This window comes from Pseudomonas fluorescens group sp., from assembly GCF_020093335.1.
Lineage (GTDB): Bacteria > Pseudomonadota > Gammaproteobacteria > Pseudomonadales > Pseudomonadaceae > Aquipseudomonas > Aquipseudomonas petroselini.
Genome location: NZ_JAIOKW010000032.1, coordinates 1 through 56438 on the forward strand (window position 1 = coordinate 1; position 56438 = coordinate 56438).

Genomic DNA, 56438 nt, shown 5'->3' on the forward strand with positions numbered 1-56438 from the left:
GGTTTTAGGGCTGCGAAGCAGCCCTAAAACCAGGCGACCTGTTTCTGACTGGAAACACGTGGTAACTGGGTTGGGGCCGCTTCGCGCCCCAGCGCGGGGCAAGCCCGCTCACCACAACAAGCCACCCCACACGTTGACCCGGTTATTTACCGGGCGTCAGGGTCAGCCTGGCCTTCCCATACACCTTCTCGAAGTTCTGCGGTTGCATCGGGAAGCTCAGGTATTGCGCCTTGAGCGACGGGTCGATGCCAGTGGCATAGTTCGGGCTGGCCGGGTTGCCGGACTGGCCGATGCCGCCCTGGCCCATCATCGGTTCCGCCTGGCCGAAGTCGACAATCATGCGCAGCGCCGGCACTTGGGTGGTGGTGAAGTCCTGGCCCCAGCTGTAGGGCGCCGGGTTCAAGGTGTTGTGGTCACCACCGGACGCCAGTGGGCCGCGAATCACCTGGCCATTGATGTTTTTCCAGGTGGTGGTGTGCAGTTTGCCCCATTGCCAGGCCTTGTGATCGGCACCCAACTGGCTGTCACCGACGCTGATCGCGGCGGCGAGGCTGCGGGCTAGAATGGCCGGTTTGTCTTCTTTCTGTGGGGTGCGCACGTCATCCCAGAATGGGCTGTCTTCACGGCCCAGCAAGTGGTCGGCCTGGGCGGCGTAGGACAGGCTGGCGTTGCTGACAAATGCCTTCCAGCTGGCGCTGTTTTCCGGGCCGAGTTCGTCGAGGAAGATCTGCTTGGTGCTTTCCTGCAGGAACAGTTCGTAGAGCGCGGCGTCGGCGGAAGTGGCCACCAGGCGACCGTCAAAAGCCATCAGGCGGCTCAGCGCTTCACGGGCCTTGGCCTGTTCGGCCGCTGGCAGCGCATCAATCGCCTGTTTCAGCGGCTGGGCCATGCCGGGCGCCTGGAACATAGTCTTGAGCTTGGCGGCGAACGTGGTGGTCTGGTCGTACTGCATGGCGATCATGCTACGGCTGTCATGCTTGCCGGCATTGGCCAGTTGCGCCAGGCGCTCGCTGCGCTCCGGGGCGTCCCAGGAGTTGGATAACTGCATGCCGTAACCGCGCGGCGCGGTGCGTTGGTTGGCAGTGCCGATCCAGCCTTGCGGCGGGTCCTGGTCATAGGGGTGCAGCATCGCGTCGGCGTAACCGTCCCAGTCGAAGCGTGTGTCCCAGCCCGGCGACGGCAACAGGCCTTCGCCTTCGCGGCGGTTGGGGAAGCGGCCGGTGACTTGCCAGCCAATGTTGCTGGCGTCGGCGAACACCATGTTCAGCGCGATGGCGCGAATCTCGCGGGTCGCGTCTGAGGCTTTACCGGCGTTTTGTGCGCGGGACAGGTCGAAGAACGCGTCCAGGCTCTTGTCGTCCTTGAAGTCGGCGGTTTGCAGGGCCAGGCCCAGGCCAGTGGTCAGCGCTTGGCTGCTGTTGAGCAGGGCACCGTGGCGGGTTTCGTACACCACTTCGCGAATCGAGCGTTGGCCTTTGACGAAGAAGGTTTCGTTGCGCACGCCCGCCGGTAGCCATTTACCGTTGTTCTCGTAGTACAACGCGCTGCCCTGGCGTCTGACTTTTTCCAGGAACAGGTCCTGGGTGTCGCCCTTGACGGTGCTCATGCTCCACGCGACTTTGCCGTTGAAGCCGGACAACAGCGTCGGCAGGCCGGCAATCGAGGCGCCCACGGCCTGGTACTTGGGTGCGCGGATCTGCACGTAGCTCCAGGGCGACGGCGCTTGCGGCTGGGCGGCGAGGTCGCCCGCCAGCAGGCTTTTACCGCTGCGGCTGCGTTGCGGGCCGATCGCCCAGTTGCTCGAGGTGGTGACCGCCAGTGAATTGAGACTGCTCAGTTGCTGGCCAACCGCGTCCAGCCCGGCGAGCCCGGTGACCTGGCCCAGGTTGACGCCCTTGAGTTTCTCGGCCTCGGCCAGCGGGATCGCTTCATCCGGCGCGCTTGGCGTGAGCCAGGCCAGCTTGTCGACGCCGACTTTCTGCGCCAGCACCAGCGATGAAATTTCTTCCTGCAGGTTGGCCGACTCGCTGAAATTCAGCAGGCAGAACAGCAGCGCCGAATCTTCCGGCTTCCAGTACTCGGGCTTGTAGCCGGTCTGGGCCAGGTCCGGCGGCAGCTTGTCGCGGTAGCGGAACAGGTAGGCGTTGACGCCACGCGCATACACTTCAAAAAAGCGCTTGAGGCGTGGGCTGGAGGCGTTATACAGCTCGCCGGCGCTTTTCTTAAGGTTGACTGCCCGCATGAAGCGGTCGACATCCAGTACGTCGGGTCCGGACATTTCCGCCAGGCGACCCTGGGCCAACAGGCGCAGGGTGACCATTTGGGTGATGCGGTCGCTGGCGTGCACGTAACCGAGGCTGAACAGCGCGTCATGGAAGGTGTTGCTTTCGATCAGCGGCATGCCTTGGGCATTGCGGCGTACCGATACGTTCTGCGCCAGGCCTTTGATCGGCTGTACGCCGGCAACAGGGGGCAGGGTGTCCTGGGTGCTCTGGAGCTGGCAACCGGCCAGGCTTAATGCACTGGCCACTGCCGCGGCAACGCCGAACCGGGGAAGAAAATGTGAGAGGGCTGGCGAGGCCATGGCAAAGCTCCTGCGGGGGTAGCGTCAGTAAAGGCGCTACGTTAGTGAGCGCGGCGGGACGACGCAAGCGGGAGTTTTGGCAATTGCGTGAGATCTTGAGACGGACACACAACAATGTGGGAGAGGGCACGCCTCCTCCCACATTTGAACGAGTGGAATGTAAAAATTGATCAGGCCTTTGGCGGGTTCACTTTCTGCACCAGTTCATATGCCCGAACCGTCGCCGGCCGTTCCTTGATGCTGTTGAACCAGCGCTGCACGTGTGGGAAATCTTCCAGGCGCTGGCTCTGCCACTTGTGGGAAACAATCCATGGGTAGATCGCCATGTCGGCAATGCTGTAGTCCTCGCCCGCCACGAACGCACGACCGGCCAGGCGCCGGTCCAGCACGCCGTAAAGACGCGCGGTTTCCTCCACATAGCGCTTGATCGCGTAAGGAATCTTCTCCGGCGCGAACTGGCTGAAGTGATGATTCTGGCCCGCCATCGGCCCCAGGCCGCCCATTTGCCAGAACAGCCATTGCAGCGCTTCCTGGCGACCGCGCAGGTCTTTTGGAATGAACTGGCCGGTTTTTTCCGCGAGGTACAAAAGGATCGCGCCGGATTCAAACAGCGAAATCGGCGCGCCGCCGTCGGTCGGGTTCTGATCGACGATGGCGGGAATGCGGTTGTTGGGAGCGATCTTCAGGAAGTCAGGCTTGAACTGGTCGCCCTGGCCAATATTGATCGGGTGCACCTTATAGGGCAGGCCGGCTTCTTCCAGGAACAACGATACTTTGTGGCCGTTGGGGGTGGTCCAGTAATACAAGTCGATCATGAAGCTCTCCAAAAGTGGTGATGCTTGAGCGGATGCCTGTAGGTATAGGTAATGTTGGGTGTGCGAAAATTCAATGAAACATTTGCGCATACCCTTAGAAGCCAATCACACGGCGCCATCCACCAACACCTGCAGCGACTGCTGCGAGCACCGCTCGATACGCACCTGCACGCCATACACCTCGGCAAACAGCGCCGGGTCCGGCAGCATCACCTGGGGGCGGCGCGCAAGGCGGCGCACTGCTGGCTGAACGTTCGGCTAGTGGGGGGGGAAGTGGGGTTGTTTTTGCGGCGAGCGGGCTTGCTGTAGTGAGCGGGCTTGCCCCGCGCTGGGGCGCGAAGCGGCCCTAAAACCTGAGGTTGGGTTGTGTCTGAGAGACCGCGTTGAATGTGTTGGGGCTGCTGCGCAGCCCAGCGCGGGGCAAGCCCGCTCACCACAGGAAGCCCGCTCCTACAGGGTCAGGGCATTAAGCCCCGTGGCACTTCTTGAATTTCTTCTCGCTGCCGCAGGGGCAAGGATCGTTGCGACCAACGTCCTTCAAGGCATTGCGCACCGGCTCCTGGTGGGCGTGGCCGCAGTTCGGGCCGTGGACATGGCCGTGGTCGTGATCATGGTGATCGTGATCGTGGTTGCAGTCAGGACCATGGACATGGGGTTGCTGAGTCATCGATGTCGCTCCGGAATAAAATCGCCGGGGATTATCTCGCCATTGTGGTTCACCTGCACGTCATAACCGATGAATAATCCGGTTTTCAGCTCACCCTCCAGGCGATAGGGCACGGGCCGGTCGGGTTTTTTCAACATCTGCACCACATCACGGATCTGCGGCCAGAGGTTAGTGCGCACCGACACCCGGAAAAACTTATGACTGCGCGGCGGTACGGTCAACCATTCGTTGGACTCGCCCTCGGTGAGCACGAAGTCGCCCAGGGTGACCTTGTAGATCAGGCCGCGCACGGTCAGGTCGGCGTCGTCGCGGTTGTCCACGCGAAAGTACAGCTTGAACTTCTGCTCCAGCAGCTTGGCGCGCACCACCTCGACTTTCACCAAGGAGACGTGAGGAGGGGGCGAATCGTCTTCGAACCACGACGCGCAGCCGGTGAGGGTGAGGGTTAACGCCAGCATCAAGCTGTACATCCGAAGCATGGCGTGAGTCCTGTCGTGGTTAGAGGTAGCTGGAGCAGCACTTCTTGAATTTCTGCCCACTGCCGCACAGGCAGGCATCATTGCGCCCGACCTTCACTTCCACCGTCGGGTCGATGAAGTACCAGCGCCCGTCATTCTGTACGAAAGAGGACTGCTCGCGGTGGCTATGTTCACCGGTGCTGTCATGCCAGCGCGCGGTGAAGGTCACGAACGCGTGTTCCGGCTGGCCGCCGAACACCTCGGAGCTTTCCACCTCAAGGCCGAGCCAGGTGCTCTGGGCACTCCAGGCACCGATGGCATGGCGGTCCAGGCCCGCCTGTTGCGCGGGCAAAGTAGTAGCCACTAGATAGTCGACCAGGCCCAGCACATAGGCGCTGTAGCGCGAGCGCATCAACGCGGTGGCGCAGGGCGCCGGGTGCCCGGCGTGATAATGGCCGCAGCAGGCATCCAGCAGGTTGCCACTGCCGCAGGGGCAAATGGATGTACTCATCGGGTTACCACCAATACTTTCCAAAGTTTTCCGGGTTGGCCCAAAAGCGGGCGTTGAGCCAGTCCGGCACCTGTTTATAGTCAAGCAGATCGTAGGTAAACAGCGTCAGAACCTGCTCGTCACGCTGGAAACGCTCGCCGGCCTGCAGGGCCAGGGAGAAGAAGTCGGTGTCCTTCCAGTCGCAGGCGCCCAGGTCCACCAGCACCGCAATGCGGCTGGCGTTGAGGTTACGGATGCCGCCCAGCAGGGTCAGGCCTTGCGGTTTTGACAGGTGCTCAAGGCAATCGACCACCAGTGCCAGGTCAAAACGCTGCGCCGCCAGCTCCGCCGGCAGTGGCCCGGGTGGGGCGAGGGCTACTTGGGTGTCGGGGTGCGCCGCTTGAAACGCCTCCAGCGCCGGGAATTGGCTGGCGCCCAACAGCAGCAGGCGTTTGGGCTGGTGCAAGTCGAGCAAGGCGGCCAGGGCTTGCTGGGGTGTACGGGCAGAAATACCGGCGGTCATCAGAGATCCTCACATCAGGACCGTAGAGACTAGCGCGGCTGAGCGTGTGGGCCTAGAGCGGGTGGCAGTGAAAAGTCCGACAAAAGCGACGAGCCTCAATGAATACGGGGCCGCGGCGTAGTGGCGCAGATGAAAAGAGCCGTCTTTACTCCACCCATCGGCCCCCGCCGATCCCCTCAGGAGAAATCAGATGAGCATCATGCGGACAGCTCTACCCTTGGTTCTGCTAACCGGAGTATTGACAGGTTGCGCAGGCTTGCAAAAAACCGATTGGCCCACCTGCGCCGCGGTTGGCGGCGTGACCGGCGCGGCGATCGGTGCCACTGAAAGCTCGGCCTACGCAGGCTACGGCGCGTTGCTGGTCGGCGGCATGGCCGGTGCCTATTGCTGGGTGCACGGCGATGGCGACGAGGACGGCGACGGCGTGCCGGACAGCCGCGATAAGTGCCCGGGCACGCCGAAAGGTGTGCAGGTAGATGCCGACGGTTGCCCACCCGCACCGCCACCGGTGGTGGTTGAGGAAGTCGTGGTGGTCAAGGAGGAAACCATCGTGATTCGTGATGTGCACTTCCAGTTTGATTCGGCCCAGTTGACGGCAGCGGATAAAACCAAGCTCGATACCGTCGCCACGCGCTTGAAACAGGAAGCCCCTAGCGCCCAACTGCGGGTCAGTGGCCACACCGACAGCGTCGGCAAAGATGCCTACAACCAAAGGCTCTCGGAAAAACGCGCCCATTCGGTCACCGATTACCTGATCGGCGCCGGTGTGCCGCGCAGCAACTTTGTCTCGGTGACCGGCGCGGGCGAGAGCCATCCGGTAGCCGACAACAAAACCGCTGAAGGCCGCGCCTTGAACCGCCGCACGGAAATCCAGATCAACCGCTGACGGCCCTTGCCCCTGTGGGATCCACAGGGGCATTGCTGCCAATCCTCCCCCTTTATTAACTTTTTTGATCCTTCACTGGCAAAGCGCCCGTGGAAGTCGTTACTGTGCGTCCAAAGAAAAAATCAGAAATAAGTCAGGAGCCCCATGATGCGTAAGGTTTTTCTGTTGGCCCTGTTGGTCAGCCCCGTTGCCCTGGCCCAGAGCGTCAGTGTTGAAACCAACTCGCTGATGCGCCTGCCCAGCAGCACCAGTGTGTTACAGCTGGAGCGCCTGGACGTGGCGGACTACGGCACCTTGCTGATTCCGGCCACCATCAGCCAGGTCACGGTGGATGAGCTGCATTTGGGCCGCGACGCCCGCATCGCCATTGTGCCCGGCAACACCGCACTGCAATTGCAGGTGCGCCATGCGCAGTTGGACCACGGCAGCCAGATCACCTCACGCGGCGCTCCCGGTACCCATGAAAAACCTGCCAAGGCCGGGCGTGACCTGACCTTGCGCATCAATTCCCTGGCCGCTGAAGAACTCTCGGTAGACGCCCGTGGCGGTGCCGGTGCCCAAGGTTATGCCGGTCTGGATGGCGCCAATGGCGAAGATCCGGGTTGCACGTGGGGCTCGGCCGGTCGTGGTGCCAATGGTGATAACGGCGGCGATGGTTTGCCCGGCGCGGCCGGTGCGCAGGTGCGGGTTGAGTTGCCGCAGGACTTCCCCGCGCAGCAGATCAAGGTGTGGGTGGACGGTGGCCCCGGTGGCCTGGCGGGCACGGCGGGTAAACCGGGTCGCGGCGGCGAGTCCAAGGGCTGCCTGGTGTACCGCGCCGACGGTGGCGAGAAAGGCCGCCCAGGGTTGGAAGGGCAGCCGGGGCCTGCTGGGCCAGCGGGCACTGTGACTATCCAGCGGCTCTAAATCGGCTGGCCTGGCGCTATCGGGAGCAAGCCCCCTCCCATATTGGAATGCATTCCAAATGTGGGAGGGGGCTTGCTCCCGATAGCGGACTAATGGTTGCCTCAGAACATCGGTCGGGCTGAAGCAATTGCCACCACCAACACCCCCACGATCAGATTGATTCCCACCAGCTTGCGAATCTGTCCCAACGCAGCGGCACCCGCCGGCCAATCTTCGGCCGCCACCGCCTTGCGCATTTCCGGGAATTTCAACGCCTGAATGCGGATAAACAGCGCCGTCATCACCAGATACAAACCCATCATCACCTGCACATAACGCGGTGCCGTCTCAAAACCGCTGAAACGCAGTTGCAGCAGGCCCACACCGCTGATCGGCAAAACCAGCACCGCCATCCACACCCACACGAAAAAACGTTGAAACACATTCGCCCACAGTTTGAGCCGGGCAGGGCCTTCAAGTGCCGCCACTGCGGCGGGGCGCAGGATCATCCAGGCGAAAAACATACCGCCGACCCACACCAGGGCGGCCAATACATGCAGGGTGTAAGCGAGGCTAAACGCGGTCATTGTGGTACTCCGTTCTGCGCGGGATTAATTAGCGGGGTATGATAGCGGCCGATCCGAACCACTGAAAATTTATCCAGCGTTTTTTGCGCCCGACTATCCATGATCAGCACTGAACTCAAAACCACGATCCAGGGCGCCTATTCGCGTTTTCTCGAAGCCAAGAGCTTGAAACCGCGTTATGGCCAACGCCTGATGATCGCCGAAGTGGCCAAGGTCCTCGGGGATATCGACACCGACGACGAAGGTCGCCGCGAGGGTGAGCCCGCGGTCGTGGCCGTCGAGGCCGGCACCGGTACCGGCAAGACCGTGGCCTACAGCCTGGCCGCGATCCCGACCGCCAAGGCCGCCGGCAAGCGGCTGGTGATCGCCACCGCCACCGTCGCCCTGCAAGAGCAGATTGTCTACAAAGACTTGCCCGACCTCATGCGCAACAGCGGCCTCAACTTCACCTTCGCCCTGGCCAAGGGCCGTGGGCGCTACATGTGCCTGTCCAAGCTTGACGTGCTGTTGCAGGAAGGCCACGCGCAAACCGCTACGGCGTCGCTGTTTGAAGAAGAAGGCTTCAAGATCGAGGTGGATGAAGTCAGCCAGAAGCTGTTCACCAGCATGATCGAAAAACTGGCCGGGAATAAATGGGACGGTGACCGCGACAGCTGGCCCACCGCCCTGGAAGACGCCGATTGGGCGCGCTTGACCACCGACCACAGCCAATGCACCAACCGCCATTGCCCCAACTTCGGTCAATGCGCTTTTTATAAAGCCCGCGAAGGCATGGGCAAGGTCGATGTGATCGTCACCAACCACGACATGGTCCTGGCCGACCTGGCCCTGGGCGGCGGCGCTGTACTGCCCGACCCGCGCGATACCCTCTACGTCTTCGACGAAGGGCATCACCTTCCCGACAAGGCCATCGGCCACTTCGCCCACTACACACGCCTGCGCTCCACCGCCGACTGGCTGGAAACCACCGCCAAGAACCTCACCAAGTTGCTGGCCCAGCACCCGCTGCCCGGCGATCTGGGCAAGCTGATCGAACAGGTGCCGGAACTGGCCCGGGAGATCAAGACCCAGCAGCAGTTCATGTTCAGCGCCTGCGAGCAGGTAGCCGACTTCAAGCCCGGCGAAGACGTCGAGGGCCGTGAGCGGCCGCGTCACCGTTTCGTCGGCGGGTTGATCCCCGAGCACATGCGCGAAATGGGCATTGAGCTGAAGAAGGGCTTTTCACGCCTGACCGACTTGTTCACCCGCCTCACTGACCTGCTCAAAGAGGGCATGGACGGCGAGGTCAACATTGGTATCGCCAGCAACCAGGCCGAAGAGTGGTATCCGCTGTTCGGCAGCCTGTTGTCGCGTTCCCAAGGTAACTGGGAGTTGTGGACCGCCTTCACCGTCGAAGACCCGGAAGACAACCCACCCATGGCGCGCTGGCTGACCCTGTCGGAAAGCGGCGCGTTGTTCGACATCGAGGTCAACGCCAGCCCGATCCTCGCGGCCGAAATGCTGCGGCGCAACCTGTGGAACGTAGCCTACGGCTGCCTGGTGACCTCGGCCACGCTGACCGCACTGGGTACCTTCGACCGTTTCCGCATGCGCGCCGGCCTGCCGAAAAAGGCCGTCACCGCGGTGGTGCCGAGCCCGTTCCATCACGCCGATGCGGGTGTGCTGCGGGTGCCGGACCTCAAGGCCGACCCACGGGATGCGCCAGCGCACACGGCGGCAATCATTCGTGACCTGCCGGGATTGGTGGAGGGTTCGCGCGGCACCCTGGTGCTCTTCTCTTCACGCAAACAGATGCAGGACGTGTTCGACGGCCTTGACCGTGACTGGCGCAAGCAGGTGTTTATCCAGGGCAACCTGTCCAAGCAGGAGACCCTGAACAAACACAAGGCGCGGGTGGACGGTGGGGACTCCAGCGTGTTGTTCGGCCTTGCGAGTTTCGCCGAAGGTGTCGACTTGCCCGGCGCCTACTGCGAACACGTGGTGATCGCCAAGATCCCGTTCTCGGTACCGGATGACCCGGTCGAGGCGGCCTTGGCCGAGTGGATCGAGGCTCGGGGCGGTAATCCGTTCATGGAAATCTCGGTGCCGGATGCTTCCCTGAAGCTGGTCCAGGCCTGCGGTCGCTTGCTGCGTACCGAAGAAGACCGGGGCACCATCACCTTGCTCGACCGCCGCCTGGTCACCCAACGCTATGGCAAGGCTATCCTCAATGCCTTGCCGCCGTTCAGGCGCGAAATTTCTTAAGCCACCGTGGGCGGATTCGCCCACTTCGTGGTCTATCTCAATTATGTCATCAGGCCATTCACCGGCCGTCTGGGAGAACCTTGTTCGTATGATTCGCACGCTGCCCGCCCTTTTTGCCTTGCTGTTCGCCGCGCCCTTGATGGCCGCGCCTGCTGGGCAACAGACCTTGTTCAACTTCGTCCGGCCTGCCGATGTGGTCAAGGTGGCGACCCAGGACGCCAGCCTGCCGCAGTACAACGCCGAACAAACGCCCGAAGGCGAAGTGCTGCGCCGCATCACCTTCAACGCGGCCGCCGAACCGAGCCTGGTCCTCAGCCCGCAAACCGGTACCTGGGACTGGTCCCAGTCGGGGGCCATGAGCCTGCGCATCCAGAGTGCGATGGACTGGGCGCTGACGCTCTACGTCAAGGTGCAGAGCAGTGATGGCCGTACCTTGGTCAGTCGCGTCGACCTGCCCGCCGGCCCGGCGCAGACGCTGTTGGTACCGCTGCAGGCCAACTCGCCGCTGAGCCAGGGCATGAAGGCCGGTCCGCCGATGCCGATCACCGTGGACGGCCAGCGCGTATTGCTCGCCAGCAGCGCGGGTGAGATCGACCGCAGCCAGGTGGTTTCGGTGACGTTGTCGATGATCAAGCCCAACGCCGCCCAAAGCATCCTGCTGGAGCGTTTCGGCGTGCAGGACAGCGAGCCGGTGCTGAAGGCCGCCTACAGCGAACTGGTGGATGCCTACGGTCAATCCACCCGTGCGCGCTGGCCGGAAAAAGTCAGCAGCGACGAGCAACTCAAGGCCGCCGCCGCCAAGGAGCAACAGCAACTGCAGGGCTGGCTGGCCACGCGGGATAAATCCGCCCTGGACCAATATGGCGGCTGGAGCAAAGGCCCGGCGTTCGACGCCAGCGGGTTTTTCCGCACCGAGAAGCGCGATGGGCGCTGGTACTTGGTGACGCCGGAGGGGCATCCGTTCTACTCCCTGGGCGTCAATACCGTGGCCCCGGACAACAGCCAGACCTACGTCGCCGGCCGTGAATGGATGTTCGGCGCGCTGCCTAAAGGCGGTGAACCCTTCGACAAGTATTACGGCAGCAGCGACAACCGCACCGGCAACGGCGCGGGCGAAGGGCGCAGCTTTGGTGCCGGGCGTTGGTATGACTTTTACGGCGCCAACCTCCAGCGCACTTATGGCGGTGAAGGGTTTGACCAGAAACGCTGGATGACTCACACCCTCGACCGCCTGCAAGCCTGGGGTTTCAACACCGTCGGCAACTGGAGCGACGAGAGCCTGGCCAGCGCTGACCGTGTGCCGTACACCTTGCCGCTGTCGATTGTCGGCGACTACGCCAGCATCAGTACCGGCACCGACTGGTGGGGCGGCATGCCCGACCCGTTCGACCCGCGCTTTGCCATGGCCACCGAACGCGCCGTGGCCATTGCGGCCCGCGATCATCGTGATGACCCGTGGTTGATTGGCTTCTTTGCCGACAACGAACTGGCCTGGGCCGGCCCTGGTGATGATCCCAAGTCCCGTTACGCCTTGGCCTACGGCACCCTGCGCATGACCACTGATGTGCCGGCCAAGCGTGCCTTCCTCAAGCAGCTGCGCGACAAGTACCGCAACGAAGAAGGCCTGTCGAAAGCCTGGGGCATCGAGTTGAAGGGCTGGGAGCTGATGGAAGACCCCGGCTTCGAGCCGCCGGTACCCAACCCCGAGCACCCGGAAATCGAAGCTGACTTCAAGTACTTCCAGAAGACGTTCGCGGATGCTTACTTCAAGACCCTCTCCGACTCGCTGAAATGGCACGCCCCCAACCACCTGCTGTTGGGCGGCCGGTATGCGGTCAGCACGCCGGAAGCCGTGGCCTCCTGCGCGCAGTACTGCGATGTGTTGAGCTTCAACATGTACACCCTAAAACCCCAGGACGGTTATGACTTCGCCGCGTTGCGGGCGTTGGACAAACCCGTGCTGATCACCGAATTCAACTTCGGCTCGGCCGACCGTGGGCCGTTCTGGGGCGGCGTGACGCAGTTGGCCAAGGAAGAAGACCGCGGCGCGGCCTATGGCAATTTCCTCAAGCAGGCCATGGCCGAACCCTCGATTGTCGGTGTGCACTGGTTCCAGTACCTGGACCAGCCGGTGACCGGGCGTTTGCTCGACGGCGAAAATGGCCACTTCGGCCTGGTGGGCATCACCGATGTACCGTTCCAGGGGTTTGTCGACAGTGTGCGCAAAAGCAATCTGGCGGCGGTTGATCAACTGGGCAAGGAAGCGGAAAAGGCCAAGGCGGCCGGCGCCGTGCGTGAAAACGAAGGCGGCAGGGACGGGCACGACGGCAAAGGCGCGGGGCAGGGCGCCGGACATGCAGGCGGACACGCTGGGAATGGCCATTGATTGAGGGTTGACGGGTTCACAAAACCCGCCGGGGCTGGAACAATGTCGGCCACTTTTTGCTGTGTTTTCCGAGGGTGTTCAGGTGCAGATCCAGGGTCATTACGAACTCCAGTTCGAAGCGGTACGTGAAGCTTTCGCCGCGTTGTTCGAAGACCCGCAGGAGCGTGGTGCCGCGCTTTGCATCCAGATCGGCGGTGAAACCGTTGTCGACCTGTGGGCCGGCACCGCCGACAAGGACGGTGCCGAGGCCTGGCACAGCGATACCATCGTCAACCTGTTCTCCTGCACCAAGACCTTCACTGCCGTCACGGCCCTGCAATTGGTGGCCGAAGGCAAATTGCAACTTGATGCACCGGTCGCCCACTACTGGCCGGAATTTGCTGCGGCCGGGAAAGAGGCGATCACGCTGCGCCAGTTGCTCTGCCACCAGGCCGGGTTGCCGGCGATCCGCGAGATGCTGCCCACCGAAGCGCTCTACGACTGGCAACTGATGGTCGATACCCTGGCGGCCGAAGCCCCGTGGTGGACGCCAGGTCAAGGCCATGGCTACGAGGCGATCACCTACGGCTGGCTGGTCGGTGAGTTGTTGCGTCGTGCCGATGGGCGCGGGCCGGGAGAGTCCATCGTCGCGCGGGTTGCGCGGCCATTGGGGCTGGACTTCCATGTGGGCCTGGCGGATGAAGAGTTTTATCGCGTCGCCCATATAGCGCGCAGTAAAGGCAACATGGGCGATGAAGCCGCGCAACGTTTACTGCAAGTAATGATGCGTGAACCTGCGTCCATGACGACGCGTGCTTTTGCCAATCCCCCGTCTATTCTGACCAGCACTAATAAACCTGAATGGCGTCGCATGCAGCAGCCAGCGGCAAATGGTCACGGTAATGCGCGCAGCCTGGCGGGTTTTTATAGCGGATTGTTGGACGGTAGTTTGCTCGAAGCCGACATGCTTGAACAATTGACCCGCGAACACAGTATCGGGCCGGATAAAACATTATTGACCCAGACCCGTTTTGGCCTGGGCTGCATGTTGGACCAACCGCAACTGCCCAACGCCACCTTCGGCCTTGGCCCGCGTGCTTTCGGGCATCCCGGTGCCGGTGGTTCGGTCGGCTTTGCCGACCCTGAGCATGATGTAGCATTTGGTTTCGTGACTAATACATTGGGGCCTTACGTACTTATGGACCCACGGGCACAGAAGTTGGTCGGAATATTGGCCGGTTGTCTGTAAACCCCTTGCTGTTTCACGTTTTTTTGTTACAAAGGCAAGTATAAGAAGGCGCTGAACGAAATGATGTAACTTTAATGTTCTGTAAGCGTCTGTTTAATGGGTCACACAGACCCCCGTTTCTTTTCTCATTTTGTGGATATCTCATGTTATCGAACAAGTCCTTGGCACTGGCGCTATGCCTCACTATTACCGGCTGCGCACAAACTCCACAAAATGATGCCGAGGGCGGGCATTGGTGGTCATTTGGGTCTGATAAGGCCGCGACCAAAGATACAGTGACCCAAACCGACGCCAAGCCGGATGCCAAGCCAGCTGCTGGCGCCAAGCCTGCCGCACCGGTAGCAGCTGCCGCTGCTGCGCCGGCTCCGGCTCCGGCGCCTGCTGCCAAGGCCGATACTGGCTCCAGCTGGTGGCCGTTCTCTTCCAAGACCGCCGACGAAAAGGCCGCCGATGCCAAGGCCGACCTGAAAGCCGACCTCAAGGCCGCGGAACCTGCCCCTGCGGTCGCTAAGAACGACACTGAAACCCACTGGTGGTGGCCGTTCGAAAGCAAGCCCAAGCCACTGGCCAAGGTCGATGTGACCAACGTGCCGATGCCCGATCCGAAAATCACCCAAGCCTGGCTGGACGACTATGAGCCGCGTCTGCGCGCCGCCATCAAGGACAGCAACCTGCAACTTGAGCGTCGCGACAACGTGCTGGTGGTGATTGCCCCGGTAGACGGTTCCTACAACCCGAAACGTCCAGCGATGTTGCTGCCGGTCACCCTCGGTCCCTTCACTCGCGTCGCCAAGGCCGTTGAAGCCGATCCGAAGACCGCCGTACTGGTATTGGGCCATGTCGATGCCACCGGCACCGCCCCGGCCAGCCAGGCGCTGACCAAGGAACGTGCGCAATCCATCGCCTCGATCTTCAGCCTCAGCGGCTTGAAGCAGGATCGTCTGATGCTGCGTGGCATGGGCGACCTGATGCCACGTGCCGCCAACGACAGCAACCAGGGCCGTGCCCTGAACCGTCGTATGGAAATCATGTTCACCCAGCGCACCACCATGCTGGCGCTGCTGAGCAAGTATCAATCGGGCAAGACCCCGCCTGCCGCCGAAATGGTTGCGGTGCAGGACGTTCCAGCCCCGGCTCCGGCCGCCAAGGCCCCGGCCAAAAAGGCGCCTGCCAAGAAAGCCGCCGCCAAGCCAGCCGCTAAAAAAGCCCCGGCCAAGCCCGCTGCGAAAAAACCGGCTCCAGCCAAAGCCAAGGCCGCTGCACCGGCCACTGACCAGGCAAAAAACTGAGCCGCTGAACCACAAGGATAAAGCCGCATGACCCAGGCACTGGCCGATATGCGCCGTGACTACACACGGGATGGTTTGAGCGAGGCCCAGGCCCCGGACGAGCCGTTTGCCTTATTCCACCAGTGGTTTGCTGACGCGGTTAAGACCGAGCAGCCACCGGTGGAGGCCAATGCCATGACCTTGGCCACGGTCGACCAGGACGGTCGCCCGCACTGTCGCATCCTGTTGCTCAAGGGCCTGGACGCGCAGGGCTTTACCTTCTTCACCAACTATCAGAGTGCCAAGGGCCAACAGCTCGCGGCACGGCCGTTTGCGGCCATGACGTTTTTCTGGCCGACCCTGGAGCGCCAAGTGCGCATCGAGGGGCGGGTGGTCAAGGTCACCCCTGAGGAGTCGGACGCTTATTATCAGGTCCGTCCGCTGGGCAGCCGCCTGGGGGCATGGGCTTCTCCGCAGAGTCAGGTCATTCGTGACCGGGAAGAACTGCAGGACCTGCTCAAGGCCACCGAGCAACGTTTCAGCGATACCCAGCCCGATTGCCCGGAGCATTGGGGTGGCTATCGTTTGTTGCCCGAGCGCATCGAGTTCTGGCAAGGCCGCGCCAGCCGCCTGCATGATCGCCTGAACTACCGCCTGCAAGACTCCCAGTGGACGCGCGAGCGTCTGGCACCCTGAGCTGCACCTTTCGTCACTTCGCTTGAATGTTGCCCATCACCCTGAAGTCTCTTGGACAGAGACTTCAGGCGTGTATTGCTGTGCGGCATTCTTCAACCAGTGCGGCAAGTCTGCCCGTTTGATTTTCAATGTGCGGGCCCTCTCCAGCTGCTTGAGCATGAAGGCACGCTTGTGTAGATCATTGCCTGCCATGGACAGTGCGAGATCACGGTCCATCCAGCGCTTGATGCGCAGGTACAACCAGCCGTGGAAATACAGGCCGGCAAGGGTTGTGACTACAATGATGAAGTAATCCATGAAGGTCCTGGCTACGAGAGAAGTGCTACCGTTCGTCGAGTTTTCTGGTGCGGGCAGTCTGTACTAAGGCTGAATGAAAGCAATTTTCTGTGGGGCTTGCCGTGACAGGCGTCAAGCTGCAGCGTTTAATGAACACCTGTCCTTTGGAGTTGATGCTATGCGTAAGTCCGTTTTACTGGTTGCCTGCTTTACCACCCTGTCGTTGCTGCTGGGTGGCTGCGCCTCGAGTCTGACCGGCGACTCGTACTCCCGTGACGAAGCGCGTCGTGTGCAGACCGTGCGCATGGGCACCATCGAATCCCTGCGTCCGGTGAAAATCGAAGGCACCAAGACCCCAATCGGCGGCGCTGCAGGCGCAGTCATCGGCGGCGTTGGCGGCAGCGCCATCGGCGGTGGCCGTGGCAGCATCGTGACCGCCGTGATCGGCGCCGTCGCCGGCGGCCTGCTGGGTTCGGCCACCGAAGAAGGCCTGACCCGCACCCAAGGTGTGGAAATCACCGTTCGCGAAGACGATGGCAGCATGCGCGCCTACGTGCAGGCCGTGCAGGAGAATGAAATCTTCCGCATTGGTGACCGCGTACGCATCATGACCGTTGATGGTACCAGCCGCGTTACGCGTTAAACGCTGGTTGTAGAAACACAAAACCCCAGCCGGGTGACCGGTTGGGGTTTTTGGTTTTATGGGGTGTGGCCGGGTTGAATTGCAAAAAATGCAGGCAAAAAAACCGCCTTAGTAGGGCGGTTTTTTATTGCGAACCCCATTATTGACGGGGCTGCGACTTCAAAGATGCATTGACCTGCATCCAAGGGCTCACGTGTTTCGGTAAGTGCGCTGGAGGTAAGGCCCAGCGTTAGGAGGGCCGAGTATGTCGAAGTTTGCACGACCTGTGGCGAGGGAGCTTGCTCCCGCTGGGGCGCGAAGCGGCCCCTGTTGGGTAAGCGATATAGCACCACAATCGCGGTAAACGCTCTGGGGCCGCTGCGCAGCCCAGCCGGAGCAAGCTCCCTCGCCACAGTGAGTATGCTTCGTCGGGCGTATCAGGCCTTCTTGCGACTCGCCATTGCCGTCACCGCATAACCCATACACGCCGCCAGTATCGAACCGGTCAAAATCCCCATCCGGTCCTCACCCGCGAACTCACTGGCACCCGGCACAAATGCCAGCGAACCCACAAACAGGCTCATGGTAAAGCCGATACCGCACAGGATCGCCACACCAAACACCTGGCCCCAATTTGCGCCGTTGGGCAGGGCGGCGATGCCGGTCTTGATGGCCAGCCAAGTGAGCCCGAACACACCAACGGTCTTGCCGATCAACAGGCCCGCGGCGATGCCCATAGGCACATGGTGAGTGAAGCTTTCCAGGCTGACGCCGGTCAGGGACACGCCGGCGTTGGCGAAGGCGAACAGCGGCAGGATGGCGTAGGCCACCCACGGGTGCAGGGCCTGCTCCAGCGTGAGCAATGGCGACGGCTCGGCGTTCTTGGTGCGCATCGGGATGCAGAATGCCAACGTCACACCGGCGAGCGTCGCGTGCACGCCGCTCTTGAGTACGCACACCCACAGGATCAGCCCAATAATCAGGTACGGTCCGAGCTTGATCACACCCAGGCGGTTCATCGCGATCAAGGCAATCAAGCACGCACCTGCACCTGCCAGGGCGGCACCGGACAGGTCGGCGGAATAGAAAATAGCGATCACGATGATCGCGCCCAGGTCGTCAATGATCGCCAGGGTCATCAGGAACAGTTTCAGCGACACCGGCACGCGCTTGCCCAGCAGGGCGAGGACGCCGAGGGCGAATGCAATGTCGGTGGCCATGGGAATCGCCCAGCCGGAAAGCGCAGCCGGGTAGTCCTTGTTGATCGCCCAATAGATCAGGGCCGGCACGACCATGCCGCCGATGGCCGCTGCGCCTGGCAACACCACTTGCGAGGGTTTCGACAGGTGGCCGTCGAGCAACTCGCGCTTGACCTCCAGGCCGATCAACAGGAAAAACAAGGCCATCAGGCCATCGTTGATCCATAGCAGGGCTGGCTTGGCGATTTTCAACGCGCCAATCTGTGCCACCACCGGTACATCGAGAAACGCGTTGTACAGATGTGACAAAGGCGAGTTGTTAATAATCAGCGCCAGCGCCGCAGCCGCGATCAATAACAGGCCACTGGCGGCTTCCAGCTGGAAGAAACGGGTGAAAGTGCTACGCAGAGCCAAGGGATGCTCTCCAATCCGGATTCAATAGGTGGGTACCCTAACCCGTACCGTTAGTTGTTAAAACAAAAGTTATATTCTTATTTGTTATAAGCGGCGCGCTGGGATGAGGTTGTGCTTAAGCCTAGCAATTGTGTGTCCAAACGTGCCGTTACTGTACCTGTGTGGCGTGTAGGAAACCCCCTAGAATCAAAGCCGAAATCCTTAGAGAAAACCTCCATGAGCGACCACCGTCCCTGGGCCCGCGAAGCCATTCGCATCATTGAAGCCGACTTCCAGCGCAGCGCCGACACGCACCTGATCCCCTTGCCGTTGCCGGGATTGCAGGGTATCGAGTTGTATTTCAAGGACGAGTCCAGCCACCCCACCGGCAGCCTCAAGCATCGACTCGCGCGCTCGCTGTTCCTGTATGCGCTGTGCAATGGCTGGCTCAAGCCGGGGGCGCCGGTGATTGAGGCGTCCAGCGGGTCGACGGCGATTTCCGAAGCCTACTTTGCGCGCCTGCTGGGTTTGCCGTTTATTGCGGTGATGCCGGCCACCACCTCCCAGGAAAAAATCGCGCAGATTGCCTTCTATGGCGGCAAGAGCCACCTGGTGCAGGATCCGACGCAGATCTACGCTGAGTCCGAACGCCTGGCCCAGGAAAGCGGCGGACATTTCATGGACCAGTTCACCTACGCCGAGCGCGCCACCGACTGGCGAGCGAACAACAATATCGCCGAGTCGATCTTCCAGCAGATGCGCTTCGAGCAGCATCCGGAACCGAGCTGGTTGATCTCCAGCCCCGGCACCGGCGGCACCACCGCGACCCTCGGTCGCTACGTGCGCTACCGCCAGCATTGCACCCGCGTGCTGTGCGCCGATGCCGAGCGATCGGTGTTTTTTGATTTTTATCAGAGTGGCGATGCGAGCTTGCGCCTGGACTGCGGTTCGCGCATCGAAGGCATTGGCCGGCCACGGGTCGAGGCGTCGTTTTTGCCCAAGGTGATTGATGCGATGGTCAAGGTGCCGGATGCGTTGTCGCTGGCGGCCATGCATTACCTGGCCGAGCGGCTGGGGCGACGGGTCGGCGGTTCCAGTGGGACCAACCTGATTGGCGCGCTGGTGGCGGCGCAGCAAATGAAAGCGGCAGGGGAGTCGGGTTCGATCGTGGCGATCTTGTGTGATGGGGGCGAGCGCTACGCCACGACCTACTACGACCCGGCGTGGCTGGCGGGGCAGGGGTATGAATTGGACGGTTTGATTGCGGCTGTTGCGGCCAGTGTTGAGCGGGGTGAGCCGTTGCCCGACACGATCTTGCGCGCAAATATCTGACCCGACACAAAGCAAAATGTGGGAGGGGGCTTGCCCCCTCCCACATTTGGATCGCGGTGTTTTAGGCTTCGATGCCCAACATATCCCGGGCCAATGCCTCGGCAATCCGAATCCCATCCACACCCGCCGACAGAATCCCACCGGCATAACCCGCACCTTCACCGGCCGGGAACAGGCCTTTCACGTTCAAGCTCTGCATCGATTCGTTGCGGGTAATCCGCAGCGGCGATGAGGTACGCGTCTCGATACCGGTCAACACCGCATCGTGCAGCGAGTAGCCCTTGATCTGCTTCTCGAACGCAGGCAACGCTTCGCGGATCGCCTCGATGGCGAAGTCCGGCAAGGCCAGGGCGAGGTCACCCAGGGACACGCCGGGTTTGTAGGACGGTTCCACACTGCCAATCGCCGTGGACGGCTTGCCGGCGATGAAATCACCGACCAACTGCGCGGGCGCCTCATAGTTGCTGCCGCCGAGAATGTAGGCGTGGGACTCCAGGCGCTCCTGCAATTCGATACCTGCCAGCGGGCCACCCGGATAATCCACCTCAGGCGTGATACCGACCACGATGCCCGAGTTGGCATTGCGCTCGTTACGCGAGTACTGGCTCATGCCATTGGTCACGACGCGGTTCGGCTCTGACGTGGCTGCGACCACGGTACCGCCTGGGCACATGCAAAAACTGTAGACCGAGCGGCCGTTCTTGGCGTGGTGCACCAGCTTGTAGTCGGCGGCGCCGAGCTTCGGGTGCCCGGCATACTTACCCAGGCGTGCGGCGTCGATCAGCGATTGCGGGTGTTCAATGCGGAAGCCCACCGAGAACGGCTTGGCTTCCATGTACACGCCACGACCATGGAGCATGCGGAAGGTGTCGCGGGCGCTGTGGCCCAGGGCCAGGATCACGTGCTTGGAGAGGATTTGCTCGCCGCCATCGACGACCACGCCGTTCAATTGGCCGTCTTCGATCAGTACGTCGGTCACCCGCTGTTCGAAGCGCACTTCACCGCCGAGGGCGATGATTTGCTCGCGCATGTTTTCTACCACGCCGGTCAGGCGGAACGTGCCGATGTGTGGTTTGCTGACGTAAAGGATTTCTTCCGGCGCGCCGGCCTTGACGAACTCGTGCAGGACTTTGCGACCGTGGAATTTCGGGTCCTTGATCTGGCTGTACAGCTTGCCGTCGGAAAAGGTCCCGGCGCCGCCTTCACCGAACTGCACGTTGGACTCGGGGTTGAGCACACTTTTGCGCCACAGGCCCCAGGTGTCCTTGGTGCGCTGGCGCACTTCCTTGCCGCGCTCGAGGATGATCGGCTTGAAGCCCATCTGCGCCAGCAACAGCCCGGCGAAGATCCCGCAGGGGCCGAAGCCGACGACGATAGGGCGTTCTGTCAGGCCTTGCGGCGCATGGCCCACGACTTTGTAGCTGACGTCCGGTGCGGTGTTGACGTTGCGGTCATCGGCGAACTTGAGCAGCAGGGCGGCTTCGCCTTTCACGTTCAAGTCGATGGTGTAGATGAAGCACAACTCCGACGACTTCTTGCGGGCGTCGTAGCTGCGCTTGAACAGGGTGAAGTCGAGCAGGTCATCGCTGGCGATGCCTAGGCGTTGCACGATGGCAGGCCGCAGGTCCTCTTCAGGATGGTCGATGGGCAGCTTGAGTTCGGTGATTCGTAACATGACAGGATCCGGTGGGCGGCGGGCAATGAGGCCGGCTGTTTTGCAAACCGGCGATTATAAGCCCCAAAGGCCGTTTCCCGTCAGGTTAAAAAAGCACAGGGGCCCAGTCAGTCGTCGCGCGAACCGCCAAACGCTGCGCAACCCCGTTGCACCTGGCCGTTGACGCGCAACTCGGCGCTCATGTGCTGCAGGCTGCCGCTGACCGGGTCGACGCAACGCTGCGGGGCTACCCACAGTTCGACTTTCTGGTTGTTGGCTTCGGTCATGAGGTTGAAGCGGCCTTCGCCGATTTGCTCTTCCACATAAGGCACCGCCAGTGGCGGCTGGCCTTCGCGCTGCAGCACCATGCCCTTGGCGGTGACGTTCATCGACCAGGCCGGGTTGTGGCCATTGGCGCGCAGGATCGTGCGTTTGAAGTCCGGGTCGTTGCAGGCCGAGGTCGAGCGCTCCATGCGGTAGAGCTGTTGCAGGTCCACGCTGCCCTGGGTGCCGCTGGCAACGCCGGAGAACTGGCCACGCAGGTCAGCGAACAGCGCACCTTGCTGGCCGGCCAAGGAGGCCGCCTCCTGCAGGACGCTGGTGCCGCTGGTGTCGTTGACCACGTAGTTGCGTTTGTCGTTGCACGGCTGGAACAACAGTTTGCCGCCGACCGCCGTGAGTTCGCCCTGCATACGGGTCAGTCCCGCGAGAGAGGGCTTTGCCGGCTCGCTGTCGAACATCTGGCAGGCGGCGAACAGGGGAAGCAAGGCAAACAGGGCAAGGCTATGGGCGGCACGCATTATCGGGTCTCCAGACAAGTGCCGCCACGTTACGCAGACCTGCGTTGCATCACAACCCCGGTCGCCAGCTTCAGTCAATTCCGACAGGCATCCGATTTAACCAACGATAAAGGTCTGACCCGTCTGCAAGCCTTCGACACTTTTCGCGTAGGCCAATGCCACCTCGGCTCCGGGCGCCGGTTTGTAGCCACGAAAGTACGGCGCATAGCTGCCCATGGCTTCCAACAGCACGGTCGGGCTGACGGAGTTGACGCGCAGGCCGCGCGGCAATTCGATTGCGGCGGCTTTTACGAAGGCGTCAATGGCGCCATTGACCAACGAAGCCGAAGCGCCGGTGCGGATCGGGTCGCGGTTGAGAATGCCGCTGGTGAAGGTAAACGAGGCGCCGTCGTTGGCATATTCACGCCCGATCAGCAGCAGGTTGACTTGACCCATCAGCTTGTCACGCAGGCCCAGCTCGAAGTCGCTTTCGCGCATGTCGCCCAGCGGCACGAAGTTCACGCTGCCGGCTGCGCAGATCAGGGCATCGAACTTGCCGGTCTGTTCGAACAGTGTACGGATTGAGGCGCTGTCGCTGATATCCACCCGGAAGTCGCCGCCGCTGCGGCCGATGCTGATCACTTCGTGACGCTGAGAGAGTTCGGTCTTGACCGCCGAGCCAATCGTGCCGCTGGCGCCAATCAATAGGATTTTCATGGTGCTGTTCCTCCAGGGTTTAAGTGAAGGGTCAGTCTAGAGTGGCTTTTTGGGTGGATAAACGTGCTAATAGGCAACCTTTGGTTTTCAAATGGAAACAATCCATGAGCGAGATGGATGATCTGGCGGCCTTTGCCGTACTGATAGAAGCCGGTAGTTTCACCCTGGCCGCCGAGCAACTGGGCTGCAGCAAAGGGCAGCTGTCCAAGCGGATCAGCCAGTTGGAGGCGCAGTTTTCCGTGGTATTGCTGCATCGCACCACGCGCAAACTCAGCCTGACTGCTGCGGGTGCGGCATTGCTGCCCCAGGCCCAGGCATTGGTGGTGCAAGTGGATCGCGCCCGCCAGGCACTGGCTCGGCTTAAGGATGACCTGGCCGGGCCTGTGCGTATGACGGTTCCGGTGTCGCTGGGCGAAACCTTTTTCGATGGCTTGTTACTGGAGTTTTCCAAACAGTATCCGCAGGTGCAGATCGAGCTGGAGCTCAACAACCGCTACCGTGATCTGGCCCGGGACGGCTTTGACCTGGGCGTACGCTCAGGCGCGATTGAAAACGAGCGCCTGGTGGCCAAGCCGTTGCTGGCCTGGCATGAGATGACCTGCGCCAGCCCGGCCTACCTCGAGCACTATGGTGAACCCGAGACGCCGGCTGACCTGGCCGCGCATATCTGCCTGCTCAACAGTCACTACAGCGGTCGCGAGGAGTGGTTGTACCACCAGCAGCACGAATTGTTGCGGGTGCGGGTCAGTGGCACCTTTGCCTCCAATCACTACAACCTGTTGAAAAAGGCCGCGCTGGTGGGCGCGGGTATCGCGCGCCTGCCATCCTATGTACTGCCGGCGGAATTGGCTGACGGCCGATTGCGTTGGCTCCTGCGCGATTATCAGACGCGGAGCATGCCGATGTACCTGGTGCACCCCTATCAGGGCGGCCTGCCGCGTCGCACCCAGGTGTTGGCCGACTACCTGGTGGATTGGTTCAAGCGCAGTGGCGAGGCGCTGGATCGGCTTTAAGCGTAGCGACGGGCGATCAGGTGATCGATGGACACACGTCCCGGCCCTTTGGCCACCAGCAGTAACAGCAGCGCAATCCAGGTGCCATGAGTCGGGTAGGCGTCCGGGTAGACAAACAGCTGAATCACCAGGGTCATGCCGATCAGGGCCAAGGCCGAAAAGCGCGTGGCGAACCCGACGAGGATCAGCACCGGGAAAAAGTGTTCGGCAAACGCAGCCATAGGTGCCGCCACTTCAGGCGAAAGCAGCGGCACATGGTATTCACTGCGAAACAGCGGCAGTGTCGAAGCCGCCAGTTTCGGTGTGCCGAGCTGGAAAGTACCGCTGATCAAATCAATGGCAAAGCCTTCGACTTTGGTTTGCCCGGATTTCCAGAACACCGCGGCAATGGAAAAGCGCGCGACAAAGGCAATCAGGCTGTAGGGAATTTGCTCGAAGAGTTGGATGACCCGTTTGATCAGGTATGAAGGGTGAGTGTTCATGGCGATACCTTGTGTTTTAGATGCAAATGAGTGATGGCGCTGTGGCTGATCAGCAGCGTGAGGCATCGGTGCAGATCGAAGTCGGGTGACGCATCGAGCGCGTGTTCCACGGCTTTTTCTAAGGTCAGGCCTTGGGCCAGGCTGTTGATAAACGCCACTGAACTTCGATTGATGGCGAAAACCCTGACCTCCAGGCCGTGGCGCAATACCAGCGCACTCTGGGCGTTCCACGGGTCCAGGGTCGCCAGGCCGCCCTCGGTCTGGTGCGCCGCCCACACCGTCACGACCGCATACGCGGAGTCCAGGGTGCCCACGGACGGGTGCAGTTGCAGGCGCAGCGCTCCCAGGTCTGCTTGATCTTGCAATGCCAGCAGCACGGCCTGTTGATCCAAGGGGTGGCTGTCGCTCGCGTGATACGCGCAAACCCGCAAGCGTTCCAGGCGGGCAATATCTGCCAGGTAGGGCACGCTGGCCGCCGGTTCGAAGCCCTGGATGAAATCGGCGAGCGTGCTGCCGTACTCACTGATCAATGGACTGGTCGGCGCGTGCCCCTGGACGTAGACGCTCGCCATTGCGCGAAAGAATTCATCGCCCACCAGTTGCAGCGTCACCGGGTATGCCGTCACCAATGCGTTGATCAACGCGCTGTGCACATTGTTGCGGTATACCGCGAAGCGACTGGCTGGATCGGCACCGTTACTGCTGAACAAACCATCCGGACACGCCTGTTCCGGCGCCAGCAAGGCCGCGGTGAAGTCGTCATGAAGGCTCATGGGATCACCTGTGAAAGATGCCAGTCGGCCTGTTCAGCTTCCGTCAGCAGCACGCTGAACGCCGGCAACTGATTGTCCCGTTCGATCAGCGTCGCCATCGGGCCGATGCGTGCCAGTACTTGTTCGTAGAGCTGCCACACGGCGTTATCGATGGGCGAACCGTGGTCATCGATCAACAGGCGGTCGCCCAGGCTGTCAGCGTCTTCGGCGAAACCGGCCAGATGAACTTCACCCACGGCGTGCAACGGCAGGGCATCGATGTAGGCGAGTGGGTTGAGCTGGTGGTTGATGCACGACACGTAGACGTTGTTCACATCCAGCAACAGGCCGCACCCGGTACGGCGAATGATCTCGCTTATGAAATCGGTCTCTTCCAGGGTTGAGCGTTGGAACTGCAGGTAGGTCGACGGGTTCTCCAGCAGCATCGGCCGCTTGAGGGTGCTCTGTACCTGGTCCACGTGTTCGCACACCCGTTGCAGGGTGGCGCTGTCGTAGGCCAGGGGCAACAGGTCATTGAGGAACACCGGGCCGTGGCTGGACCACGCCAGGTGTTCGGAAAAGGAGTGGGGTTGATAGCGCTCGATCAGCGTGGCCAACCGCGCCAAGTGCTCACGGTTCAGCGGTCCTTCGCCCCCGATGGACAGGCCCACACCGTGCAATGACAGCGGGTACTGCTCGCGGATCAGCCCCAGGTAGTGATGAAACGGGCCGCCGGCCACCATGTAGTTTTCGGCATGCACTTCAAAAAAACCGATATCGGGTGCGGTTTCGAGCACTTCAACGAAGTGCTCGTGCTTGAGCCCTAGCCCGGCCCTGCGTGGGAGGCCGGGCGCCTGAGCCTGGGAGACGGCTTGCAGGGATGAAAGAGTCATCATCAGTACTCAGGTTTCGCGAGGGATCAGGACTTGGCGGTAAAGGCTGCTTCCTGGCCGAAGCCGGTCGGCGAGGTGGAGCTTGGGGTCTTGAGGCAGGTGCCGGCTGGGACCAGTTTCCAGGCGTTGGCCTGGTCTTTGGTTTTCGAGGTGCCGGCGCAGGAAGTGCCGGCGCCTGCGGCGCAATCGTTTTTGCCCGCTTCGGCGACACCGAAGCATTTCTGCATGTCGTCGGCTGCGTGTGCGGTGGTGGTCAGCGCGGACAGGCTCAAGGCCGAACCGAGTGCCAGTACGAGGGTAGCGGCGGACAGTTTGGTAGTCATGGTGTATCTCCAGCAGTGGGTTGAGGTGGCAGGCATGGGTGCCTGCGTACACCTCTAGAGACGGTACGGAGAAAATCGTTACAAGCCTGTAGGGAAAATCTTTTGTTTTTCCGCAAAAAAAAGAGGAGCGGGTTTCCCGGCTCCTCTCATGGTTTTTTCCGATCGGCTTTATCAGCCGCCCAGATACGCCTCACGCACTTTCGGATCCGTCAGCAACTGCTCGCCCGTACCCTGCATCACCACCCGGCCGTTTTCCAGCACATAGGCACGGTCAGCGATTTTCAGCGCCTGGTTGGCGTTCTGCTCCACCAGGAACACCGTCACACCGTCCTTGCGCAGTTGTTCGATGATGTCGAAGATCTGCTGGATGATGATCGGCGCCAGGCCCAGTGAAGGTTCGTCCAGCAGCAGCAGCTTGGGCTTGCTCATCAGCGCACGGCCGATGGCGAGCATTTGCTGCTCGCCGCCGGACATGGTGCCACCGCGCTGGCTGAAGCGTTCCTTGAGGCGTGGGAACAGGTGCAGCACCTTGTCCATCTGCTCCTGGTAGTCGCCCTTGTCGGTAAAGAACCCGCCCATGGCCAGGTTCTCTTCCACGGTCAGGCGCGAAAACACCCGACGGCCTTCCGGCACCACCGCAATGCTCTTGCGCATGATCTGCGACGACTGTTGGCCCACCAGCTCTTCACCCATGTAGCGGATGCTGCCGCTGTGGGCCTGGGGCGAACCGCACAGGGTCATCAGCAAGGTCGACTTGCCGGCGCCGTTGGCACCGATCAGCGTGACGATTTCACCCTGGCGCACTTCTACGTTGACGCTGTGCAGGGCCTGGATCTTGCCGTAGAAAGTGGAAACGTTTTCGAATTGCAGCATTTTACGCTTCCCCCAAATAGGCTTTGATCACTTCAGGATTGTCGCGGATCTGCTCCGGCGTCCCGTCGGCCAGCGGCGTGCCCTGGTTGATCACCACGATGTGGTCGGAAATGCTCATGACCAGTTTCATGTCGTGTTCGATCAACAACACCGTGGCGTTATTTTCCTCACGCAACACGCCGATCAGCGCCTTGAGGTCTTCGGTTTCCTTGGGGTTCAGGCCGGCCGCTGGTTCGTCGAGCATGAGGATCCGTGGGCGGGTCATCATGCAACGGGCGATTTCCAAGCGGCGTTGCTGACCGTAGGCCAGGGTGCCGGCCGGGCGGTTGGCAAACTCGGTCAGGTTGACCTTGTCCAGCCAGTACTCGGCGTACTCCATGGCCTCGCGCTCGCTTTTGCGGAACGCGGGGGTCTTGAACAGGCCGGCGAAGAAGTTGGTGTTCAAGTGACGGTGCTGGGCGATCAGCAGGTTCTCGACCGCCGTCATGTCCTTGAACAAGCGCACGTTCTGGAAGGTCCGCACCACGCCCTTGCGGGCGATCTCGTGACCGGCCAGGCCCTGGATCGGCTGGCCGTCGAGCAGGATGCTGCCACCGCTCGGCTTGTAGAAACCGGTGAGGCAGTTGAACACCGTGGTCTTGCCGGCGCCGTTCGGGCCGATCAACGCAACCACTTGTTTCTCTTTCACGGTCAGGGCCACGCCATTGACCGCCAGCAAGCCGCCGAAGCGCATGCTCAAGTTTTCGACTTTCAGGATCTCGCGGCTCATTTGCGCAGCTCCATGTGTGGACGTTGCATGGGCAGCAGGCCTTGAGGACGCCAGATCATCATCAGCACCATCATGGCGCCGAACATCAACATGCGGTATTCGCTGAACTCACGCATCATTTCCGGCAGCAGGATCATCACGATCGCAGCCAGGATCACGCCCAGTTGCGAGCCCATGCCACCCAGTACCACGATGGCGAGGATGATCGCCGACTCGATAAAGGTGAACGACTCCGGCGTGACCAGACCTTGCCGAGCGGCAAAGAAGCTGCCGGCGAAACCGGCGAACGCAGCACCCAGGGTAAAGGCGGAGAGCTTGATGATGGTCGGGTTGAGGCCCAGGGCGCGGCAGGCGATTTCATCTTCGCGCAGTGCTTCCCAGGCGCGGCCGATCGGCATGCGCAGCAGGCGGTTGATCACGAACAGTGCCGCCAGTGCCAGCAGCAGCGCCACCAGGTACAGGAATACCACTTTGCTCACCGGGTTGTAGTCGATCCCGAAATATTCGTGGAACGTCTGCATGCCCTCGGCGGCGGTACGGTCGAACGACAGCCCGAAAAACGTCGGCTTGGGAATGCTGCTGATGCCGTTCGGCCCACCGGTGATATCGGTGAGGTTACGCAGGAACAGCCGGATGATTTCACCGAAGCCCAGGGTCACGATCGCCAGGTAGTCACCGCGCAGGCGCAGTACCGGGAAGCCCAGCAGGAAGCCGAACGTGGCCGCCGCCATGCCTGCCAGCGGCAGACAGATCCAGAAGCTCCAACCCAGGTAGTGCGACAGCAGTGCGTAGGTGTAGGCACCCACGGCGTAGAAGCCGACATAACCGAGGTCAAGCAGACCGGCCAGGCCCACCACGATGTTCAGGCCCAGGCCCAGCAATACGTAGATCAGGATCAGGGTGGCGATATCAACCGCACCGCGCGAGCCGAAGAATGGCCAGATCAACGCGGCGACGATCAGGCCGATGATGATGTAGCGCTGGGTGCGTGGCAGGGTCAGGAATTGGCTGACCTTGGGCGACACCAGTGGGCCACGGTTGGACTTGAACAGTGCACCGACCTGCTGGGTGAACAGCACGCGCAGGAACATCAACACCGAGCACAGCGCGATGATGGTCAGGGTCACGGGACCGGTGCCATGCACTTCCAGGTTGATGCCGACAATGCTCAGCTTGAGGCCCAGTACCGGGAACGCCACGGCCCAGACCAGCAAGGCGCTGAAAAACGCCGATTTAAGATATCTGCTCATACTTTCTCAACCTCCGGACGGCCCAGGATGCCGGTCGGACGGAACAACAGCACCAGAACCAACAGGCCGAACGCCACGACGTCCTTGTACTGGTCGCCGAAGATATCGGCACCAAAGGCTTCGGCCACACCCAGCACCAGGCCACCGAGCATGGCGCCCGGAATGCTGCCGATGCCGCCCAATACCGCTGCGGTAAAGGCCTTGAGGCCCACCAGGAAACCGGCGTTGGGGTTGATCACGCCGTACTGCATGCTCAGCAGCACTGCCGCAACGGCTGCCAGCGCAGCGCCGATCACGAAGGTCAGGGCGATGATGTTGTTGGTGTTGATGCCCAGCAGGTTGGCCATCTTTATGTCTTCGGCACAGGCCCGGCAGGCGCGCCCCAGACGGGAGCGGGAGATGAACAGGGTCAGGCCCAGCATGGCCACCAGGGTGACGACGAAGACCAGGATCTGCATGTAGGAAATCAGGACTTCTTCCGCACCGCCCGGGCCGAAGGAGAAGCTCCCCGGAATCAGGTTGGGGATGGATTTATCCTTGGAGTCCTGGGACAGCAATACGGTGTTCTGCAGGAAAATCGACATGCCGATGGCGGAAATCAGCGGGATCAAACGGTTGCTGCCACGCAAGGGGCGGTAGGCAACGCGCTCGATACTGTAGCCATAGGCACTGGTTACGACGATCGACGCAAGGAACGCAGCGGTCATCAACAGCGGCAGTGAGTGGATACCCATCATGGCCAGCCCGGCAAGGGCGATGAAGGCCACGTAGGAACCAATCATGTACACCTCGCCATGGGCGAAGTTGATCATTCCAATGATGCCGTAAACCATTGTGTAGCCAATGGCTATCAAGGCATAGGTGCTGCCAATGGTCAGGCCATTAACCAGCTGTTGGAAAAAATGATAGATCTCAGGCATTACAGCGCTCCTAAAAACCCGATACGCATTTCACTGGTGGAGTCATGTTCCGGCCCCGTGCTGTGTTCTGTGAGCACATTTGCACAAAGCGTTTGCCAGCGAACCGCTGGTGACGGTTTTAAGATTTTCAGGTGAGCCAGCGCCCGGATCGCGGGTGTCAGGCCCATAAACCTCGTAAAACAAAGCCCACTGCTCTCACAGTGGGCTTGTTGGACCAGTAACGCCTGGCTTACTGAGGGGAAACTTCGGTTTTTGGTTTACCGAAGTGCCATTCGTAGACCACGAATTTGAAGTCCTTCAGGTCGCCCTTGGCGTCGAAGCTCAGGTCGCCAGTAGGGGTCTTGAAGGTGCCCGCGTGGATGGCGGCTGCCACTTTGCCGGTGTCTTCGCTCTTCGCAGCGGTGATGCCGGCAGCGATCACTTCAACAGCCGAGTAGGCTGGGAACACGAATGGACCGGTTGGGTCCTGCTTGTTCTTGGCGAACTCTTCAACGATGGCTTTGTTGGCCGGGTCGGTGTCGAAGGATTTCGGCAGGGTCACCAGCAGGCCTTCGGAAGCGCCCTGGGCGATTTGCGAGATGGAGTCGTTACCGACACCTTCTGGGCCCATGAACTTGGCGTTCAGGCCTTTTTCCTTGGCCTGGCGCAGGATCAGGCCCAGCTCAGGGTGGTAGCCGCCGTAGTAGACGAAGTCGACGTTGGCTTGCTTGAGTTTCTGGATGATCGAGGAGAAGTCTTTGTCGCCGGCGTTCAGGCCTTCGAAGACGGCAACCTTGGTGCCTTTTTTCTCGAGGGTCTGTTTGACGGCAGTGGCGATGCCTTCACCGTATTGCTGTTTGTCGTGCAGGACGGCAACGATTTTCGGCTTCACGTGGTCGGCGATGTAGTTGCCGGCCGCTGGGCCTTGCGCGCTGTCCAGGCCGATGGTGCGGAAGATCAGCTTGTAGCCACGTGCGGTGATTTCCGGGCTGGTAGCCGCCGGGGTAATCATGATCACGCCTTCATCTTCATAGATGTCGGAGGCTGGCTGAGTGGAGCTGGAGCACAGGTGACCGACCACGAACTTGACGCCGTCGTTGACCACTTTGTTGGCGACGGCCACGGCTTGTTTTGGATCGCAAGCGTCGTCGTATTCCTTGGCTTCAAGCATTTTGCCGTCGACGCCGCCCTTGGCGTTGATGTCGGCGATGGCTTGCTTGGCACCCATGAATTGCATGTCGCCGTATTGCGTCACGGGGCCGGTCTTAGGTCCGGCGATGCCGATCTTGATGGTGTCGGCTGCGAACGAATGGCCGGCAACCCCAGCCAGGACCATAGCGGCAAACAGTTTGGAAATCTGCTTAGTAGCCTTATTCATAGTGCTCCACTCTTGCTGTTGTCTTTTTTATAGTTCTAGCGGCCTTGTGAGCTGCAGAACCGGATCAGATATCTCGGATATCCCCCCGGCAGTGCCCTGGCAACTGTACCGGTACAGTGTAGAGCGCCGGTTGATCGGTTGAAAAGCTGGCTGCTGGGGGCAAAAGCCGGGTGTGTCGCTTAAATGAAAGAAAAAGACAGAATTGCGGCGGGGTGATGCCAGAGTTTCGGGCAATCCTTGGCGTTCCTGACACTTTCTCTCGATGACTCATTTGCAACTGGGTTTTTCTGCTTGAGGCGTGACGCTATGATTGCGCCGATTTTTCCCCAAGGTGAACACCCATGACGCAAGAACCTAGCACCCTCTATGCCAAGCTGCTCGGAGAAACCGCCGAAATTTCCTGGAAGGAGCTTGAGCCGTTCTTTGCCAAGGGTGCCCTATTGTGGGTCGACGCCGGCCTGGATTTGATCGAGGCTGCCGAGGGAATGGCTGAGGACAACCGCGATAAAGTCGCTGCCTGGCTGGCCGCAGGGAGCCTTGGCGAGGTGTCTGCGACGCGGGCATTGGACTTGGTTGAACGTGATCCGAGCCTATGGGCGGTGGTGGTATCGCCGTGGATTCTGATCCAGGAAAGGGCAGTGTAAGAAAGGGTTGCGCGAAAAAGGTGCGTGTTTTTTGCTGTGGCAAGTGTGTAGCGGAGTAACTGCTGACGCCGTGATGGCATGTTGCCGTGAAGAAAGGTCACAGGTGAGGGTGACGTGCACGGCATGGGAACAGTTAGGGCGCTTGCGGAATCGCTGCGTAATTGTTTCCAAGTGTGCCGGGACTGTAGATAGCTGTTGTCTGGACTACCGCATTCGCGAGCAAGCCCGCTCCCTCAGTTGACCGTGCGCATCCTGCAGAAATGCGCTCGACTGTGGGAGCGGGCTTGCTCGCGAAGAGGGCAACGCGGCCTAGGCGGTTTTCCCGGTATGGTTATTCAACGAAATAACCTTGGTCTTGCCGATGCGGTGACGATAAATCTCGCGCAGGTACTTGATCGCTTTCTTTACGCAGTCCCGTGACAGGCGAATGTCATTGATCGACACAAACTTGTCTTTGTCGTTGATCAGCTCGCGGTACTTCTTCTCATACATCGGCTTGATCGCGTACCAGTTGGTATCGAGGATCTTTGCCGGGTTTTCGAACTCGTTGAGCAACTCGTCGATGCGGTCTTCATCGAAGTCTTCGTGGATGATGAAGTCCAGGATCGAGTTGTCCAGCGTGTCATCGAAGCGGTACGGGTTACGTGCAAAGCAGCGCTTGATAAAGGCCACGATCAACGTGAGGAAGTCATCCGACAGGCACGGGCTTTTCGCGATCAGGGTGGTCAACGACAGGTTGGCCGAGGCACCGATCACCAGCGCGTAGCGCTTGAGGGTGGTGTTGGGGAACAAGCTGTTGAGGTGGGTCTTGAGCCGGTTCAGGTCCATGTAGGAAAGCTTGTAGTCCTTGGGCAGCGACACGATGGACACCACCGACGAGCAGTTCTTGAAGAAGTGCAGGTCATGCAGCGCGGCCGCGTCGTAGCCGGAGTTCTTGTACTGCTCCAGGGAGGCCTTGTAGCGCTTGGATTCAATCGGCAGCAAGCTGATGCCTTCGATGGCCTGGGTGACTTTGTTGAAGTGCGGCAGGTCGATGGAGCGGAAGAACAGGTCGTCGATGTTCAGGCGCTGGGGCTCTTTCTCGAAGACCTTGAATTTGTCATTCGACGGTGCCGGCGTTTCCGGGACTACGGACTCGGCGTAGGCAATCGCCACCGGGCCGGCCAGGCTCATGAACAGGTCGTTGGCATCCAGGCGAATGGTTTCGCCGATGTCGATACCGGCGCGGCGGAAGTAGTTCTGGTCGTAGTCGGTGGTCACGGCCTGGGCCGTGAGGATGTTGAAGATCTGCTGGGAAATGTACTGGTTGGCGTGTTTTTCCATGGCATTGACGTCAATGTTCTGGATATTGCCGTCATCGCTTTCTTCGGCATAACGCATGATGTCGTTGGAGATCAGCATCATCGCGTTCCACGGCCGGATACGGCCCTTCACACTGGCTTCGCTGCTGTCTTCATTGGCGAAGTTGTACGAGAAATCCCATTCTTCCGACAGGTATTTGCACAGCAGCCGTCCGGCGTTGATGTGCAGCGCCTCGGACATTTCGCTGCGGTGGTCGGAGATATTCGGTAGCACGCAAATGCCGCTGGTGAAGATCGGCTCGAACACAAAGGCGTGGCCGCTCTTGCTGTCGTGCTCGTCGGCGGGCTTGGTGTCGAACGTCTTGTTCATGTACGAGTGCTGCTGGGCCAGGCCGAACTCCGAGGCCATGCCCGAGCCGGTACCGCCGCCGGCGCTGAAGATTGAGAAGTACAGGCGCGACTGGTTGGCCTTGATGCCGCAGGAGTCGATCAAATACGAGTGGATCATCTTCCAGTCGGGGCTGGAAAAACGCTGGGTGTCTTTGTTGAGGATGATCTTGGCCAGGTACTGGCCGAGGATCGGCGCGTTACCGGCGCCACCGGCGTGGACCTCCGACAGGTCCATGATTTTCATCTTGCTGTAGTCACGCAGGAAACCGCTTTTCTCGCCCTTGCGCGAAAAACGGATGCGCCCGGCGATGTCCTTGTCCAGGTCGCCGAGCATCACCAGCGGTTCTACCAGGAACACCGGTTTGCTGGCCTTGCCGCTGCCCAGGCGCAGGTTGTTGCGGATCCACTGGGCCGGGCTGTAACCCTTGTCCTGTGATTTATCTTCGTTGCTGAACTCGTTCAAGTAGAACTTGCGGGCGTTGTACACCAGCTCCGCTACATCCAGCGCGATGTTCGAACCGCAACGGCCCAGGCCGATCAGGCACACCGACGGGAATTCCTGCTCGGTGCGCGGATCGCTGTCGCCTTCCAGGTGGGGCGGGCGAGGGAACACCATGTCGCGCAGGCCATCAAGGTTGTCGAGGATGCGGTCGGTATTGGTTTCGGTGAAATACAGGTATTGCTGAGTGGCCAGCGGGCGGGCGGTGCTCAATGACTTTGAACCTGAGGGTTTTTCCGCAGGAGCTGGGAGCAACACGTCGGATACCACGGTGGCAGAGTTATTTTTAGAAGTCATTGTGCGCCATGTGCCTGGGCGGATGGCTGAAAAGTATCAAATGGCCATCACGGAATGGGAGTTCGCGACTTTGCAGTGCGTCCTTGTCCGGGACGATCGGGCTTGACCCTGTTGTGCTCAGGGAAAACCTGGCCGGACTCTGATGAATCGGCCGTTCGTCGGCGTTCTTTAGGCCAATGATGGCGAAATGCCAAAGTTTAGGCGTCAGCGAATTGGCCTGACGATGGACGTGTTGCCTTTGCGCGTGGGAGCAGGCTCTTTCGGTGCGCTGTTGTCTTTGGCGCCCACCAGGCTGTGCGGATAGAGTGGGTTGCGCAAGTTGATACCCTGCATGACACCGATGATGTCGCTGGCGGGCACTGCCGGGCTCAAGAGGTAGCCTTGGACGAAATCACAGCCATGCTTGAGCAACAGCTCGAACTGCGCCTGGGTTTCCACGCCTTCGGTGACGACCTCCAGGTGCAGGGTATGGGCCATGCCAATAATCGCCTGGACAATCTCGATATCGGCGGTGGACTTGGGAATGTCCTGGATAAACGAGCGGTCGATCTTCAAGGTGTTGAGGGGAAGGCGCTTGAGGTAGGCCAGGGACGAATAGCCGGTACCAAAGTCGTCGATGGCCAGCGACACGCCTAGCGCGCGGATTTGCCGCAGCAGCGCCAGGGTGCTGCTGATGTTGCCCATCAGCGCGTTTTCGGTGACTTCCAGTTCCAGGCGGTTGGCGGCAATTGCACTGAAACGCAGCGCATCCTCGATTTCGTCCGCCAGTTCATCCCGGGCCAGGTTAAGGGCCGAGCAGTTCACCGCCATGGTCAATTCGGTATAGCCCCGGTCAGACAGCAGGCTCAGGTCATGACAGGCTTGGCGCAGCACCCAGTGGTCCAATTCGGCAATCAGCCCGTTGCTTTCGGCGATACCGATAAACCGGTCCGGCGCCAGCAGCCCATGCTGTGGGTGTTGCCAGCGCACCAGGGCTTCCAGCCGTGTGACCTTGCCCAGTTTCATGTCAAAGATCGGTTGGTAGAACAGCACCAGTTGGTTACGGGTGCGCAGGGCGCCGCGCAGTTCTTCTTCCAGTTGCAGTTCGAGGAAGGCTCGGGTTTTCAGGTTGGAACTGAAGAAGTTCAGGCTGTTGCGCCCCGCGTCCTTGGACTGGTACAGCGCCAGGTCAGCGGTTTTGAGCAACTCTTCGCAGGTCAGGCCGTCATCGGGATACAGGCTGATGCCGATGCTGGTGGTCATCACCATACGGCGGCCAGCCAGTTCGATGGGCTCCTTCATCTTTTGCATGATGCGCTGGGCCAGGTGCCGGGCTTCGTCGCGGTGGTGAATGCTGATCAGAATGCAGAACTCATCACCGCCAAACCGCGCCACCACATCCGCATGGCTGCGCACCGAGCCCTTGATATGCGCGGCCAGCACGGTGAGTAATTGGTCACCGGCGTCATGCCCGAGGCTGTCATTGATGCGCTTGAAGTGGTCGATATCGAGGAAGATCACTGCCATCATGCCGTTTGACGCGGCTTTTTCGGCGAGTTTCTCCGCGAAGATCTGATTGAAACCCCGCCGATTGAGCAGGCTGGTCAAGGCGTCGTAATGGGCTACCTGTTGCAGGGAGGCGCGGGCCTGGTCCAGTTCGCTGAGCAGGGCATTGACCCGGCGCAGGTCGCGTTCTTTGTGTTGCAGCTTCTTGTCGGCCAGGGCGGCGCTGATGCTGCTGCCAATGACCAGCAGGGTGATGACCGCCACCGACAACCCCAGTTGAATGGGGTTGTTATCCGAAGGCAGTGAGAGGTCAGCGCCGGCGGGGACGATCAACTGCAGGGCCGCCATGCCCGTAAAATGCATGCTCAGGATTCCCGCGCCCAGGACCAGGCTGGCGGCGTATTTGAGCAGTTGATGAAACACGCCGGTGCCCGTGCGCAAGTGACTCGACAGCAACAACGCGGCCAGGCTCGCACCCATGGCGATGCCCACCGAGGCCAGGAACAATCCCGAGTCGAAATACAGTTGGGCCTGGGAACGCATGGCCGACATGCCCACGTAGTGCATCAAGGCGATGCCGATCCCCATCCATATAGACGCCAGCACATACTGGTGGAAGCGTAGGCTGGAATGACTGAGCGTTTGCATGGCAAACAGCGACGCGATCAGGGCGATCATCAAGGACGCGAACGTCATCAACAGGTCGTAGTGAATCGCGATTGGCGCCTGGAAGGCCAGCATGCTGATGAAGTGAGTGGACCAGATCCCGCCGGCCAGGCAGCCGGCGCCGAGCCAGCGCCAGTGGCGTCTTGCGGTAGGGTCCTCGACGTGGCCGACGCGCTCGGCCATGTCCAGCGTGCCGAAACCCGCCGCGCAAGCGACCAGGTAGGCCAGGAGTACCAGGAAGGGGTTATGACTGCAATTGAGTAATAAGTGCCCGCTCTCTGGAAGTTCGGTAAAAAAATGCAGACCTAGCCATTCCATAGCATGTCCCGTCATAGAGTCACGTCACTGCCTACGGCGATGACCTATGAGGTCCAGTATAGAAGCCTCGCGGAATTTGCCACGAATAATGGCACATTGCTGTGAACCATTTTGGCATGCCTCCCATAGCGTTTGATGCTAAGCGCTGATGGGCAGTGTCAACTCGAAGGGGGCTTCCAGGGGGGCCAGGCCAAACGCTGCGCGTGCGGCATCGCAATCGACGTTTTGTACGCCTTGGTACCACGAGGACTCGAATTCGCGGCATACGCTCGAACGCTGCTCGTAGATCGTGCAACGGGTGGCCTGGCCCACTTCACCCTCAAGGCTGCAGCAGCGCGCAGGTTTCTGGTCGGTGCCGATCATTGCCACGCGGGTCGGGTTGATTTGCACCACCAAGTCATCGGGCACCGTGCCTCCCGACGAGGCGCATTCACCCCAGAAGAAAGACACACGAAAGTGTGAACAACAGGCACCGCAATTCAGACACGGACTGGCTTCGGACATGGGCGTCATCGATAAGAAAAGTAGAATGGGGTGTTACAGGAAGGCTCGCCATTCTATCCGTGCCATGGCCATTGGGAAGAGGGGACAGAACTTATATTTTCCGTAGGGAAAGTCCCAGGATGCCGGGTGAAATCATGCCCTATCAGCTTTACGAATCATTACAGACAAGCCTCGCCCGCCTGACTATGTTGCAGGTACCGGGCAGGATGCATCGGGCATCGCAGCTCTCATAACAATAAAAGAGACGGACCCATGCAGAACTCGACCCAAGCGGCGAATGCCTGGCGCATTCTGTTCCTGCTGTTCCTCGCCAATCTGTTCAACTTCTTCGATCGCACCATTCCCGCGATCATCATCGAGCCAATCCGCATGGAATGGCACCTGAGTGACTTCCAGCTCGGCATCATCGGCACCGCTTTCACCATCGTCTACGCCATTGCCGGCCTGCCGCTCGGGCGACTGGCCGATACCGGCTCGCGCAGCAAACTGATGGGGTGGGGCCTGTTCGCCTGGAGCGGGCTGACGGCGGTGAACGGTCTGGTCGGCAGTTTCTGGACGTTTTTGCTGGTGCGCATGGGCATTGGCATTGGCGAAGCCAGCTATGCGCCAGCCGCCAACTCATTGATTGGCGACCTGTTCCCGGCGCACCGCCGCGCGCGGGCCATGGGGATTTTCATGCTGGGGCTGCCGTTGGGTCTGTTGCTGGCGTTCTTCACCATCGGTTGGATGGTCAAGGCGTTCGACAGCTGGCGTGCACCCTTCTTTATCGCGGCGGTGCCGGGGCTGATCCTTGCTGTGTTCATGTTCTATATCAAGGAGCCCAAGCGCGGCGCGGCGGAAACCGTGCAGGTTTCACAGGAACGCGTCGACCGCCCGATCCGCCGCGTGCTGGCGGTGCCGACCTTCCTGTGGCTGGTGCTGGCCGGGTTGTGCTTCAACTTCGCGACCTATGCCTGCAACTCATTCCTGGTGCCGATGTTGCAGCGTTATTTCCTGATGCCGTTGCAGGATGCCGCCGTGGCAACCGGGGTGATCGTCGGCCTGACCGGCCTGGTGGGCCTGACCCTGGGTGGCTGGATCGCCGACAAGATCCATCAGCGTGTCGCCAACGGCCGGCTGCTGTTCGCCGCGTTCAGCCTGATCATCTCCACCGTGACCACGGCCTGGGCGTTGCACGCCGGGCGCATTGAGATTGGTGTGTTTGTGGCGTTGTTCAGTGTGGGCTGGCTGTTCGCCTATAACTTCTACACCTGCGTGTACACGGCGATCCAGGATGTGGTCGAACCGCGCCTGCGGGCCACGGCGATGGCGCTGTTTTTTGCCGGGCTGTATTTGTTGGGTGGCGGCATGGGGCCGATCGTTGTAGGGGGCTTGTCCGACCATTTTGCTCATTCGGCGATGTATGCGGCGGGGGCGGAGCAGATGACCGAGGCTTACAAGGCGGTGGGGTTGCATGACGCCATGTACCTGATTCCGGTGGCGTTGTTCCTGACCATGCTGTTTCTGTTCCAGGCGTCGCGCAGCTTTGTGCGGGATGCCAAGAAGATGAAAGAGGGGTTGAGCGGGGTGGAGGTACCTGCTGCTGCGGTTGCTGTTTGAGACCGCAGTGACGCCATCGGGGGCAAGCCCCCTCCCACATTTGACTGCTTTCACAAATCAACGTGTGGGAGGGGGCTTGCCCCCGATGAGGCCCTCAAGACAAAGAAAGAAGGTAGCTATTAACCGGCGACCAGAACCCGAATCGCTTCCAAGCGCAGCGCCGCCTTATCCAGCATGGCCAGGCCTTGCTCGCGTTGGGTGCGCAGGGCAACCAGCTCGCTGTCGCGTACGGTCGGGTTGACCGCTTGCAACGCGGTCAGGCGCGCCAGTTCTTCGTCGGTGTCTGCCGCCAGGCGGCGTTTGGCCTCGGCTACGCGCTCGGCGTGGCGTGGGGTGATCTTCTCTTCACCGGCGTTGATCCGCGGCGTCAGCTGGTCGCGCTGGGCCTGGATGAACTTGTTGGCGCTGGCACGTGGCACGCTTTCCAACTGGTCGTTGAGGGTTTCGAAGGTCACACGGCCGGACAGGTCGTTGCCATTGGCATCCAGCAGGCAGCGCAGGGCGGCCGGTGGCAGGTAGCGGCCCAGTTGCAGCGAGCGCGGGGCAACCACTTCGCTGACGTAGAGCAGTTCCAGCAACACGGTGCCCGGCTTGAGCGCCTTGTTCTTGATCAACGCCACGGCGGTGTTGCCCATTGAACCGGACAGCACCAGGTCCATGCCGCCCTGCACCATCGGGTGTTCCCAGGTGATGAACTGCATGTCTTCGCGCGACAGTGCCTGGTTACGGTCGTAGGTGATGGTCACGCCTTCGTCGTCGCCCAGAGGGAAGCTGGCGTCGAGCATTTTTTCGCTGGGCTTGAGGATCAGCGCGTTTTCCGAATGGTCTTCACTGTCGATGCCGAATGCGTCGAACAGGGTTTCCATGTAGATCGGCAGGGCGAACTGATCGTCTTGCTCGAGGATGTCTTCCACCAGCGCATCACCTTCGCCTGCGCCGCCGGAGTTGAGCTCCAGCAGACGGTCGCGGCCGGTGTGCAGCTCCTGTTCCAGACGCTCGCGCTCGGCACGGGCCTCGTCGATCAGGGCTTGCCACTCGCCGTCGTCGGCGTTTTCCAGCAGCGGCAGCAGGCGTGGGCCGAACTGATGCTGCAAGGCGTTGCCGGTCGGGCAGGTGTTGAGGAACGCGTTCAGCGCTTCGTGGTACCACTGGAACAGGCGCTCTTGCGGGCTGGTTTCCAGGTACGGCACGTGCAGTTCGATCACGTGTTTCTGGCCGATCCGGTCCAGACGGCCGATCCGCTGTTCCAGCAGGTCGGGGTGGGACGGCAGGTCGAACAGCACCAAGTGGTGGGAGAACTGGAAGTTACGGCCTTCACTGCCGATTTCCGAGCAGATCAGCACCTGGGCGCCGAACTCTTCATCGGCGAAGTAGGCGGCGGCGCGGTCACGCTCGAGGATGTTCATGCCCTCGTGGAACACCGTGGCCGGGATGCCGGAACGTACGCGCAGGGCGTCTTCCAGGTCCATGGCGGTTTCAGCGTGGGCGCAGATCACCAGGACCTTGGTGCGCTTGAGCATTTTCAGCTGGTCGATCAGCCACTCGACCCGTGGGTCGAAGCGCCACCAGCGGTGTTCTTCTTCAACATCCGGCTGCGACTGGAAGCTGACTTCCGGGTACAGCTCGGCGTGTTCGCCCAGCGGCAACTCCATGTACTCGTCCGGGTTCGGCAACGGGTAGGCGTGCAGCTTGCGCTCCGGGAAGCCTTGCACGGCGGCGCGGGTGTTACGGAACAGCACGCGGCCGGTGCCGTGGCGGTCGAGCAGCTCACGCACCAGGCGCGCGCTGGCTTCGGTGTCACCATCGTTGACGGCGGTCAGCAGTGCTTCGCCTTCATTGCCGAGGAAACCCTGGATAGTCTCGTGGGCCTTGGGGGACAAGCGGCCCTTGTCGAGCAACTCCTGCACGGCTTCGGCCACCGGGCGATAGTTCTCGCTCTCGGCGCGGAAGGCGTGCAGGTCGTGGAAACGGTTCGGGTCGAGCAGGCGCAGGCGCGCGAAGTGGCTGTCCTGGCCGAGTTGCTCGGGGGTAGCGGTGAGCAGCAGCACGCCGGGAATCACTTCGGCGAGTTGTTCGACCAGCGAATATTCGGCGCTGGCTTTGTCTTCATGCCACACCAAGTGGTGGGCTTCGTCGACCACCAACAGGTCCCAACCGGCCGCGAACAGCGCGTCCTGGGCCTTTTCGTCGTCGACCAGCCATTCCAGGGCCACCAGGGCCAACTGGGTGTCTTCGAACGGGTTGGTCGCATCGCTTTCGATAAAGCGCTCTTCATCGAACAGCGCGACCTGCAGGTTGAAGCGGCGGCGCATTTCCACCAGCCACTGGTGCTGCAGGTTTTCCGGTACCAGGATCAACACGCGGCTGGCGCGGCCCGACAGCAATTGGCGATGGATCACCAGGCCGGCTTCGATGGTCTTGCCCAAGCCGACTTCGTCAGCCAGCAATACCCGTGGCGCGATACGGTCAGCGACTTCACGGGCGATGTGCAATTGGTGAGCGATAGGTTGCGCACGCACACCACCCAGGCCCCACAACGAAGACTGCAATTGGCGGCTGGTGTGTTCCAGCGTGTGGTAACGCAGCGAGAACCAGGCCAGCGGGTCGATCTGCCCGGCGAACAGGCGGTCGCTGGCCAGGCGGAACTGAATGAAGTTGGACAGTTGGGTTTCCGGCAGGGTGACCTGCTCGTGCTGCCCATTGAGGCCGTGGTACACCAGCAGGCCGTCGACATCGTCGACTTCCTGCACGGTCATTTTCCAGCCTTCGAAATGGGTGATGGAGTCACCCGGCGAGAACCTCACGCGGGTGAGGGGCGCATTCCGTAGCGCATACTGGCGGGTGTCGCCAGTGGCCGGATAGAGCACGGTCAACAAGCGGCCGTCCTGTGCCAGAACGGTGCCTAACCCCAGCTCTGCTTCGCTGTCACTAATCCAGCGTTGCCCCGGTTGATACTGCTGCGCCATGCTGCCTGACTCCCGCCGTGAAAAAGCCGACTATCTTAACGGAACAAGCCCCCACGCCCAAGGACTCTGACAAAAACTACTCCCTGGGGGTGGCACATCGGAAGCTGAATCGACGGGTGGCGGGCACTTGCGAGTGTCGACTGGGTCACAGGTTGGCGAGCTTGCGCTCAAGTCACCCTGCAACCCGCCGACAGCCTGTTGATCAGGAGAATAATCACTATGCTGCCACCCATGCTGCCCGTCAGCGTTGTGCCGGTCACGTCACAACTCGATCCGGTACGTCAGAAGCCGGATATCCCGCCCGTGGTGCCAGTGCAACCGGGCTCCAACGAAAGCACCATCGACCTGAAAAAGGGCGATGCCGAGACGTCGACGTTTTTGCTGCGCGAAGAACAACGTCGCCAGCAGGAACAACAGAAACGCCGGCGTGAAGCCGAGGACGACCCGGAGCAGCACCTGGCCATTCCGGGGGATGTGCTCAACGCCGACAATACGGTGCCGGTGATACCGCTGATCGAAGATGCGCCACGCCAAGGCCTGTGGGTGGACGTCGAGGTTTAGTCGTGCAGTGCCCGCAGGGCCGTTATCAGCACCTCGATCTCGTGTTCGGTATTGAGCGGGCTGACAGAAATCCGCGCCACGCTTTCAAGGCCCCGCGCCTGCATATCCAGCGGCGTGTAGGCGACACCGTTGGCCCCGATGTTAATGCGCTTCAACCCCAGCCGCCGCTTGAGTTCAAAGGCGTCCCAACCCGCCAGGTTGAAGGCGATCAAGCCTGACTGGCGAGTGCCCAGGTCGTGCAGGGTAATGCCCGGAACCCCACGCAACGCTTCGCGGATTCGCTCGCTGGTCTGCGAAACCCTTTCCCATAGGCGCTCGATTCCCAGCCCGTTCATCTCTTGCAACGCATTGCCCAGCCCCGCCAGCAAGGCGAAGGATGTTTCGCTGGTTTCAAAGCGCCGTGCGTCCTGGCGCAGGTCGAACCCCCGGGCGGTCCAGGGCGCTGAAAACACGTCACGCTGAACAGGGTTCAAGCGCTCAAGAAAAGCCGGTCGCACATACAACAGCGCGGTGCCTCGTGGCCCACGCAGGTGTTTGCGCCCGGCTGACTTGAGCACGTCACAGTGCAGCGCTTGCACATCCACCGGCAGTTGGCCGACGGCTTGGCCGGCGTCGATGAAGTAGGGGATGGCGTGACGCCTGGCCACTTCGCCGATGGCCTGGGCGGGGTTGATCAGGCCGCCGTTGGCCGGGAGCCAGGTGAGGTCGATCAACTTCACGCGAGCGTCGATCATCGACTCCAGCGCCACTGGGCAGACTGCGCCGCTGTCGTCGCAGGGGATGACCTCCACCCGAGCGCCTGCTTGCACCGCCCCTTCCATGCTGGCCAGGTTACCGCCCCATTCGTGGCGGCCGACCAGAATGCGATCGCCCGGCTGCCAGGGCCCCAAGGCTTGGAACGCCATGCTCCAGGCGGTCGAGCCACTGCCGGCAAACGCGATGGATGAGACCGGGGCGTTAAGCAGTTGCGCGGCGGCACGGCGGGCTTTTTCCACCAAGACGGCGCCATGCTCGCCGGCTTCCATTGGGCCCTCGCGGGCTTCCCGTTGCAGGTGTTCGATGATCGCATCAAGGGTCGCCTGGCTCGGCAGCGAGGCACCGGCGTGGTTGAAGTGCACGATGCCGGACTGGCAACCAGGCGTGTTGTCCCGCAAGTGCTGAACGTCGAGCGGGCTCATGGGTGCAGCTCGAAAATGGCATCGACCTCCACCGCCACGCCGGCCGGCAGGCTGGAAACGCCCACGGCGGTGCGCACATGCCGGCCCTTTTCGCCAAGGGCGTTGACCAGCAAGTTGGAGGCGCCGTTGGCGACCACGCTCTGTTGTTTGAAGTCAGCGCCGCTGGCGATAAACACCCCCAGGCGCACGGTGCGTACCAGTCGTGAGAGGTCATCACCGAGGGCATCGCTCAACTGCCCCAGCAGGCCCAGTGCCGCGAGTTCTGCCGCGTGTGCGCCTTCCTCATCGCTGATGGACTCGCCCAACCGGCCGACGTAGGCCGGTTTGCCGTCTACAAGCGGAATCTGACCGGAGACAAACAGGTGGTTCTGGCTGACGACGTGGTTGATGTAATTGGCAATCGGCTGGCTGGGCGTAGGCAGCGCGAGGCCGAGGGCGTGCACGCGTTGGCGGAGGGAGTCGCTCATGATCAATCCTCTGGGTTCAAGAGGTTTCAGCATGTTGGCTGTCTCGAAGGGCGACAAACGGATAGATCTCACGCGACCTATCGAAATAACTCACGCGTCGGCGCAGGCTTCCTTCAACCACTGGCTGAAACACGCGGCAGCTTCACTGGCGGGACCTTGAGGGGCGATGAGCCAGTAACCGATGTCGCTGTGGTAGGGCGGCCAATCGAACGCTTCTACCAGGCTGCCGTCCTGCAGCCTGCGTTCGATCAGGCGATGACGGCCCATGGCGATGCCTTGGCCGGCCACGGCGGCTTCGACCACGATGTTGTAGTCGTGCAGCATCACGCGGGGATGGTGGGCGAGGTCGACCTGGTAGTGCTCGGACCAATCGGTCCATTCAAAAGGGCGGTGCGACGTCGCCATCAGCAGCGGGCTGTCCTGCCGTACCTTGAACGCAGGGCTGCACACCGGGGAGATGACTTCCGGCATCAGTCGCGTGGCCTGCACGTCGGGCCAATCACCCTTGCCATAGCGGATGGCCAGGTCGACCTCAGCGCCAGCGACGTTCGCGAGTTGAATGGCCGGCAATAGCTCCACCTGGATAGGGGGGTAGCGATTGAGGAACCCAGCCAGACGCGGCGCCAGCCACAAGGTGGCGAAGGACGCCAGCAAGCCGATGCGTAACACGCTGGCGCTGGGGGTGGCCCGTTGGGCGCGGGTAGCCGCGGCGATGGCGTCGAGCGCCGGGCGGATTTCGTCGTAGTACTGTTGGCCGTCGGCGGTCAGGTCGATCGCGCGCGTGCGTCGGATAAACAGCGGTTTATCCAAGTACTGCTCAAGTTTCTGCACCTGGTGACTCAGGGCACTCTGGGTCACCGACAACTCGTTCGCGGCCTTGATAAAACTCAAATGCCGCGCCACGGCTTCGAAGGCGCGCAGGGCCAGCAACGGCGGAAGGTCCTTGTGCAGTGCCACCTGGGTGCGTCTCCGGGTCTGGAAAAGTAGCGATTTTGGGCGATGGCCTGCCTTTTGTCGCTGGCTGATTTGCCGTTGAGCTGGGGAGGCCGCATTATTGGGCCATTCCCTCCACGACGTAAGCCAAGCCATGAGTGAAGACGACAAGCTGATCGACCTGAATGCCGAACGCGCCAAGCGCGTGCATGACCTCAATGACAAGCGCCTGAATGAAGTGCGCCAGGCCTTCGAACAGGCAATGCCGCTGGGTAAAGTGAAGAAGAAACCGAAGAACAAGCCGAAAAAGCGTTGAAACAGCCTGCATCCATTGATGCAGGTCAGTTATTGCCCTTCTTTACGCTCCGTCGTGGGCGACATTGATCCCCGTCAATTTTCCAATCCGCCTTCTGCATTAACTTAGCCCTATCGCAACAGGGCAAGTGCAGGAGGCCGGTCATGTTTATCGATAATGTGGTATTTGCCGGAGTGCTGACTGTGAGCCTCATGGTGATGTTTTTTGTAGGGTTTGGAATTTTTATCTGGAAAGACGCGAACAAGCGTAAAAAACCATAGGTTTTTCCGGGTTACATGAGCACGCAAGGCATTTTGGGCGACTTCGGTCGCCCTTTTTTTGCCTGCGATTTGATAATCAACACAGGGACAATAGGTGGGTTTGGAATTGGGCAATAAAAAAGGTGCGAGCCTCGCGGATCGCACCTTTTTTGTGCAGGCGGCTATCAGCTGCCGAGTGCCTTGGACGCCAACCAGAACAACCCGGCCGATAGGGCCACGGTGGCTGGCAGGGTCAGCACCCAGGCCATCAGGATGGTTTTAACGGTGCCGCCTTGCAGGCCGCTTTTATTGGCGACCATGGTACCGGCCACACCCGACGACAGCACGTGGGTGGTGGACACCGGCAGTGCGAAGATATTGGCAAAGCCAATCATGGTCGCAGTGGTGATCTGCGCCGACATGCCTTGGGCATAGGTCATGCCCTGCTTGCCGATCTTCTCGCCGATGGTCAGTACCACACGCTTCCAGCCCACCATGGTGCCCAGGCCCAAGGCCAGTGCGACGGCGAGGATTACCCAGAACGGTGCGTATTCGGTGGTGGCGGTCAGGTCTTTGCGCAACTTGTCGAGGTCGGACTTCTCACGTGCCGGCAGGCCTGGCAATTTGCCGACTTTCTTAGCGGTGTCGTCCAGGCAGAGCAGGTAGCGGCGTACTTCGATACGGTGATCGGCCGTCAGCGAATGGTAGTCGGAGACACCTTTCAACGTACCCAGCAACGCATTGATGGTCGGCTCGGTCTGTTGCGGGTTGCAACGGAACTTGCCCGGCAGGTCGTCCTTCACGCTTTTGCCCAAGGCCAGGAATTCACCCAGGGTCTCATGGTTGCGCTGGTAGAACTGGTTCAGGTGCAAGGTGGCGTCGCGGGTACGCTCGATCTGGTAGGTGGTGCTGCCCAGGTCGAGTACGAACTGCGCCGGCACGATACCGATCAGCACGAGCATGATCAGGCCGATGCCTTTCTGACCGTCGTTGGAGCCGTGCACGAAACTCACGGCCATGGCGGAAATCACCAGGACCAGGCGGTTCCAGAACGGCGGATGCTTCTTGTCATCAAGCTTGCGGCGCTGGTCCGGGGTCTTGTGCATCTTGGACAGCGGACGCCACCACTTCAGACCGAGCAGCACCAGGGCTGCGACCAGGAAGCCGGCCATCGGCGAGAACACCAGCGATGCGCCGATATCCACCGCTTTCTGCCAGTTCACACCGTCAGCCAGGGGGATGTCGTTGATCAGGGCGTTGGCCAGGCCGACACCGAGGATCGAGCCGATCAGGGTGTGGGAACTGGAGGCTGGGATGCCGAAGTACCAGGTGCCCAGGTTCCAGGTGATCGCTGCAGCCAATAAAGAGAAGACCATCGCCAAGCCATGGCCGGTGTTCACATTGATCAGCAACTCCACCGGCAGCAAATGCACGATGGCGTAGGCGACACCGACACCACCGAGCAATACGCCGAGGAAGTTGAACACCCCGGAGAAGAACACGGCCAGGTGCGGCGGCATGGCTTTGGTATAGATGACTGTGGCCACCGCGTTAGCGGTGTCATGAAAGCCATTGATGAACTCGAAGGCGAGGACAAAGGCCAGGGCGAGCAGCAGGCTCACGAGAACCCAAGCATCCAGTCCGCTGAATAAATCGATCATGAAGGTTTTCTGACCCGGTCGTAAGGGGGCGCGATTATGCCAGAAAACCTCAGTAATCGATGCACTAGCTGCTCATCGGTAAGTATCTTCCCTGAAAAAAACCTCGGGAAAGGGGTGCATCCCAGGGTTTTCGGGGCTTTGGCAAGTCTTTGATTTATAAAGCCGAGGGGCCGCAGGGCGGGTGATTGTCACAAAATCGTCACGCCAGAAACATTTGTATGAAATTTTACTGTTAGTGGTGGGATGCAGGCTTGCTGACTGCTAGCTATGTGCCAGCAGTCAAGGCCAGAACCTTGAGGGTCAAACCGAATCGCTTATGGCTCTTCGGATTTGAGTTCCTGTTCAATCTTTTGGATTTCCTGGGCAAATGCCTGGTCGAGCAGGCTGGCTCGTTTGCGCCATGGTTTGCGTTCAGGTTCAGGCTGGGCGGCGTAGGTGGTGACTTCCCCGCCGTAAACGTCCTTGTAACGTTGCTCCTGGCGCTCAAGTTCCGCGCGCAGTTCATCTTTCGTCACATCGTTACCTAATTGAGTTGAGTGTAAATACGTTGCAGCGTTATGCCGGAATGCGCCCTCGGGGTGTTTCAAGTTGACCCGTGGAAACGTTCAACTTTGGACCCTGCAGGGGCGGCACTTGTTTAGTGCAGACATTCGAGACAGATAGTTGCGACCGATAATGCACGGCCTGTGCATCATCTAGTGGGCGCCGGTTCCGATACTGTAAACCGGGCGAACCTGCGCATAGAGTGCATTATAGCGATGCATTTGAATAACACTATCGGCATAAAGTTAAAAACCGTCAACTTTGTGTGAGCGTTTTGTTACACGGATGCGCCGGTAATTGCGCAAATTCTGGCGTCATAAATTCCACCTAATTTCAGGCATTATGTTAGCCGCTCTTTTAATGTCACTGCAGCCCTGCAGCCTGGTATGGCTGGGTGCCAGAAAATTGCGATAATCGAATGATCGTCCGATAATCGCACAATGTTATCGGCACTGTCTTGTGCAGGCCGGCTGACGCGGCTTGTAATAGCCATCTAACCTCCCCAGCGGTCGACAATAAGAGAAAGGATCCCGACATGAACGATCAATTGCGCAACTCTTTCGCGTCAGCGGCGCCGCCGATCGTTGCCTCTCCGGCCAAGCGTATCCAAGCGTTTACCGGTGATCCGGACTTCATGACCTCCCTGGCCCGTGGCCTGGCCGTGGTGCAGGCGTTCCAGGAACGCAAGCGCCACCTCACCATCGCCCAGATCAGCCACCGAACGGAAATCCCCCGCGCCGCCGTGCGCCGTTGCCTGCACACCTTGATCAAGCTCGGTTACGCCACCACCGACGGGCGGACCTATTCGCTATTGCCCAAAGTCCTGACCCTGGGCCATGCCTACCTGTCGTCCACACCGCTGGCGGTGTCGGCCCAGCCCTACCTGGATCGCATGAGCGAGCAGCTCCACGAAGCCTGCAACATGGCGACACTCGAAGGTGACGACATCCTCTATATCGCCCGTTCGGCCACCACCCAGCGCCTGATTTCCGTGGACCTGTCGGTGGGAGGGCGGCTGCCGGCCTATTGCACCTCCATGGGCCGCATTTTGCTCGCGGCGTTGGACGATGCCTCGCTGCAGGACTACCTCGACCACGCCGACCTGCAAACCAAGACCAGCCGTACCCTCACGACGCCTGAGGCGCTGTTCGAATGCCTGCAACAAGTGCGTCAACAGGGCTGGTGCATCGTCGACCAGGAACTGGAGCAGGGCCTGCGTTCCATTGCGGTGCCGGTCTACGACGCGTCGGGCCAGGTGTTGGCCGCGCTGAACGTCAGCACCCATGCCGGGCGTGTCAGCCGCAGTGAGCTGGAACAGCGCTTCCTGCCGAGCATGCTCAGTGCCAGCCGCGAGTTGAGTGCGCAGCTGTTTGCCTAAGCTGTTCGGTGACCGCACAGAACCCGGGTTGATGAATTGACGGTGTTTCCCCTGGCTTATTAATGTGCGGCAGCGCTCGAAGGGGCGCCGAATAATAACGACGGCCCCAGGTCGTCAGCCCGCCATCGGTGTGGAAATAAAAATAATGAATCAGCCCTCTGTCGGTACTCCGTTGGACGTCCAGTCCTTCATCAATACCCAGCCTCTGTCACGTTATCAGTGGCGCGTGGTGATCCTGTGTTTCCTGATTGTTTTCCTTGATGGCCTCGACACCGCCGCCATGGGCTTTATCGCGCCTGCATTGTCCCAGGACTGGGGCATCGACCGCGCCAGCCTCGGCCCGGTGATGAGCGCCGCATTGATCGGCATGGTGTTCGGCGCGCTGGGCTCCGGCCCGCTGGCGGATCGTTTCGGGCGCAAGGTGGTGCTGGTAGGGGCGGTGCTGGTGTTTGGCGCTTTCAGCCTGGCTTCGGCCTACAGCAGCAACGTCGATCAGTTGCTGGTGCTGCGCTTTCTCACCGGGCTGGGTCTGGGCGCCGGCATGCCGAATGCCACGACCCTGCTGTCCGAATACACCCCGGAACGTCACAAGTCGTTGCTGGTGACCAGCATGTTCTGCGGCTTCAACCTGGGCATGGCCGGCGGCGGGTTCATCTCGGCCAAGCTGATCCCGGCGTTCGGCTGGCACAGCCTGCTGCTGATCGGCGGCGTCCTGCCATTGATCCTGGCGTTGGTGTTGCTGGTGTGGCTGCCCGAATCGGCGCGTTACCTGGTGGTGCGCAATCGGGGGACCGACAAGGTGCGCAAAACCCTGTCACCCATCGAGCCCTCCATCGTCGCCCAGGCCACCCATTTCAGCGTGCCCGAGCAGAAAACCGTCAAGGCCCGTAACGTATTCGCGGTGATCTTTTCCGGTACCTACAGTGCCGGCACCTTGCTGTTGTGGCTGACCTACTTCATGGGCCTGGTGATCGTTTACCTGCTCACCAGCTGGCTGCCGACCCTGATGCGCGACAGCGGCGCCAGCATGGAGCAGGCGGCATTTATCGGCGCATTGTTCCAGTTCGGTGGTGTGTTGAGTGCAGTGGGTGTGGGGTGGGCGATGGACCGATTCAACCCGCACAAGGTCATCGGCACGTTCTACCTGTTGGCCGGGGTGTTTGCCTATGCGGTGGGGCAGAGCCTGGGCAATATCACCTTGCTTGCCACCCTGGTGCTGATCGCCGGCATGTGTGTCAACGGTGCGCAATCGGCGATGCCGTCCCTGGCCGCACGCTTCTACCCGACCCAAGGCCGCGCCACCGGCGTGTCGTGGATGCTCGGCATCGGTCGCTTCGGCGCGATCCTGGGGGCATGGATGGGCGCGACCTTGCTGGGACTGGGCTGGAACTTCGAGCAGGTGCTCACGGCGTTGGTGATTCCCGCCGCGTTGGCCACGGCCGCTGTCGTGATCAAAGGCATGGTCAGCCACGCTGACGCTACCTGACGGTGGCCGCTTCGCTTGTGGGCGCTGGCTTGCCTGCGATGCAGACGACTCGGTATGCCAGTGACACTGCGGCGATGCCATCGCAGGCAAGCCAGCTCCCACATTGACCGTGTTCCTCCAGACTATTAGCTAAGCAACAATTCGTTCGATAATCGAACGCTGAGTCGATTATCGGATTGTTTGGCCCGTTTCCCCGGCTTAATCTTCAAGCACTTCGGCGCCACCTCAGCGCCTTTTTCGATCCACACCGGGAGCCCGAACCCCATGGCTGAAATCCTCGCGCTGCGTGACGCGGTGAAGCAATTTGTGAACGACGGCGATACCGTCGCTCTGGAAGGCTTTACCCATCTGATCCCTACGGCAGCGGGTCATGAAATCATTCGTCAGGGCAAGAAAGACCTGACGCTGGTGCGTATGACGCCTGACCTGATCTACGACCAGTTGATCGGTGCCGGCTGCGCCCGCAAGCTGATTTTCTCCTGGGGCGGCAACCCGGGTGTGGGCTCCCTGCATCGCCTGCGCGACGCGGTCGAGAAGCAATGGCCGCAACCGTTGGAAATTGAAGAGCACAGCCATGCCGACCTGGCCAATGCCTACGTCGCGGGTGCCTCGGGCCTGCCGTTCGCGGTACTGCGCGCCTACGCCGGTTCCGACCTGCCCAAGGTCAACCCGCTGATCAAGACCGTGACCTGCCCGTTCACCGGTGAAGTGCTGGCGGCGGTGCCGTCGGTGCGTCCGGACGTCACCGTGATCCACGCACAAAAGGCCGACCGCAAAGGTAACGTGTTGCTCTGGGGCATCCTCGGCGTACAGAAGGAGGCGGCCCTGGCGGCCAAGCGCTGCATCGTCACCGTCGAAGAAATCGTCGATGACCTCAATGCACCGATGAACAGCTGCGTGCTGCCGACCTGGGCCCTGACAGCGGTGTGCCATGTACCGGGTGGCGCGCATCCGTCCTACGCCCACGGCTATAACGAACGCGACAATCGCTTCTACCAAGCGTGGGACCCGATCGCCCGCGACCGTGGGACCTTCACCGCGTGGATCAATGAATACATCCACGGCACTGCCGACTTCACCGAATTCCAGGCCAAGCTGGCCACCGCGCAGGAGGCCAAGTGATGGCTTACTCGACCAATGAAATGATGACCGTCGCCGCCGCGCGCCGCCTCAAGAACGGCTCCGTCTGCTTCGTCGGCATCGGCCTGCCGTCCAAGGCGGCCAACCTGGCGCGCCTGACCTCGTCGCCGGATGTGGTACTGATCTATGAGTCCGGCCCGATTGGCGCCAAGCCCTCGGTGCTGCCGCTGTCCATCGGCGATGGCGAGCTGGCGGAAACCGCGGACACCGTAGTGCCCACTGGTGAGATCTTTCGCTACTGGCTGCAGGGTGGACGCATTGACGTCGGCTTTCTTGGCGCGGCCCAGGTCGATCGTTTCGGCAACATCAACACCACAGTGGTCGGTGACTATCACCAACCCAAAGTGCGCCTGCCGGGTGCTGGCGGTGCGCCGGAGATCGCCGGTTCGGCCAAGAGCGTGCTGATCATCCTCAAGCAGTCGTCGCGTTCGTTTGTCGACAAACTGGACTTCATCACCTCGGTCGGCCACGGCGAAGGCGGCGACTCGCGTAAACGCCTGGGTCTGCCGGGCGCCGGGCCTGTAGGGATTATTACCGACCTGTGCATCATGGAGCCGGAAGCGGGCACCCATGAGTTCGTGGTCACCGCGCTGCACCCTGGCGTCACCCGTGAGCAAGTGGTGGCTGCCACCGGTTGGGCCATTCGTTTTGCCGATCAGGTCGACACCACCGCCGAACCGACGGATGTTGAGCTGACTGCGCTGCGTGACCTTGAAGCACGCACCGCGGCCGCCCATGGCCAAGCACCGGGAGAAGCCTGATGCGCGATGTCTTTATCTGTGATGCCATTCGTACCCCCATCGGCCGTTTCGGGGGTGGGCTGTCCAGCGTGCGGGCCGATGACTTGGCCGCGCTGCCGATCAAGGCACTGATCGAACGCAACCCGTCGGTGGACTGGAATGCGGTCGATGAAGTGTTCCTCGGCTGCGCCAACCAGGCCGGTGAAGACAACCGCAACGTGGCGCGCATGGCGCTGTTGCTGGCGGGCCTGCCGGACAGCGTTCCGGGCGTGACCCTCAACCGCTTATGCGCCTCGGGTATGGACGCGATCGGCACGGCTTTCCGGGCGATTGCCAGCGGCGAAATGGAACTGGCGATTGCCGGTGGCGTCGAGTCGATGTCCCGTGCGCCCTTCGTCATGGGCAAGGCCGATGCGGCGTTCTCGCGCAACATGAAGCTGGAAGACACCACCATCGGCTGGCGTTTTATCAACCCCTTGATGAAAGAGCAGTACGGCGTGGATGCGATGCCGCAGACCGCTGACAACGTCGCCGACGATTACAAGGTGTCCCGCGCCGACCAGGACGCCTTTGCCCTGCGCAGCCAGCAACGCACCGCTGCGGCCCAGGCCGCCGGCTTTTTCGCCGAAGAAATCGTACCGGTGCGGGTCGCCCATAAAAAAGGCGAAACCGTGGTGGAGCACGATGAGCACCCACGGGACACCACCCTGGAAGCCTTGGCCAAACTCAAACCGGTCAATGGCCCGGACAAGACCGTCACCGCTGGCAACGCTTCGGGTGTGAATGACGGTGCGGCAGCGCTGATCCTGGCCTCCGCCGAGGCCGTCAAGAAACACGGGCTGACCGCACGCGCCCGCGTATTGGGCATGGCCAGCGCCGGTGTTGCACCGCGTGTGATGGGCATCGGTCCGGTGCCCGCGGTGCGCAAACTGGTGGAGCGTCTGGGCCTGGCGGTCACTGATTTTGACGTCATCGAACTGAACGAAGCCTTCGCCAGCCAAGGCTTGGCGGTGCTGCGCGAACTGGGCATCGCCGACGACGCTCCCCAGGTCAACCCGAACGGCGGCGCCATCGCCCTCGGCCACCCGCTGGGCATGAGCGGCGCGCGGCTGGTGCTGACGGCCCTGCATCAACTTGAGAAAACCGGCGGCCGTAAAGGCCTGGCGACCATGTGCGTGGGGGTAGGCCAAGGCCTGGCCCTGGCGATTGAACGCATCTAATAAGAGAGGATTGCTCCATGAGTGACAAGCCCGGATACCGGCGCCCGCAAGCGGGCACTCAACCGGATTACCTGCACCCGGCCTACCAGTCGACGAACCTGCGTTCGCCGTCCAAACCGTTGGTGTTCCTGCCCCATTCCTTGTCGGAAATCACCGGCCCGACCATCGGCGCCGAACGTGTCGACCCGAAGGACAACGACCTCACCGCCCAGCATGAAGGCGAGCCTCAGGGCGAGCGCATCATCATTCATGGCCGTGTGCTCGATGAAAACGGCCTGCCGGTGCCTGGCATCCTCGTGGAAATTTGGCAGGCCAACGCCGCCGGCCGCTACAACCACAAGCGCGACCTGCACGACGCGCCACTGGACCCGAACTTCACCGGCACCGGCCGCACCGTCACCGACGCCGAGGGCTGGTACCAGTTCCAGACCATCAAGCCCGGCGCCTACCCGTGGGGCAACCACCACAATGCGTGGCGCCCGGCGCATATCCACTTTTCGCTGTTCGGCCCGAGCGTGCTGACGCGGTTGGTGACGCAGATGTACTTCCCCGGCGACCCGCTGCTGGAATACGACCCGATCTACAACTGCGTACCCGATACCCGCGCCAAGGAACGCTTGATCGCCCGTTTCGACCTGGAAAAAACCATTCCTTCCTATGCGCTCGGCTACCGCTGGGACATCGTCCTGCGCGGCCGCGACGCCACGCCGATGGAGAAATGAGATGACACTCAACGCGACCACGTCCCACACCGTCGGGCCGTATTACCACATCGGCCTGACTTGGCTGAACCGTGAAGACCTGACCGTCGCCGCCACCCTCGGCGAGCGCGTGGCGATCAGCGGGCAAGTGGTGGATGGCAACGGCGATGTCGTCAACGACGCCATGCTCGAAGTCTGGCAGGCCAACGCCGCCGGCAAGTACGACCATCCGGAAGACGACCAGGACAAAGCGCTGGACCCCAATTTCGAAGGTTTCGGACGGGTGCCGGTGGACGCCGAAGGGCGGTTTCGCTTTACCACCATCAAGCCGGGTGCCGTGCCGGGCCTGAAGGGCACCACCCAGGCGCCGCACTTGGTGGTGCTGGTGTTCGCCCGTGGGTTGGTGAAGCACCTGCTGACGCGGATTTATTTCGAGGGCGAGGCCTTGAATGGCGATGACCCGTTGCTGGCGTGTGTGCCTGCAGAGCGGCGGGGTACTTTGATTGCCAAGACGGATGCGGACGGTGTGCATCAGTGGAATGTGATTTTGCAAGGGACAGACAAGGAAACGGTGTTCTTCGATTACTGAGTCGTTTGTCAGGGCCCCAACGGGGGCAAGCCCCCTCCCACATTTGATAGGCGGTGTGGGAGGGGCTTGCCCCCGATGGGGTCGGTTCAGGCACTACCTACCCAAAAGTCTGCTTGCGGAACGAGGTTATTGCAAAGTATGTCTAGGCTATAACCGTTCCCACTGAGTGAAAACACATGACAACAACGACCAGTCACTACACCGGAGAAGAACGCAGCAAACGGATTTTTGCGATTGTCGGGGCTTCTTCCGGCAACCTCGTCGAATGGTTCGACTTCTACGTCTACGCCTTCTGCGCCATTTACTTTGCCCCGGCGTTCTTCCCGTCGGATGACCCTACGGTGCAACTGCTCAACACCGCCGGCGTGTTCGCCGCCGGATTCCTGATGCGCCCCATCGGCGGCTGGCTGTTTGGCCGTGTGGCCGACAAGCACGGGCGAAAGAACTCCATGATGATCTCGGTGCTGATGATGTGCGCCGGTTCCCTGGTCATCGCCTTCCTGCCCACCTACAAAGACATTGGCGCCTGGGCCCCGGCATTGCTGCTGGTGGCGCGGTTGTTCCAGGGTTTGTCGGTAGGGGGCGAATACGGCACCACCGCGACCTACATGAGCGAAGTCGCGCTCAAGGGCCAGCGTGGTTTCTTCGCGTCGTTCCAGTACGTGACGCTGATCGGCGGGCAACTGTTGGCGGTGCTGGTGGTGGTGATCCTGCAACAGATCCTCACCGAAGAAGAATTGCGCGCCTGGGGCTGGCGGATCCCGTTCGTGATCGGCGCGATTGCGGCGGTGATCTCCCTGCTGCTGCGTCGCACCTTGAAGGAAACCACCAGCAAGGAAATGCGCCAGGACAAGGATGCCGGCAGCATTGCCGCGCTGTTCCGCAACCATAAGGCCGCGTTCATCACCGTGCTCGGCTACACCGCCGGCGGCTCGCTGATTTTCTACACCTTCACCACTTACATGCAGAAGTACCTGGTGAACACCGCCGGGATGCACGCCAAGACCGCCAGCTACATCATGACCGGCGCGCTGTTTGTGTACATGTGCATGCAGCCGTTGTTCGGCATGCTCTCGGACAAGATCGGCCGCCGTAACTCGATGCTCTGGTTCGGCGCTCTCGGCACCCTGTGCACCGTACCGATCCTGCTGACCCTGAAAACCGTGACCAGCCCGTTCCTGGCCTTTGTGTTGATCTCCCTGGCCCTGGCCATCGTGAGTTTCTACACCTCGATCAGCGGCCTGGTGAAAGCGGAAATGTTCCCGCCTCATGTACGCGCCCTGGGCGTGGGCCTGG

At 61.0% G+C, this 56438-nt stretch carries 53 protein-coding genes and 1 pseudogene (1 of these 54 running past the window's edge); 23 read left to right on the top strand and 31 right to left on the bottom strand.

The window, feature by feature from the left end; genetic code table 11:
• Positions 1-142 precede the first annotated feature (142 nt).
• The 7 genes and pseudogenes from K7431_RS23985 to K7431_RS24015 form a co-directional block, all read right to left on the bottom strand.
• Positions 143-2584 carry a penicillin acylase family protein gene (locus K7431_RS23985; RefSeq protein ID WP_012722628.1) on the bottom strand — a complete coding sequence of 814 codons (2442 nt, stop codon included), beginning with the start codon at positions 2582-2584 and terminating at the stop codon, positions 143-145.
• Between the two features lie 170 nt (positions 2585-2754).
• A complete protein-coding gene (locus K7431_RS23990) occupies positions 2755-3399 on the bottom strand; it encodes a glutathione S-transferase N-terminal domain-containing protein (protein ID WP_012722629.1) in 645 nt (214 codons plus the stop codon).
• 105 nt (positions 3400-3504) lie between these two features.
• Positions 3505-3600, bottom strand: a pseudogene (locus tag K7431_RS23995) (ABC transporter ATP-binding protein); the annotation flags it as partial.
• 265 nt (positions 3601-3865) lie between these two features.
• On the bottom strand, positions 3866-4066 hold the full coding sequence (locus K7431_RS24000) for an SEC-C metal-binding domain-containing protein (RefSeq protein WP_003189235.1): 201 nt from the start codon (positions 4064-4066) through the stop codon (positions 3866-3868).
• Positions 4063-4545, bottom strand: coding sequence for an LEA type 2 family protein (locus tag K7431_RS24005; RefSeq protein ID WP_012722630.1), 483 nt, complete (start codon positions 4543-4545; stop codon positions 4063-4065). The genes K7431_RS24000 and K7431_RS24005 overlap by 4 nt, the downstream gene beginning before the upstream one ends.
• 19 nt (positions 4546-4564) lie before the next feature.
• Positions 4565-5035 (bottom strand): YchJ family protein, encoded by a 471-nt coding sequence (locus tag K7431_RS24010; RefSeq protein WP_012722631.1) that lies wholly within the window; start codon positions 5033-5035, stop codon positions 4565-4567.
• Between the two features lie 4 nt (positions 5036-5039).
• Complete coding sequence (locus K7431_RS24015) at positions 5040-5537, bottom strand: DUF6231 family protein (RefSeq protein ID WP_012722632.1); 498 nt, start codon at positions 5535-5537, stop codon at positions 5040-5042.
• 190 nt (positions 5538-5727) lie between these two features.
• On the opposite strand from K7431_RS24015, the gene K7431_RS24020 reads away from it, so the two are divergent.
• Together K7431_RS24020 and K7431_RS24025 are read left to right on the top strand one after the other, a co-directional pair.
• Positions 5728-6423, top strand: a complete 696-nt coding sequence (locus K7431_RS24020; protein ID WP_012722633.1) for an OmpA family protein — start codon at positions 5728-5730, stop codon at positions 6421-6423.
• Positions 6424-6570: 147 nt separating this feature from the next.
• Positions 6571-7329, top strand: coding sequence for a collagen-like triple helix repeat-containing protein (locus tag K7431_RS24025; protein ID WP_043204922.1), 759 nt, complete (start codon positions 6571-6573; stop codon positions 7327-7329).
• 101 nt (positions 7330-7430) lie between these two features.
• On the opposite strand, the gene K7431_RS24030 is transcribed toward K7431_RS24025, so the two are convergent.
• Positions 7431-7895: a CopD family protein gene (locus K7431_RS24030; protein ID WP_012722635.1), complete on the bottom strand. Its 465-nt coding sequence runs from the start codon at positions 7893-7895 to the stop codon at positions 7431-7433.
• Between the two features lie 99 nt (positions 7896-7994).
• On the opposite strand from K7431_RS24030, the gene dinG reads away from it, so the two are divergent.
• From dinG to pdxH, 5 genes are all read left to right on the top strand, one after another.
• The gene (dinG, locus tag K7431_RS24035; protein WP_012722636.1) at positions 7995-10139 is read left to right on the top strand and encodes an ATP-dependent DNA helicase DinG; all 2145 of its coding nucleotides are present in this window, start codon (positions 7995-7997) and stop codon (positions 10137-10139) included.
• An 88-nt stretch (positions 10140-10227) separates the two neighbouring features.
• Positions 10228-12525 carry a beta-galactosidase gene (locus K7431_RS24040; protein WP_012722637.1) on the top strand — a complete coding sequence of 766 codons (2298 nt, stop codon included), beginning with the start codon at positions 10228-10230 and terminating at the stop codon, positions 12523-12525.
• Positions 12526-12607: 82 nt separating this feature from the next.
• Positions 12608-13753, top strand: a complete 1146-nt coding sequence (locus K7431_RS24045) for an EstA family serine hydrolase (RefSeq protein ID WP_012722638.1) — start codon at positions 12608-12610, stop codon at positions 13751-13753.
• A 143-nt stretch (positions 13754-13896) separates the two neighbouring features.
• The gene (locus tag K7431_RS24050; protein ID WP_012722639.1) at positions 13897-15042 is read left to right on the top strand and encodes an OmpA family protein; all 1146 of its coding nucleotides are present in this window, start codon (positions 13897-13899) and stop codon (positions 15040-15042) included.
• 27 nt (positions 15043-15069) lie between these two features.
• Positions 15070-15717 (top strand): pyridoxamine 5'-phosphate oxidase, encoded by a 648-nt coding sequence (pdxH, locus tag K7431_RS24055; protein WP_012722640.1) that lies wholly within the window; start codon positions 15070-15072, stop codon positions 15715-15717.
• Positions 15718-15753: 36 nt separating this feature from the next.
• Here pdxH and K7431_RS24060 read toward each other — a convergent pair whose 3' ends face one another.
• Positions 15754-16014: a hypothetical protein gene (locus K7431_RS24060; RefSeq protein ID WP_012722641.1), complete on the bottom strand. Its 261-nt coding sequence runs from the start codon at positions 16012-16014 to the stop codon at positions 15754-15756.
• A 157-nt stretch (positions 16015-16171) separates the two neighbouring features.
• Between K7431_RS24060 and K7431_RS24065 the strand changes: the two genes are divergently transcribed.
• Complete coding sequence (locus tag K7431_RS24065) at positions 16172-16636, top strand: glycine zipper 2TM domain-containing protein (protein ID WP_003189251.1); 465 nt, start codon at positions 16172-16174, stop codon at positions 16634-16636.
• Positions 16637-17052: 416 nt separating this feature from the next.
• On the opposite strand, the gene nhaA is transcribed toward K7431_RS24065, so the two are convergent.
• Positions 17053-18228, bottom strand: coding sequence for a Na+/H+ antiporter NhaA (gene nhaA / locus K7431_RS24070; protein WP_012722642.1), 1176 nt, complete (start codon positions 18226-18228; stop codon positions 17053-17055).
• Between the two features lie 216 nt (positions 18229-18444).
• Between nhaA and K7431_RS24075 the strand changes: the two genes are divergently transcribed.
• Positions 18445-19539 carry a PLP-dependent cysteine synthase family protein gene (locus K7431_RS24075; RefSeq protein ID WP_012722643.1) on the top strand — a complete coding sequence of 365 codons (1095 nt, stop codon included), beginning with the start codon at positions 18445-18447 and terminating at the stop codon, positions 19537-19539.
• Between the two features lie 61 nt (positions 19540-19600).
• On the opposite strand, the gene K7431_RS24080 is transcribed toward K7431_RS24075, so the two are convergent.
• From K7431_RS24080 to K7431_RS24090, 3 genes are all read right to left on the bottom strand, one after another.
• Entirely contained in the window at positions 19601-21214 is a 1614-nt protein-coding gene (locus K7431_RS24080) for an NAD(P)/FAD-dependent oxidoreductase (RefSeq protein ID WP_012722644.1), read from the bottom strand.
• 107 nt (positions 21215-21321) lie between these two features.
• On the bottom strand, positions 21322-21993 hold the full coding sequence (locus K7431_RS24085) for a COG3650 family protein (RefSeq protein WP_012722645.1): 672 nt from the start codon (positions 21991-21993) through the stop codon (positions 21322-21324).
• 96 nt (positions 21994-22089) lie between these two features.
• Positions 22090-22689, bottom strand: coding sequence for a short chain dehydrogenase (locus tag K7431_RS24090; protein WP_012722646.1), 600 nt, complete (start codon positions 22687-22689; stop codon positions 22090-22092).
• A 104-nt stretch (positions 22690-22793) separates the two neighbouring features.
• On the opposite strand from K7431_RS24090, the gene K7431_RS24095 reads away from it, so the two are divergent.
• Positions 22794-23702: a LysR family transcriptional regulator gene (locus K7431_RS24095; protein WP_012722647.1), complete on the top strand. Its 909-nt coding sequence runs from the start codon at positions 22794-22796 to the stop codon at positions 23700-23702.
• Here the strand turns inward: K7431_RS24095 and K7431_RS24100 are convergent.
• The 9 genes from K7431_RS24100 to K7431_RS24140 all read right to left on the bottom strand — a co-directional run bounded on the left by K7431_RS24100 (position 23699) and on the right by K7431_RS24140 (position 31321).
• Complete coding sequence (locus K7431_RS24100) at positions 23699-24184, bottom strand: DoxX family protein (RefSeq protein WP_012722648.1); 486 nt, start codon at positions 24182-24184, stop codon at positions 23699-23701. The genes K7431_RS24095 and K7431_RS24100 overlap by 4 nt on opposite strands.
• Positions 24181-24957 (bottom strand): HvfC/BufC N-terminal domain-containing protein, encoded by a 777-nt coding sequence (locus K7431_RS24105; protein ID WP_012722649.1) that lies wholly within the window; start codon positions 24955-24957, stop codon positions 24181-24183. Before K7431_RS24105 ends, K7431_RS24100 begins: the two co-directional genes overlap by 4 nt.
• Complete coding sequence (bufB, locus tag K7431_RS24110) at positions 24954-25832, bottom strand: MNIO family bufferin maturase (RefSeq protein ID WP_012722650.1); 879 nt, start codon at positions 25830-25832, stop codon at positions 24954-24956. Before bufB ends, K7431_RS24105 begins: the two co-directional genes overlap by 4 nt.
• Before the next feature lie 23 nt (positions 25833-25855).
• Entirely contained in the window at positions 25856-26152 is a 297-nt protein-coding gene (locus K7431_RS24115; protein WP_012722651.1) for a BufA1 family periplasmic bufferin-type metallophore, read from the bottom strand.
• 171 nt (positions 26153-26323) lie between these two features.
• On the bottom strand, positions 26324-27025 hold the full coding sequence (locus K7431_RS24120) for an ABC transporter ATP-binding protein (RefSeq protein ID WP_010212366.1): 702 nt from the start codon (positions 27023-27025) through the stop codon (positions 26324-26326).
• Position 27026: 1 nt separating this feature from the next.
• A complete protein-coding gene (gene livG / locus K7431_RS24125) occupies positions 27027-27794 on the bottom strand; it encodes a high-affinity branched-chain amino acid ABC transporter ATP-binding protein LivG (RefSeq protein ID WP_012722652.1) in 768 nt (255 codons plus the stop codon).
• Positions 27791-29044, bottom strand: a complete 1254-nt coding sequence (locus K7431_RS24130; RefSeq protein ID WP_012722653.1) for a high-affinity branched-chain amino acid ABC transporter permease LivM — start codon at positions 29042-29044, stop codon at positions 27791-27793. The genes livG and K7431_RS24130 overlap by 4 nt, the downstream gene beginning before the upstream one ends.
• Entirely contained in the window at positions 29041-29964 is a 924-nt protein-coding gene (gene livH, locus K7431_RS24135) for a high-affinity branched-chain amino acid ABC transporter permease LivH (protein WP_003172375.1), read from the bottom strand. Before livH ends, K7431_RS24130 begins: the two co-directional genes overlap by 4 nt.
• A gap of 229 nt (positions 29965-30193) precedes the next feature.
• Entirely contained in the window at positions 30194-31321 is a 1128-nt protein-coding gene (locus K7431_RS24140) for a branched-chain amino acid ABC transporter substrate-binding protein (protein WP_012722654.1), read from the bottom strand.
• A gap of 341 nt (positions 31322-31662) precedes the next feature.
• Between K7431_RS24140 and K7431_RS24145 the strand changes: the two genes are divergently transcribed.
• Positions 31663-31965: a DUF2288 domain-containing protein gene (locus K7431_RS24145; RefSeq protein ID WP_010212359.1), complete on the top strand. Its 303-nt coding sequence runs from the start codon at positions 31663-31665 to the stop codon at positions 31963-31965.
• A gap of 309 nt (positions 31966-32274) precedes the next feature.
• Here the strand turns inward: K7431_RS24145 and K7431_RS24150 are convergent, their stop codons facing one another.
• The 3 genes from K7431_RS24150 to K7431_RS24160 form a co-directional block, all read right to left on the bottom strand.
• Positions 32275-34452, bottom strand: coding sequence for a hypothetical protein (locus K7431_RS24150; RefSeq protein ID WP_012722655.1), 2178 nt, complete (start codon positions 34450-34452; stop codon positions 32275-32277).
• A gap of 204 nt (positions 34453-34656) precedes the next feature.
• The gene (locus K7431_RS24155; RefSeq protein WP_043204928.1) at positions 34657-36921 is read right to left on the bottom strand and encodes a putative bifunctional diguanylate cyclase/phosphodiesterase; all 2265 of its coding nucleotides are present in this window, start codon (positions 36919-36921) and stop codon (positions 34657-34659) included.
• A gap of 138 nt (positions 36922-37059) precedes the next feature.
• Positions 37060-37425, bottom strand: a complete 366-nt coding sequence (locus K7431_RS24160) for a YkgJ family cysteine cluster protein (RefSeq protein WP_012722657.1) — start codon at positions 37423-37425, stop codon at positions 37060-37062.
• Between the two features lie 252 nt (positions 37426-37677).
• Between K7431_RS24160 and K7431_RS24165 the strand changes: the two genes are divergently transcribed.
• Positions 37678-39024, top strand: a complete 1347-nt coding sequence (locus K7431_RS24165) for a spinster family MFS transporter (protein ID WP_012722658.1) — start codon at positions 37678-37680, stop codon at positions 39022-39024.
• A gap of 119 nt (positions 39025-39143) precedes the next feature.
• Here the strand turns inward: K7431_RS24165 and rapA are convergent, their stop codons facing one another.
• On the bottom strand, positions 39144-41990 hold the full coding sequence (gene rapA, locus K7431_RS24170) for an RNA polymerase-associated protein RapA (RefSeq protein ID WP_012722659.1): 2847 nt from the start codon (positions 41988-41990) through the stop codon (positions 39144-39146).
• 219 nt (positions 41991-42209) lie between these two features.
• On the opposite strand from rapA, the gene K7431_RS24175 reads away from it, so the two are divergent.
• Positions 42210-42551: a hypothetical protein gene (locus K7431_RS24175; protein ID WP_043204931.1), complete on the top strand. Its 342-nt coding sequence runs from the start codon at positions 42210-42212 to the stop codon at positions 42549-42551.
• Here K7431_RS24175 and K7431_RS24180 read toward each other — a convergent pair.
• From K7431_RS24180 to K7431_RS24190, 3 genes are all read right to left on the bottom strand, one after another.
• Positions 42548-43729, bottom strand: a complete 1182-nt coding sequence (locus tag K7431_RS24180) for an aminotransferase class V-fold PLP-dependent enzyme (protein ID WP_012722661.1) — start codon at positions 43727-43729, stop codon at positions 42548-42550. The genes K7431_RS24175 and K7431_RS24180 overlap by 4 nt on opposite strands.
• Positions 43726-44196, bottom strand: coding sequence for a RidA family protein (locus K7431_RS24185; protein WP_012722662.1), 471 nt, complete (start codon positions 44194-44196; stop codon positions 43726-43728). The genes K7431_RS24180 and K7431_RS24185 overlap by 4 nt, the downstream gene beginning before the upstream one ends.
• A gap of 90 nt (positions 44197-44286) precedes the next feature.
• Entirely contained in the window at positions 44287-45153 is an 867-nt protein-coding gene (locus K7431_RS24190; protein ID WP_012722663.1) for a LysR substrate-binding domain-containing protein, read from the bottom strand.
• Positions 45154-45283: 130 nt separating this feature from the next.
• Here K7431_RS24190 and K7431_RS24195 point away from each other — a divergent pair, with 130 nt between their 5' ends.
• Together K7431_RS24195 and ccoM are read left to right on the top strand one after the other, a co-directional pair.
• Positions 45284-45445, top strand: a complete 162-nt coding sequence (locus tag K7431_RS24195) for a hypothetical protein (RefSeq protein ID WP_017137225.1) — start codon at positions 45284-45286, stop codon at positions 45443-45445.
• Positions 45446-45588: 143 nt separating this feature from the next.
• Complete coding sequence (gene ccoM, locus K7431_RS30960) at positions 45589-45705, top strand: cytochrome c oxidase subunit CcoM (protein ID WP_010212341.1); 117 nt, start codon at positions 45589-45591, stop codon at positions 45703-45705.
• A gap of 164 nt (positions 45706-45869) precedes the next feature.
• On the opposite strand, the gene K7431_RS24200 is transcribed toward ccoM, so the two are convergent.
• Complete coding sequence (locus tag K7431_RS24200; RefSeq protein WP_012722665.1) at positions 45870-47345, bottom strand: inorganic phosphate transporter; 1476 nt, start codon at positions 47343-47345, stop codon at positions 45870-45872.
• 314 nt (positions 47346-47659) lie between these two features.
• Positions 47660-47860 carry a hypothetical protein gene (locus K7431_RS24205; protein WP_043204933.1) on the bottom strand — a complete coding sequence of 67 codons (201 nt, stop codon included), beginning with the start codon at positions 47858-47860 and terminating at the stop codon, positions 47660-47662.
• A 563-nt stretch (positions 47861-48423) separates the two neighbouring features.
• Between K7431_RS24205 and pcaR the strand changes: the two genes are divergently transcribed.
• From pcaR to K7431_RS24245, 8 genes are all read left to right on the top strand, one after another.
• The gene (pcaR, locus tag K7431_RS24210) at positions 48424-49266 is read left to right on the top strand and encodes a pca regulon transcriptional regulator PcaR (RefSeq protein WP_012722667.1); all 843 of its coding nucleotides are present in this window, start codon (positions 48424-48426) and stop codon (positions 49264-49266) included.
• Positions 49267-49411: 145 nt separating this feature from the next.
• On the top strand, positions 49412-50752 hold the full coding sequence (locus tag K7431_RS24215; RefSeq protein WP_012722668.1) for an MFS transporter: 1341 nt from the start codon (positions 49412-49414) through the stop codon (positions 50750-50752).
• A 264-nt stretch (positions 50753-51016) separates the two neighbouring features.
• The gene (locus K7431_RS24220; protein ID WP_010212331.1) at positions 51017-51874 is read left to right on the top strand and encodes a CoA transferase subunit A; all 858 of its coding nucleotides are present in this window, start codon (positions 51017-51019) and stop codon (positions 51872-51874) included.
• A complete protein-coding gene (locus K7431_RS24225; protein WP_012722669.1) occupies positions 51871-52653 on the top strand; it encodes a CoA-transferase subunit beta in 783 nt (260 codons plus the stop codon). Before K7431_RS24220 ends, K7431_RS24225 begins: the two co-directional genes overlap by 4 nt.
• On the top strand, positions 52650-53852 hold the full coding sequence (pcaF, locus tag K7431_RS24230) for a 3-oxoadipyl-CoA thiolase (RefSeq protein WP_173390398.1): 1203 nt from the start codon (positions 52650-52652) through the stop codon (positions 53850-53852). The genes K7431_RS24225 and pcaF overlap by 4 nt, the downstream gene beginning before the upstream one ends.
• Positions 53853-53869: 17 nt before the next feature.
• Positions 53870-54574, top strand: coding sequence for a protocatechuate 3,4-dioxygenase subunit beta (pcaH, locus tag K7431_RS24235; protein ID WP_012722671.1), 705 nt, complete (start codon positions 53870-53872; stop codon positions 54572-54574).
• A 1-nt stretch (position 54575) separates the two neighbouring features.
• Positions 54576-55142: a protocatechuate 3,4-dioxygenase subunit alpha gene (pcaG, locus tag K7431_RS24240; protein WP_012722672.1), complete on the top strand. Its 567-nt coding sequence runs from the start codon at positions 54576-54578 to the stop codon at positions 55140-55142.
• A gap of 176 nt (positions 55143-55318) precedes the next feature.
• A protein-coding gene (locus K7431_RS24245; RefSeq protein WP_012722673.1) for an MFS family transporter crosses the window boundary here: on the top strand, positions 55319-56438 show its 5' portion. 176 nt of this gene lie beyond the right edge of the window; only the first 1120 of its 1296 coding nucleotides appear in the window; its start codon is at positions 55319-55321; its stop codon lies beyond the right edge, outside the window.

What these genes read in the sequence shown, in the direction of transcription:
- K7431_RS24165 (WP_012722658.1), top strand. Translation starts at nt 37,678, where the DNA reads ATGCAGAACTCGACCCAAGCGGCGAATGCCTGGCGCATTCTGTTCCTG.
- K7431_RS24060 (WP_012722641.1), bottom strand. Translation starts at nt 16,014, where the DNA reads ATGGATTACTTCATCATTGTAGTCACAACCCTTGCCGGCCTGTATTTC.
- K7431_RS24115 (WP_012722651.1), bottom strand. Translation starts at nt 26,152, where the DNA reads ATGACTACCAAACTGTCCGCCGCTACCCTCGTACTGGCACTCGGTTCG.
- K7431_RS24020 (WP_012722633.1), top strand. Translation starts at nt 5,728, where the DNA reads ATGAGCATCATGCGGACAGCTCTACCCTTGGTTCTGCTAACCGGAGTA.
- K7431_RS24005 (WP_012722630.1), bottom strand. Translation starts at nt 4,545, where the DNA reads ATGCTTCGGATGTACAGCTTGATGCTGGCGTTAACCCTCACCCTCACC.
- K7431_RS24120 (WP_010212366.1), bottom strand. Translation starts at nt 27,025, where the DNA reads ATGCTGCAATTCGAAAACGTTTCCACTTTCTACGGCAAGATCCAGGCC.
- pcaH (WP_012722671.1), top strand. Translation starts at nt 53,870, where the DNA reads ATGAGTGACAAGCCCGGATACCGGCGCCCGCAAGCGGGCACTCAACCG.
- K7431_RS24215 (WP_012722668.1), top strand. Translation starts at nt 49,412, where the DNA reads ATGAATCAGCCCTCTGTCGGTACTCCGTTGGACGTCCAGTCCTTCATC.
- K7431_RS24105 (WP_012722649.1), bottom strand. Translation starts at nt 24,957, where the DNA reads ATGAGCCTTCATGACGACTTCACCGCGGCCTTGCTGGCGCCGGAACAG.
- K7431_RS24030 (WP_012722635.1), bottom strand. Translation starts at nt 7,895, where the DNA reads ATGACCGCGTTTAGCCTCGCTTACACCCTGCATGTATTGGCCGCCCTG.
- K7431_RS24015 (WP_012722632.1), bottom strand. Translation starts at nt 5,537, where the DNA reads ATGACCGCCGGTATTTCTGCCCGTACACCCCAGCAAGCCCTGGCCGCC.
- K7431_RS24130 (WP_012722653.1), bottom strand. Translation starts at nt 29,044, where the DNA reads ATGAGCAGATATCTTAAATCGGCGTTTTTCAGCGCCTTGCTGGTCTGG.
- K7431_RS24185 (WP_012722662.1), bottom strand. Translation starts at nt 44,196, where the DNA reads ATGAGCGACTCCCTCCGCCAACGCGTGCACGCCCTCGGCCTCGCGCTG.
- K7431_RS24140 (WP_012722654.1), bottom strand. Translation starts at nt 31,321, where the DNA reads ATGAATAAGGCTACTAAGCAGATTTCCAAACTGTTTGCCGCTATGGTC.
- K7431_RS24080 (WP_012722644.1), bottom strand. Translation starts at nt 21,214, where the DNA reads ATGTTACGAATCACCGAACTCAAGCTGCCCATCGACCATCCTGAAGAG.
- K7431_RS23985 (WP_012722628.1), bottom strand. Translation starts at nt 2,584, where the DNA reads ATGGCCTCGCCAGCCCTCTCACATTTTCTTCCCCGGTTCGGCGTTGCC.
- K7431_RS24095 (WP_012722647.1), top strand. Translation starts at nt 22,794, where the DNA reads ATGAGCGAGATGGATGATCTGGCGGCCTTTGCCGTACTGATAGAAGCC.
- K7431_RS23990 (WP_012722629.1), bottom strand. Translation starts at nt 3,399, where the DNA reads ATGATCGACTTGTATTACTGGACCACCCCCAACGGCCACAAAGTATCG.
- K7431_RS24050 (WP_012722639.1), top strand. Translation starts at nt 13,897, where the DNA reads ATGTTATCGAACAAGTCCTTGGCACTGGCGCTATGCCTCACTATTACC.
- pdxH (WP_012722640.1), top strand. Translation starts at nt 15,070, where the DNA reads ATGACCCAGGCACTGGCCGATATGCGCCGTGACTACACACGGGATGGT.
- rapA (WP_012722659.1), bottom strand. Translation starts at nt 41,990, where the DNA reads ATGGCGCAGCAGTATCAACCGGGGCAACGCTGGATTAGTGACAGCGAA.
- K7431_RS24195 (WP_017137225.1), top strand. Translation starts at nt 45,284, where the DNA reads ATGAGTGAAGACGACAAGCTGATCGACCTGAATGCCGAACGCGCCAAG.
- pcaR (WP_012722667.1), top strand. Translation starts at nt 48,424, where the DNA reads ATGAACGATCAATTGCGCAACTCTTTCGCGTCAGCGGCGCCGCCGATC.
- livG (WP_012722652.1), bottom strand. Translation starts at nt 27,794, where the DNA reads ATGAGCCGCGAGATCCTGAAAGTCGAAAACTTGAGCATGCGCTTCGGC.
- K7431_RS24155 (WP_043204928.1), bottom strand. Translation starts at nt 36,921, where the DNA reads ATGGAATGGCTAGGTCTGCATTTTTTTACCGAACTTCCAGAGAGCGGG.
- K7431_RS24160 (WP_012722657.1), bottom strand. Translation starts at nt 37,425, where the DNA reads ATGTCCGAAGCCAGTCCGTGTCTGAATTGCGGTGCCTGTTGTTCACAC.
- dinG (WP_012722636.1), top strand. Translation starts at nt 7,995, where the DNA reads ATGATCAGCACTGAACTCAAAACCACGATCCAGGGCGCCTATTCGCGT.
- livH (WP_003172375.1), bottom strand. Translation starts at nt 29,964, where the DNA reads ATGCCTGAGATCTATCATTTTTTCCAACAGCTGGTTAATGGCCTGACC.
- K7431_RS24065 (WP_003189251.1), top strand. Translation starts at nt 16,172, where the DNA reads ATGCGTAAGTCCGTTTTACTGGTTGCCTGCTTTACCACCCTGTCGTTG.
- K7431_RS24180 (WP_012722661.1), bottom strand. Translation starts at nt 43,729, where the DNA reads ATGAGCCCGCTCGACGTTCAGCACTTGCGGGACAACACGCCTGGTTGC.
- K7431_RS24220 (WP_010212331.1), top strand. Translation starts at nt 51,017, where the DNA reads ATGGCTGAAATCCTCGCGCTGCGTGACGCGGTGAAGCAATTTGTGAAC.
- K7431_RS24200 (WP_012722665.1), bottom strand. Translation starts at nt 47,345, where the DNA reads ATGATCGATTTATTCAGCGGACTGGATGCTTGGGTTCTCGTGAGCCTG.
- K7431_RS24150 (WP_012722655.1), bottom strand. Translation starts at nt 34,452, where the DNA reads ATGACTTCTAAAAATAACTCTGCCACCGTGGTATCCGACGTGTTGCTC.
- pcaG (WP_012722672.1), top strand. Translation starts at nt 54,576, where the DNA reads ATGACACTCAACGCGACCACGTCCCACACCGTCGGGCCGTATTACCAC.
- K7431_RS24075 (WP_012722643.1), top strand. Translation starts at nt 18,445, where the DNA reads ATGAGCGACCACCGTCCCTGGGCCCGCGAAGCCATTCGCATCATTGAA.
- K7431_RS24090 (WP_012722646.1), bottom strand. Translation starts at nt 22,689, where the DNA reads ATGAAAATCCTATTGATTGGCGCCAGCGGCACGATTGGCTCGGCGGTC.
- bufB (WP_012722650.1), bottom strand. Translation starts at nt 25,832, where the DNA reads ATGATGACTCTTTCATCCCTGCAAGCCGTCTCCCAGGCTCAGGCGCCC.
- K7431_RS24025 (WP_043204922.1), top strand. Translation starts at nt 6,571, where the DNA reads ATGCGTAAGGTTTTTCTGTTGGCCCTGTTGGTCAGCCCCGTTGCCCTG.
- K7431_RS24175 (WP_043204931.1), top strand. Translation starts at nt 42,210, where the DNA reads ATGCTGCCACCCATGCTGCCCGTCAGCGTTGTGCCGGTCACGTCACAA.
- K7431_RS24085 (WP_012722645.1), bottom strand. Translation starts at nt 21,993, where the DNA reads ATGCGTGCCGCCCATAGCCTTGCCCTGTTTGCCTTGCTTCCCCTGTTC.
- K7431_RS24010 (WP_012722631.1), bottom strand. Translation starts at nt 5,035, where the DNA reads ATGAGTACATCCATTTGCCCCTGCGGCAGTGGCAACCTGCTGGATGCC.
- K7431_RS24145 (WP_010212359.1), top strand. Translation starts at nt 31,663, where the DNA reads ATGACGCAAGAACCTAGCACCCTCTATGCCAAGCTGCTCGGAGAAACC.
- K7431_RS24100 (WP_012722648.1), bottom strand. Translation starts at nt 24,184, where the DNA reads ATGAACACTCACCCTTCATACCTGATCAAACGGGTCATCCAACTCTTC.
- ccoM (WP_010212341.1), top strand. Translation starts at nt 45,589, where the DNA reads ATGTTTATCGATAATGTGGTATTTGCCGGAGTGCTGACTGTGAGCCTC.
- K7431_RS24000 (WP_003189235.1), bottom strand. Translation starts at nt 4,066, where the DNA reads ATGACTCAGCAACCCCATGTCCATGGTCCTGACTGCAACCACGATCAC.
- K7431_RS24040 (WP_012722637.1), top strand. Translation starts at nt 10,228, where the DNA reads ATGATTCGCACGCTGCCCGCCCTTTTTGCCTTGCTGTTCGCCGCGCCC.